This window comes from Paenibacillus sp. NPDC058177 (assembly GCF_042883835.1).
Lineage (GTDB): Bacteria > Bacillota > Bacilli > Paenibacillales > Paenibacillaceae > Paenibacillus_AQ > Paenibacillus_AQ agri.
This window is the reverse complement of the sequence record NZ_JBHVVB010000003.1, coordinates 1-57,671: the sequence shown is the minus strand read 5'-3', so window position 1 is coordinate 57,671 and position 57,671 is coordinate 1. Positions and strand designations below refer to the sequence as shown.

The following is a 57,671-nucleotide window of genomic DNA, read 5'->3' as shown; positions in this document are numbered from 1 at the left end:
AGGCGTAACGTTGTCCGAAAGTGCTGTTTTAGCCGAGAAAGCCTATGGAACTCTGGACATTCGAGCGAATATCGAATCCCAAATTCCACGTTTTGCATCCCGCCCAAGTCCAATACGAAAGATCCTTGGGCATGTGATTTTCACCACTACGAAATTTTTGAGCTTTGTTTTTCTCGCCTCCGCTATAATTTTGTTGCACTATTGAAATAAGTTTTCAGACAGGCCCTAGGTGATCCTCGACATTATATAGGGGCTTAATGGGCAGTTAAATGCAGTGATATCTTTTTGATTAAGTAGGGTTACAACGAAGATGTTTTGCCAGATACAATCTCTGCGTAACCATTCGCCCGCTGTGATAGAATTGAGAGAAATTGCTTTTAGTCTGTACCGAAAGGGAAATTGCTGATGAAATCTTTGTCCTATAACAGGGGCTATATGGCCGTGAGTATTGCTCTGATCTATGTCTGCATTCAAAGGCTTCCCGATGCGCCTGCAGCCCGGTGGGCGGAGATCGGACTATGTCTCTTGTATGTCGCGGGGCTAGGCGCCGTTTTTAAGCTCTCTTCGCTACGCGCCCTGTCTCTGGTATTTGCCTTGCTATATGGTGCGGCGCTCGCTTACGGTTTTTTCTTCAAGGATCAGTTTTCCCTGCTCTTAATCCTGCAGGGGTTTCTTACCAGCTTTATTGCCCTCAAACTGCCGGACTTGCTTTCTGCACTAGAAGCAGGGACTTTCCTGATGATTACCTTTGTCCTGCTCGTTTATGATCAAGACTATACATGGGTGTCGCTACTTCGGCAGGAACTGTTCATTCATATCGGTTTGTACGCTTTGATGCGCACGGTTCGGATCAATCGGGGGCGGGATATAGAAAGGATGGAGCATGCAGAAGAACAGCGTCGTAATGCGGAGGAACTAACCGTTGTCCACGCCGAACTTGCGCAGACGCATGACCAGCTTCGGCGGGCGCACGAGGAACTTGAACGGGCGACGCTGCAGTCGCTGCGTTATGCGGTGCTCGAAGAACGGAGCCGGATCGCCAGGGATATTCACGACAGTATCGGGCACCGGCTGACGTCTGTCATTGTGCAGCTCCAGGCCTTGCCTTACGTGCTGAGAAACGATGAAGCTAAGTCGGCGGAAATCGTGAAAAATGTGCTAGGGGTCGCACGCAGCTGTCTGCAGGAGGTACGCACGGTCGTACACAATATGGGCGTGGATGAGACCGGAGCGGGAGCCGTTTCGGTACGCAGTCTGGTGCAGCAGACCACATCATCATTTGATCTGGACATTACTCTGGACCTGGACGAAAGCGAAGATCAGGATATCTGGCCGCTAGATACTGCCGTCGTGCTGTACCGCTGTCTTCAGGAGGCGCTGACAAACACCATCCGCCATGCGCAAGCGAAACGGGTTGAAGTTTCTATAAAGCGGAGCGGAGAAGAAATAATGCTTCATTACCGCGATGACGGAGAGCTTGCATCTGGCAGTGATTTGCATGAAGGCTTCGGGTTGAATGGCATTCGCAAGCGCTGCTCGGAGGCGGGAGGACGTTGTGAGATCGGAGCGCAGGAACCACACGGTTTCGGCATGAATATTTGGTTGCCTCTGGCAGCACTGAAGGAGAAAGAAACGTATGGATAAAGCGCGTATTTTGCTGGTGGACGATCAACCGCTCGTTAGGCAGGGCCTAAAATATATTATTGAGGCACAGTCCGACATGGAGGTGGCCGGCGAAGCGGGCAACGGTCTCGATGCTGTGAGACTGGCGCAGGAGACAATGCCGCATCTCATTCTCATGGATGTGCAGATGCCAGAGTTAGACGGGATTGAAGCAACCCGGCGTATTCTGGCGCAGCAGCCGGACTGCCGGATCGTCATTCTGACAACGTTCGATACAGAAGAGTATGTTTATGAAGGGATTCGTGCGGGAGGAATCGGCTACCTTCTTAAGGACACGGAACCGGAAGAGCTGCTGATGGCCATCCGCGCCACGCTGCGAGGCGAGGTCATCTTCCGGACCGCACTTGCTGCAAAGCTGATCGGGCAGGTATTTCAGAAGTTGCAGGCAGATGCCGCTGCGAAAGCCGGCGTTGAAACATCGGAACACGGAGGAGACACAGATGGAGACTTGTCTTTGATCCAGGCTTTTACCAACCGTGAGCTAGAAGTGCTCCAGCAGATGGCCTACGGCCTGCGAAACGAAGAAATTGCCGCGAAGCTGTTTGTCAGCGAAAGCACAGTCAAAACGCATGTCCACCGTATTCTGCAGAAATTTGACGTCCAGGATCGTACGCAGGCGGTCGTCTACGCTATCCGCAATGGAATCGTTAAGTAGGTATTTCTCATGAGCAAGGGCCGGTAAATGCCGGTTCTTTTTTTTATGGATACAGGACTATTTAAAACAATCATTCACTCGTCTATCCACCTGCAGATTGATTCGCGCGGACAGCAGAATCGATCCACCGATGGACGCGGTACCTCCTTAAGTCCGGTAAGATGAGGACATCCCAAAACGAAACAACAACCAAGGAGGAACTCAATAAATGACAACTAGTACCTGGATTTCCATCATCGCCACTTTTGCAGTAATCGTATTTAGCACTTTCGGACGCAAATCCTTTAACGGCATTCGTCTTCTCATTCCTGTCGGCATCCTCGGATACTTCGGCGCCACTTACCTGAAGGATGTGCCGACCGGCGGCAACAACGGCTGGCTTCTTGCAGCATCTATCCTGTTCGGCGCTCTGATCGGCGTCGTGCTGATTGGCCTCGCCAGTGTCGAACGTGATGACAAAGGTAAAACGTATGTAACAACCGGTATTGCTAGCGTTGCCGTAATGGCAATTGTTTTCATTCTGCGTATTGTACTGATCGAATGGGTAACACATCATCTGGAGAAGGCTTATCTTTATTCGGTCCAGCATCATTTTGACCTGAATTTAATTGCACCGGCATTCGTCCTGATGGCTATAGCCATGGTAGTGGTTCGAATCGGCGGTGTAGTTGTTAAAGTAAAGCGGGTAAAAATCGGAGCGGAGCTCCAGGATAAGCGCGTGTTAAACTGAGGAATGAAATCCGTTAGTGTATCAGTTAATTCCGGCACCATGTATGTATCTGTGTACTCTATATCACCATCACTATAGTGGCAAAGCAAAAGCCCGCGCTTAACGCGGGTTTTCTTCAAAATATAAGAGTTTATATGTCTTACGTTATATATGGCTCTTATATTTCTCGCTGAAACTGATGCCGTCTCCTAGAGGACGGCTAAGCCGTTTCTGCTTGCATCTACTCCATTTTCCCAGTAGCAGCGAGCATTAGGATTCTCCTCAAAACTAACTATTCGTTCCGATTTTGATTTGCAGCCTGCGCTGTGCGGGATTCTTGACGGGGCAGAAATAGGTCTGACCGGGAAGGGTGGCAAAGCCGCTTTTATGCGATAGCCCGTTTTCGACCGGAAGGATGACCCCTGTAATGAAGGAAGCGTGATTACTAAGCAGCCAGGCCCCAAATTCTAAATTTTGCATCCCACCCAAGTCCAATATGAAAGATCCTCGGACATGTGATTTATATGATTTTCACCGCTATAAAGAACGTCATGTGGTGGAATGTTTTTTCAACAAACTCAACCAATTTCGTGGAATTTGCAACACGCTATGACAAGCTCTCACGAAATTTTTTGAGCTTTGTTTTTCTCGCCTCCGCTATAATTTTGTTGAAGTAGCACTATTGAAATTAATTTTCAGACACGCCCTAATAGGTGCTAATAAAGATAAATAGAAATTAACGGCATTTTCGTACCTTAAATTCTTTGCAACCAGGGTTTAGTGGAGATTAAGTGCAATATTGTACCTTAAATATTTAAAAACACCCCAACCAGTGTGCTTTTTCGGAAAATAAGATACAAAAACGCCCTTATTTCCCTCATTAACCTATATTGAAGAAAAATAAGGTACAAAAATGCCGTTAGTTGGGAAGGGGGCTCCTCTTTGTCACTTTTAAGACGACTGGTGAGGGGGAATATACCGCTTCTCGTGACAACGTTGGATTTGAATAGTTATGGATATAGGTCTTGTTGTCGAAAGTCCATGTTCCGGGGCTAGCTTTTCCAATGGAAAGCTTTCAGGCGAGACTCAAAAAAGACTCTTTAAAGGAGTTTTTTTATGTTGTGTCAACCGCTTGTTATATCCCTGTAGTCCAAGTATAATGTGGATTAGAGAGCGCTTTAATAATGGGCAGCCAATACGGGTCTGCTGTTTATGGAGAAGGGGGATTACTTGCAGTGAAATTGCTGGGAGCGATAGAAGCAGGAGGAACAAAGTTTGTCTGCGGGATCGGAACAGAGGATGGCAATATTATTGACCGGATCAGCTTTCCGACATTAACACCGGAAGAGACGATGGGGCAGGTATTGAATTATTTCAAGGATAAAGGCGTGGAGTCGATCGGAATCGGTTCGTTTGGACCGATTGATCCGGTGCTCGGCAGTCCTACTTATGGATATATAACCACGACACCGAAGCCGCACTGGGGGCAATATAACCTTGTCGGCACTGTGGCGGAGCACTTTAATGTGCCGATCGGTTTTGATACGGATGTCAATGGTGCAGCACTTGGTGAATACACGTGGGGTGCAGCGCGTGGTTTGGACAGCTGTCTCTATATTACTGTTGGAACAGGCATCGGCGCTGGCGCAGTGGTGGGCGGCAAGCTGATTCATGGACTCTCACACCCGGAGATGGGCCATATTCTCGTCCGCCGTCATCCAGAAGACAAATACGAGGGCTTCTGCCCTTATCATGGCGATTGTCTGGAAGGTCTGGCAGCTGGTCCGGCCATTGGTAGCCGCTGGGGCCAGCCTGCGGGTGAATTGCCTGCCGATCATCCTGCATGGGAGATGGAGGCACACTATCTGGCGCATGCCCTGATGAATTACGTGCTGATTCTGTCTCCGCAGAAGATCGTTATGGGCGGTGGGGTTATGAAGCAAAGTCAGTTGTTCCCGTTGATCCACAAGAAGTTGCAGGAACTGCTGAATGGCTATGTGCAGCATCCGGCCCTGAATGAAGGTATCGGTAACTACGTTGTGCCGCCTCAGTTAGGAGACAATGCAGGTTTGGCCGGTGCGATCGGCCTTGCTAAGCTGGCCTTGGACAGAGAGCAGTAAGAAATAGGGATTGACTGTACGGTAATATATGGTATTGTAGGATTTAACAGTATAGCATCGTCATGAGGAAGCACCTCTTTCGCGTTGATCGCGGAGGAGGTGCTTTTTGGCGTGGTTTGGGGCATGGCTTGTATTTTCCGTAGAGGAAGAACAGCACGGTGGCCGGATGTGGGAGTATGAAGCATCGGTTAAAGTGCTGCCCCGATGTCTCCAACATGCTTGCTGTAAGACGGGAAAGGATGGGATTGTTATGCAGATAATTTTCATGAACCGCTTGTCGAGGTTGGCTGGCCGGGAAGAAGAGGAGTTCGCTCAGTTATGGATCGGCGAGGAGGAGGGTGTGTGGAGCCTGGGCTGGCGTGATTTTTCGGTAAATACTGCCGAGGAGAGTACGGACAGCCTTTGGTATGAAGGTGGATCATGGAATGAGATGCTCTGTGTATACCGACATGAATTGGCGGTGAAGATGGGGGCCGGATACCGTCCATTGATTGACGGCGGCTTGCACGAAGAGGAGGTACTGCCCCGCCGGGGCCGGGAGCAGCTGAAGCTGCAGTATTACAGTGAGCATTACAGTCAGGAGAGTATCTATGATGAACTATGCGCTTGGCGCCGGGGCCGTGCATCCAGTGAACGCAAGGCTCCTTACATGCTGGCGAGCAATCGTCTACTGCGCCTGCTTAGTACCTTTCTGCCGAAGACGACAGAAGAACTGCTGCAAATTCCCGGCATCGGCGAAGCCAAGGCAGCTCAGTATGGCGCAGACTGGCTGGCAGTAACCTCTGCCGCCCCAAGAGAGCGTAATTTTCCGCTGGATTGGGTCTATGAGGAGATTGGGGACGATGAATTCTCCTCCTGGTTATATAAGCAGAAGGAGCTTAAGTATAAGCGACAGCTAGAGCGGCTGCGGCTGAATCGGACTCTGCTTCAGGGTATTGAGAGTAGTCTCGGACTGGAGCAGTTGAAGAACGAGACGGGAGTCAGCCGTAGAGAACTGCTAGAAGCGCTGGAGGAACTGGAGAAAGACGGATACTCTGTGGAGAAACTGATACAGCATGAGCTTGGAAGTATGGCGCATGAAGAGCAGCAGGCGGTTTGGAAGGCCTATGAAGAGTTTGGCGACCTGTTCCTGAAGCCGGTACTGTACAAGGTCTATGGCGATGCACCACCTGCTGCTGCGGGAGGCCTGGAAATCCATTATGAACGCCTGCGGCTGATTCGCATCCGGTTCCGGCGGGAGCAGGCTGGAAGCCTTGATTCGGCGATGAGCTTTTAGCATCACGTTACATAGCAAAAAGACGAAGGAATCATACCCCGCAGGGTGTGAACTCCTTCGTCTTGTACTTTCGTTAATGATCCTTCATAGCCAGTCTTTTTTACGGAAGATATAGAGCATTCCGCAGCCGAGGGTCAGCATCAGACCAATTACGGTGTAGTAACCATATTTGCTGTGCAGCTCGGGCATATGGTCAAAGTTCATCCCGTAGATGCCGGTAATGACAGTCAGGGGCATGAATATAGTTGTAATCGCGGTAAAAACTCTCATGATTTCATTGGCACGGTTGGCGATACTGGACTGATAAGCTTCTCGTAAGTTGCCCATCAGATCACGGTAGGTCTCAAAAGTCTCGGAAATTTTGACGGCATTCTCATAGATGTCGCTGAAGTACTTCTGAAGCTGATCGTCGATCAGCCGGAGATCCTTTTTGTTCAACGTGTTGATAACTTCTTTCTGCGGACCGAGCATTTTCTTGAGCCACAGAATTTCACTGCGCAGACCGATGATTTCACTAAGATGCGATTTCTTCGTATGCATGAGGATATCTTCCTCCAGCTTCTCAATCCGGACTTCAATCCGGTCACCGACGGAAAAATAATTATCCACTACAAGGTCAATGAGCAAATATAGAAACTTATCCGGCTCGCTGACTTCTTGCTCCCACAGCATTGGTTTGAGGACACGTAGTTCATTGATCTTCTGCTTCGTCACTGTGATGATAAAATGTCTTCCCAGGAAGACGTTAAGTGCGCGCAGGAAAATCTCCTCATCATCAAACCGGATGCTGTTCACTACAATAAAGTAGTGACTTTCGTATATTTCAATTTTTGGACGCTGCTCCTCTTCGCTGAGACAATCCTCAACGGCGAGATCATGCAGATTGAACATGGGCTGGATGAGTTCCAGATCCTCCACATCAGCATCGATCCAATAAAATCCCTCACCAGGAGGGGATAATGTTTCATTAATATCATCAATAGGCGTAAAAACCCCTGCGTTGACCAGCCGGATTTTCATCTGATTCACTCCTTCGATCCCTGTCTTCTCCAGGGACATGCTAATAAAAGCACAGAGAAAAAATCAGCTTGGCCGGGGTCATGTCAAGGTGAATCGGCAAATGACGTTTCGAGGGCATGAAGAAGAACTGCTCCCGCCGCCGGCAAGCTGATGTTAATCCTGTGTGGTTGTTCGTTCTGTACATTGAGCTGCGAACTCGGGTCGCCCTCCATAATCCTCTCACCTCATCTTGTCGTCCAGTTTAAAACCCTTGTCTAGTATAACGCCGGGGTATGCCTCTTTCAAGGAAAATTCTTGTCATTTTCAAGGCTCTTCAGCATTGTATGGACTTGACGAGAAGTGGGTTCATGATTTAAAGTGAATTTTAAGAAAATTCAACTGAATACAGCTAAATCTTATCAAGAGCAGGTGGAGGGACTAGCCCGATGAAACCCGGCAACCGGCGTGAAGACGCACGGTGCTAATTCTTGCAGGAGACTTTGAAGCGGGCAGATGCCCGGTGAAGATTTCTGGCAGATGAGAGAGGCGCATATGTGAATAAATATGACCTTTCTCGTTCAGAGTAAGGTCTTTTTTGTTTACCCAATGTTAACAGCCGCCAAGCGGTATTCTATTACCAAGGAGTGAAGACGAGAAATGCCAATTAAGATTCCAGACAGTCTGCCGGCGAAAGAGATATTGTCGGGAGAAAATATTTTTATCATGGACGAGAGCGAGGCGTTTCATCAGGATATACGTCCCTTGCGCCTTGCCATTCTAAATTTGATGCCTACTAAAGAAACCACGGAAACCCAGTTGCTCCGGTTGATCGGTAACTCGCCTCTTCAGGTGGACATCGTGCTGCTGCGTCCCCGTTCCCATACTTCGAAGAACACGTCGGCGGAGCATCTGAACAGCTTCTACACGACCTTCGATGAGATTAGCCACCGCCGGTTTGACGGACTTATTGTAACCGGTGCTCCTGTGGAGCAGATGGATTTTGAAGACGTAACGTACTGGGAAGAGCTGAAAGAGATTTTTGAGTGGAGTAAAGACAATGTTACTTCCACTATGCATATCTGTTGGGCTGCACAAGCCGGACTGTATCATCACTTCGGTGTGCGCAAGGAAGCATTGCCAGATAAATGTTTTGGCGTATTCCCTCACACACTGAACCATAATAATGTAAAGCTGCTGCGCGGGTTCGATGAACTGTTCTATGTTCCGCACTCCCGTCACACGGATGTGTCCCGCGAAGATATCGAGAGTAATCCGGATCTGCAAATCCTGGCCGAATCGGAGGAAGCGGGCATTTATCTGGTGGCTACCAAGGATGGCCGACAAATTTTTGTCACTGGCCACTCTGAATACGATCCGCTTTCCCTGAAGTGGGAGTATGACCGTGATGTTGCCAAGGGTATGGAGATGGCGCTGCCGAAGAACTATTTTCCAAAAGATGATCCGGAGCGTACTCCGCCGGCGACTTGGCGCGCTCATGCTAACTTATTGTTCTCTAATTGGCTCAATTACTATGTATACCAAGAAACACCCTATGATATTGGTCCCATCATTTAAGTTATAGATGAGCATGCAACAGTGTACTTACTATTAGGAGGTTATAAGGAATGGACGACAAACTGAGGATTGAAAGCAGACTTGCCCAAATCGGATCGCTGGAAGACCCGGCCACCGGAGCGGTAAACTTCCCTATCTATAATGCAACGGCATTTCGCCACCCGAAGCTGGGGCAAAGTACAGGCTTTGACTATAGCCGCACCAAAAGCCCGACCCGTTCTGTACTGGAAACGGCAGCAGCACAATTGGAATCCGGAGATGCAGCTTTTGCCTGTAGTTCCGGTATGGCTGCGTTGCAAACGATCTTCAGCCTCTTCCAACAAGGGGATCATCTGATCGTATCACTGGATCTCTACGGCGGGACTTACCGCTTGCTGGAGCGGATCATGTCCAAGTTTGGAGTCAGTGCTTCTTATGTGGACACCAACGATCTAGAGGCGCTGGAATCGGTTCGCCGTCCGGAGACGAAAGCCGTTGTGATCGAGACACCAACCAATCCATTGATGATGATCACGGATATAGAGGCTGTCTGTACATGGGCCAAGTCGCATGAACTGCTTACCATTGTAGATAATACGCTCCTGACGCCATTCTTCCAGCGTCCGCTGGAACTCGGAGCCGATATCATTATCCACAGTGCTACCAAATATTTGGGCGGTCATAATGACGTGCTGGCAGGTCTAATTGTGACCAAGGGAGCGGAGCTGTCTGCTGAAATGGCGATTCTGCATAATTCCATCGGCGCAGTGTTGGGGCCAACCGACAGCTACCAATTGATGAGAGGTATGAAGACGCTGGCATTACGCATGGAGCGTCATGAGAGCAATTCATTGGAACTGGCTCATTATCTGAAAGGACATTCGGCTATCGCTGAGGTCTTCCATCCGGGTCTGCCGGAGCATCCGGGCTTTGAGATCCAGAACCGTCAGTCATCCGGAAATACCGGTATTTTCTCCTTCAAAGTGAAGGATGCGAGATATGTGGAGCCAATTCTTCGCCACATCCGTCTAATTGCTTTTGCCGAAAGTCTTGGTGGTGTAGAATCGCTAATGACTTATCCTACGGTGCAGACCCATGCCGATATTCCGGTTGAAATCCGTGATGCGGTGGGTGTTGATGACCGGTTGCTGCGCTTCTCGGTCGGCATAGAGCATATTGATGATCTGATCGCGGATCTTGGCCATGCACTGGAACAGGCACGCATTGAGATTGAAACAGCAGATGCACAAGGAGGCCAGGCATAATGAGTGATAACAACGTGAACAAAGATAAGAAGAATAATCTCAAATTCGCTACCCGTCTGCTGCACTTTGGCAGCGAGATTGACAAAGCCACTGGCGCTTCCAGTGTGCCGATCTATCAGGCTTCGACGTTCCATCATGAGGATATTCATAATCCGCCGCTGCATGACTATAGCCGGTCAGGCAATCCGACCCGTCAGGCGCTTGAGGATTATATCGCTCTGCTGGAAGGCGGGGAGCGCGGTTTCGCCTATGCCTCCGGCATGGCAGCTATCTCCAGCACGTTCCTGATGCTGTCCTCCGGTGATCATGTGATCGTTACTGAGGATGTCTATGGCGGTACATACCGGCTATTGACGCTCATCCTGAACCGTCTGAACATTGAAAGCACATTTGTGGATATGACGGATCTTGAGCAGGTCAAAGCTGCGCTTCAGCCGAACACGAAAGCCGTATATATGGAAACTCCGTCGAATCCGACGCTGAAAATTACGGATGTTGCTGCTGTCTGCGAATGGGCCAAGAGTCATGAGCTTCTGACTATCCTGGATAATACGTTCATGACCCCTTATTACCAACGTCCAATCGAACAGGGCGTGGATATTGTCCTGCACAGTGCGACGAAGTTCCTTGGCGGTCACAGCGATGTGTTGGCTGGTCTTGCCGTAGCGCGTACCGCAGAGATTGGCAAGCAGCTCAAAATGCTGCAAAACGGTCTGGGCACCGTGCTGGCTCCGCAGGAAAGCTGGTTGCTGATGCGCGGAATGAAGACGCTCGAGGCGCGCATGGCGCATAGCGAGATCAGCGCAGCCAAGCTTGCGGCCTGGCTTGACGCCCGCAGCGATATTACGGCTGTGTTCTACCCGGGACTGGCAAATCATCCGGGACGCGAGATCCATGAATCGCAATCCAGCGGTTATGGCGCGGTCGTCTCGTTCGATGTTGGCTCCGGTGAGCGGGCTAAGCGTGTGCTGAACAAGGTGACGCTGCCGCTTGTTGCGGTCAGCCTTGGCGCAGTGGAGAGCATCCTGTCCTACCCGGCTTTGATGTCCCATGCGGCGATGCCGGCAGAGGTTCGGGCGGCTCGCGGTATTACAGACGGACTGCTTCGCTTCTCGGTCGGCCTAGAGTCCATCGAGGATCTCATTGTTGATCTGGAGCAGGCGCTTGCGGAAGAATAATTAAGGTTAGGACGGACAGTTTCGTTTTCGGACGAAGCTGTCCTTTTTGAATTCAGAAACGGTTCTGTGAGCGGGGATGGTATGTTTTTTTACATGGAGGAAGGCCTTTTCCAAAAGATGGTTAAGGTCGTTAGACTTTGTGAAAAAAATTTCTCAAGCGGTCCGGATTGTGTTACGATGAAGGAACGAACATATTCAATTGTCTTATAAATTTTATGAAAATACCATAAAGATATGGGTTTTAAAGGAGGCTGCGAACGATGAGTGCGATAGACCTGATCTTGGATAAAGCGCTGCGGGGAGACCGGCTTGGGCTGGAGGATACCGTAAGATTGTTCGAGAGTAACGAGATTGAGAAAATGGGCGCTGCTGCCGACATTATTATGAAACGTTGGCATCCGGACCCGATGGCGACCTTCGTCATTGGCCGCAATGTTAACTATACGAATGTGTGTGATGTGTACTGCCGTTTTTGTGCCTTTTACCGCAGACCGGGCTCTGATGAGGGGTACGTACTACCGGATGAACTTATTTTCCAAAAAATTTCCGAGACGATTGCTGTCAACGGGACTGAAATTCTAATGCAGGGGGGCGTGAACCCTAATCTGCCTTTCAATTACTACACCGATTTGCTGCGTGGGATCAAGCAACGCTTCCCGGAAATTACGATGCACTCCTTCTCGCCTGCTGAAATCATGAAGATGAAGGAAGTCTCTGGTCTGTCACTGGAAGAAGTTATCCGCGAGATTCATGCGGCTGGACTGGATTCACTTCCAGGCGGTGGTGCCGAAATTCTCGATGACCGTACACGCCGTAAAATCAGCCGTCTTAAAGGCTCCTGGCGCGACTGGATGGACGTTATGCAGACCGCGCATAAAGTCGGTATGAACACGACGGCGACTATGGTCATTGGCCTTGGCGAGACTATGGAAGAGCGGGCACTGCATTTGCTGCGAGTGCGTGAAGCTCAAGATGAGTGCATTGCTAATAAGTATGACTCCGAAGGCTTCCTGGCCTTTATCTCCTGGACCTTCCAGCCGGATAATACCAACCTGAAGCTGGACAGACAGACACCTGAAGAGTACCTGAAGACAGTAGCGATCAGCCGTCTGGTGCTAGACAACATCAAGAACTTCCAATCTTCTTGGGTAACTATGGGGCCGGAAGTCGGCAAGCTGTCGCTGCAATATGGCTGCAACGATTTCGGCAGCACAATGATTGAAGAGAACGTTGTGTCCTCTGCGGGCGCTACGTACAAAGTTAACATCGAGTCCATTACCCAACTGATCCGTGAAGCTGGCAAAATCCCGGCACAACGCAACACGCGTTACGATATCCTGCGGGTATTCGATGATGCTAATGCGAAGATCGACAATGATTTTGTGATGCAGAACTAGGCAGAGAGGCTGCTAGTCTAGAGTTTCGAGGCTAAATATAGACCGTAGATTCATTCGGGAAAATCGAATGTGTCTACGGTCTTTTTGTCAGAAGAAAATAAAGTATTAGACTCGAAAGGTAACCATCGTGAAAGAAAGTTCCGGCCATATACAATTGCATATGAAGTAGGCACTCATGGACTACTGCCGGGAGTGGCTTTTTTCGTGTTATGATAATACACAGAAGAAGTCCCTATTTTGTTTCCTTCAGCTTGGATTTGAAAACCCTGAAATCATTTTCTACCTTTCTATACAAGAGTGAACAGCCGGAATGAGAGAAGTAGGGAAATAAACAGCCTGCGTGATCCTTATGGAGCTTCGACATGGTGTACGACAAGCATTTGTTAATAATTCGAGTTGAATTACTTATCATTTCTTATCTTATCTGAATCAATAGAATCAGTAGCTTGGAAGAAGGAGAAATAGAAATGAAGCATTGGGCTTTGTGATATAATGTGGTAAAATCTTCAACTCCAAAAACGCAGAAACTAAACCTGCATGTAGCCTCATCTTTCGGAGAGATTATTTCTCAATAACCGTTGTTTCTGGTGTTTCTGGATTGATGATATCCCAAGAGGAGGAAAACAGAAATGAAGAAGAAGGTTGTTACGACTTTATGCGGTACCATGATACTTTTAGTGGGCATGGGCACAGGTGCTTTCGCGAGCTCGCATCTCCAAGAAATTAAAGCGTTGTTAAACGGAGATTTAAAGATCAGAGTGAACGGGGAGATTACCCCTCTCAAAGATGGCAATGGCAAAGCGGTGCTTCCCATTACTTATAAAGGAACTACGTATCTTCCGGTACGATCTGTTTCTGAGCTGCTGGATGTTCCGGTGAATTATGACGGGACAGCCAAAGAGGTGATTATTGGCGAACAGCAGGCAGGCGTTCCCGTGAAGCAGGAGGATTTTAACACCAGTCTGCATACCAAGGACCCTGCACTGACCAAATACGGCGGCAAGAATTATAAGGAAGTGCTGTACAGTGCACCTAATTCCAATATTAAATATACCGCGCTCAGCCCTAACGGCAAATATCAGAAACTTGTTCTGCAATTCGCTGCGGTCGGCAAGGAAGTGGAGTCTCTTGAAATTATGGATAATGACAAGAATGTGCTTCTTAAAAAAGTAGAGAAGATTTCGCCTAATAGTGATCTCCAGACGATTGAGGTAGATATCTCTGGAGTAAAGAACATCGCAATAAATGTGACACAAGCTGTTGACGGCGGGTTCATTATTCCGCTAGATACTTCAATTTACAAGTAAGATTAAGCAGAGAAGCCCACAATGCCCGTATAGGCGTAGTGGGCTTCTTTTCACGTGAGATTACATTTGATTTTTTCTCGTCCTTTTGCAATGAAGAGATTTAAATCCATCATCCGTTATATGTGGACGGGCTTACAGGGGATGTGTCGTCGGAGTGTCAGAAAAAAATAAAGTATTAGACTCGAAAAATAAAGTTGTAGACTGGCATGGCGGTTAGCGAACGGCTGATGAAATAATAATTTACATCCATATCCAAAAGTGATATCATTTAAATATCAAATGAATATCTAGTTGGAGGGGTCTATATGACGGAAAAAATTCTTCGCCCTGTTAGCGGTTTCTGGGTTATTGCATTGCTAGTTCTTTGTTTGGCTGGTGGAATATACGGCGCCGCTCAGGAATATGTTATTGTGCCTGTCATCTTGTTCGTAGCAGCAGGCGTACTGCTGACCAGTATTACAGTAGTTCAACCGAACAAATCGGTTGTGGTGACATTTTTCGGGCAATATGTTGGAACGATATCTACAAGCGGGCTATGGGCGGTTATTCCGTTCAGTGGCCGTAAGACAGTCTCGCTTCGGGTTCGTAACTTCAACAGCGCCAAACTGAAGGTGAATGATGTCGAGGGGAACCCGATTGAAATTGCAGCAGTTATTGTATTTAAAGTAATCAACTCTGCCAAGGCGCTCTTCGATGTTGATAAATACATGGAGTTCGTGGAGATACAGAGCGAGACAGCGCTGCGTCATGTAGCTAGCAAATATCCATATGACAACTTCAATGAAGCCGGAATGTCCCTGCGGGCCAATGCCGATGAAATTGCCAAGGAGTTGGCAAGTGAACTGCAAGAGCGCCTGTCCATCTCTGGCGTCGAAGTCATTGAGGCACGGCTAACGCATTTGGCTTATTCGACTGAAATTGCCAGCACGATGCTTCAGCGTCAACAGGCGTCGGCGATTCTGTCCGCACGGCAGATCATTGTAGAAGGTGCTGTGGGCATGGTAGATATGGCGATTAAGCAGCTTAAAGAGAGCGGCGTGGTAGAACTGGATGAAGAACGCAAAGCGGCGATGATCAATAATTTGATGGTGGCGATTGTGTCCGAGCGTGGAGCTAGCCCGGTCATTAACGCTGGCTCGTTGTACTAAGGCGGTATAATTATGGCGGCCAAGAAAAGCTTTCCGCTGCGGATTGATCCAGAGCTGCATGAAGCGCTGGAGCGCTGGGCAGGGGAGGAGTTCCGCAGCGTAAACGGACACATCGAGTATCTGCTGCGTGAGTCGTTGAAGCGTGCTGGTCGCTTGCCCCAGAAGAAACGCCGCGAAGAATGATTCTGCTTCGGGAAGTGCGGCGACTGGCAGCATCAATAGTTATTTTCAATGTATAACAAGGATCGGACTTCTTCTGGCTTGACTGCCGGGGGAGGTCCGATTTATAATTTACTGGTAAATTCACGCGAACAGCTTTGACAAAGAAATGGACAATCGCTTCGGACCGTTCAGAGAGAGGAAACAATGGCTGCAAGTTCCTCCGGTATCCGGCTTTTGATTTACCCCTTTGTAGCTGCGGTTATGAACTCCCGGGAACTATCTAGTGGACAAGACTTGGGACAGTAAGAATCGCCGGTTCATGGCCGTTATTCCCATGCTGACTAAGGATTCTGTACTCGAAAGCCACTTCATTGGCGTTAGGAGAAGGAATCGAATTTGGGTGGAACCACGGGTGCAATCACTCGTCCCTTTGCGGGACGGGTGTTTTTTGTTGCAAGGAACATCTCGTTCCGTACAAGTAAAAGACCTACGGGTCTAATGATTTTTGAGGAGGAAATATAATGGCAGTAAGCATTAAGTTACCGGACGGCTCAGTCCGGGAATATGCGGAAGGCAGCACCATCGATGATGTGGCGGCTTCCATTAGTAGCGGACTTCGTAAGAACGCCGCTGCAGGTAAATTGAACGGAATCGTCGTCGACTTGTCGACTCCGCTTCAGGAAGGGGCGCTGGTAGAGATCGTGACTTTGGATTCGCCAGAAGGTCTTGAAGTGATGCGCCACAGTACCGCGCATTTGATGGCTCAAGCGGCAAAACGTCTGTTCGGAGCCAAAGAAGTCAAGCTGGGCGTTGGACCGGTTATTGAAGATGGCTTCTATTATGATATGGATTTGGAACATCCGCTTAATCCTGAGGATCTGCTCAAGATTGAGAAGGAAATGGAGCGGATTATTAACGAGAATCTGCCGATCGTACGCAAAGAGGTCAGCCGCAAGGAAGCGCTCGATATTTTCGGAGAACTGGGTGACCCTTACAAGCTGGAACTGATTCAGGCGCTGCCTGAGGACAGCATTATTACAATCTATGAGCAGGGCGAGTTCTTCGACCTGTGCCGTGGTCCGCACGTACCGTCCACGTCCAAGATCAAAGTCTTCAAGCTGATGAGCGTAGCCGGTGCTTACTGGCGTGGAGACGCCAAGAACAAGATGCTGCAACGTGTATACGGTACAGCCTGGATCAAGAAAGCTCAACTGGATGAACACCTGCGCTTGCTTGAGGAAGCGAAGAAACGCGATCACCGCAAGCTAGGGAAAGAACTGGAGATTTTCACATTCAATCAGCTCGTTGGTCAAGGTCTGCCAATTTGGTTGCCTAAGGGTGCCAAGCTGCGCAGCATTCTGGAGCGTTACATTGTCGATCTGGAAGCCAGCTTGGGCTACCAACATGTATACACTCCGGTACTGGGGAACGTAGACTTGTACAAGACCTCCGGCCACTGGGAGCACTATCAGGAAGACATGTTCCCTAAGATGACTATCGACAACGAAGAGTTCGTTCTTCGTCCGATGAACTGTCCGCACCATATGATGATCTATAAGAGCTCTATGCACAGCTACCGTGACCTTCCGATCCGTATCGCAGAGCTGGGTATCCAGCACCGCTACGAGATGTCTGGCGCTCTGACTGGTCTTCACCGTGTGCGTTCAATGACCCTGAATGACTCCCATATTTTCTGTCGTCTGGATCAAATCAAAGGCGAATTTATTCGTGTAATTGAGCTGATTCAGCAAGTATACAAGGATTTCGGCATCAACGATTACCGTTTCCGCTTGTCTTACCGTGATCCGAAGGATACTGAGAAATATTTTGCCAATGATGAAATGTGGGACACCGCTCAACGTATGTTGCGTGAAGTTGTAGAGGAAGCGGGTCTGCCATTCTACGAAGCTGAAGGCGAAGCGGCGTTCTATGGTCCGAAACTCGACGTACAAATCAAGACTGTGCTTGGCAAAGAAGAAACATTATCCACAGTCCAAATTGACTTCCTGCTGCCAGAACGCTTTGAATTGGAGTATATTGGCGATGATGGCCAGAAGCACCGTCCGGTAGTATTGCACCGTGGTATTCTGGGTACGATGGAGCGTTTTGTCGCATTCCTGTTGGAGAATTTTGCGGGTTCCATGCCACTCTGGTTGTCGCCTGAGCAGGTTAAGGTTATTCCGGTCTCCACTGCATTCGATGACTATGCCAACGAAGTAACCGATAAGCTTCGCCGCCGCGGAATTTCAGCCGTTGCGGACCTGCGCAACGAGAAGCTGGGCTACAAGATTCGTGAAGCACAGCTGGAGAAGCTGCCTTACATGTTCATTGTGGGTGAGAATGAGATGAATGCTGGTTCCGTCTCAGTCCGCAAGCGTGGTGAAGGTGACCTTGGAGCCAAGCCGGTTCAGGAAGTCATTGAACTGCTATCCCAGGAAATCGCTGATCGTGTTATTTCCTAAGATCAACAAGCTAATCTAACTACCAAGTATAAGAAGAACAAAAGAAAGTAACAAAAAGCAAGAAGGAACGAAGGGGAAAGTTTGGAACTGTAGGAGCGTAGCGCTCGCATTTGTCAGCAGATTTCAACTGCTAGAGGCAGTTTAATCAAAGAAATCTGAAGACAACAGCGACCGGAAGTCCAAACATTCCACCGTAGTGACGACCCAGCCTTACGTTAGGATCTTAAGTTCGTCTTATATAAAAAACCTCTGAATATATGCCCGTGGGCGACAGTTTTACTGTTCCCTACGTATAAAATTTTGAGAATAGGGAAACCTTCGCTAATAGGGGGAGGTTTATCTTATGAACAAAATGGGCATGTTTCAGAGGTTTTGGTGTTTAATCGTCACTGCAGCGCTTCTGCTGGGCGTAGCCGGAATATACCCGGAGTCACGGCAAAAGGCAGTGCAAGCAGACGGTCTGAGTCCTGGAATCCAGACCGCCCGTGCGACAATATATTCGAACGAAGTCTACACACCACCGGTAACGGCACCACCTACGCAGCGGGATGCTGTACAAGTTCCTAAGGCTTCAACGCCGCCCGTAACGCAGAAGAAGGGTAGCGAGGCTCCAGCGAAGGCGCCCGCATCCGTACCTGTAGCAGCACCAGCAAGAGAGCAGATTATTACGTCAATGAAGGTCACAGCAACGGGTTATACCGCAGGGTACGAATCGACCGGGAAAACCGCCAAGCACCCGGAATATGGAATTACATATTCTGGTGTTAAAGTTCGCCGCGACAAAAATACGATTTCAACGATAGCAGCGGACCCTAAAGTGCTCCCGCTAGGCAGCATCCTCTATGTTCCTGACTATGGCTATGCTGTGGTAGCAGATACAGGTTCTGCGATTAAGGGACGGAAAATCGATCTTTATTTTGCCACTACCAAGCAGGTCTACAAGGAATGGGGTAAAAAAACAGTGGTGGTGCATGTGATCAAGCGGGGTAATGGAAAATGTACAGAAGCTATGCTGAAGAACCTCAGCCATGCGATCCAAACTTACAATTCCGTTCCGCCAAATCTGCTGGAAGAAGTCATCTAGCATTGAGAACTGCGGCATCTGCTTCACGGTTTGAAATATAATTCACTTGGCCATGCATAATCTATGCGGCCATTTCCCATAATACGGACTGGGGCAATGATTCATTGCCTCGTCCGGACCAACCTCACTGGCCTGGTGTAACCATGTCATGAGGAGAAAAAGGGAGGTGAATTCCGTGGCTAACTCCAAGAAACCAAAAGTTCAAGAAAACTATAAAACACCGAATGAAAAATACAATGCTGAGTTTGCGGTTGAAAATGACGGCGCAAACAGCAAGAGCAACACATCTGTTGCTAAGCCGGTTCAAAAACCGCAGCAATAATTATCTTACAGCAGACCTCTGCTGAAGAATCAGACTGCCCTCATCAGCGATAAAGCTGCCGGGGGCAGTCTTTTTATTATGAAATCTGTAGGGAAGATAATTTTCAACCTTAAAAGTATATTTTAACCAATTTAAGTGTTAATATTGATAAAAAAGAAATATTTTCTTCCAGCCCAAACATTCCACCATAGTGACGACCAGGCCTTGCGTTCGGATCTTAAGTTCTTCTTGTATAGTACATATAAAATAAGCGAAGAAAGGGTTTTGTCCGTATGAAGAAGAGGCATTTTAGATTAACTGTGAGAGTAAAATTAGTGGTCTCTTTCATTGGAGTAGTAATTGTGCCCTCGCTGATCATTGGTACGATGGCTGCGCAAAGCTCCAGGAACCATATGCGCCAGCAAATGCTGAGTAGTGCGCAACAAAGTGTGGAGACGGTTAATTCAATTATCAGTCACAGCATCGAGTCAAAAAAAAGTGATGTTGATTTCATCACTAGGACACTGGAAGGTTCTACGCTGCAAGGTCCGGCTGCTCAGAATCTGGTCCCCATGCTGGAACAATATCTGGGACTGAACCCAGACATCAATAATGCATACATAGGCACCGCAGAGGGTGCAACCATCCAGGGCAGCGGGACAGAACGTTTGAACAATGATCCTCGTGAACAGGATTGGTACAAGTCTGCCTTGGCAGACCCTGGTCAAATCAGCCTTACTCCCGTTGTGCTGGATGCCAAAGGCAGCCCAGAGATCATTATGTCGAAAGCGGTTGCAAATGGAGCAGGAGTGCTAGGTGTATCCCTGAACCTTGACGCGATCCGAACGGAGTCCAGCATTACTATTGGCAAGGAAGGATATGTCATCGTGCTGGACAGCAACAAAAAGATAGTGGTGCATCCTAACCTTAAACCGGCTGAACCAGGTGGAGCCAGCTACACGGAGCAGATGTTTGCCGACAAGAGTGGGAACTTTGAGTATTTGCTGGATGACCGGGAGAAGGAAATGTTCTTTACGACCAACGAGCTGACTGGCTGGAAAATAGGGGGGACACTCTACGTCAGTGAGATGAACGCGGGTGCCGAGGCTATTAAGAAAACAGTGAATATTACGATTGCCATCATTTTGATTATTATGATCACTGTTAGCCAGTTTATTGTCAGCACCATCATTCGGCCTCTGAACAAGCTCAAGTCAGCTGCTGAGCGGATCAGTAAAGGTGACCTGACGGAAAATGTGGATACCCGAAGAAAGGATGAGTTTGGAGACGTGGCCCGTAGCTTTCAGAACATGGTTGATAATCTGAGAGCAATGATCATGGGTGTTCAGGAAACGACGGATTTGGTATCTTCGTCCGCTGAGGAGCTGGCCGCTGGTGCAGAGCAGACCAATCAGGCTATAGAACAGGTTAGTGTGGCGGTACAGTCGCTGTGTACGGGCAGCGAGCGTCAGGTCGAGCGTGTGCAAAAGGGAGCGCAGAGTATGGAGTACATGGCAGCGGAAATTGGGATATTGTCGAGCCGCATGCAGGAGGTATCAGCCGGGATGATCCAGACCTCTGCGGCGGCCACAGATGGAAATGCAGCGGCAGAACAGGCGGTCCAACAAATCCACCGTGTGCAGGAGACTGTGGAGCGGCTTGACGAGGTTGTCTTCAAACTGGAGGAACGCTCGTCGGAGATTGGGAGTATCGTGGATGTAATTACCGGCATCTCCCGGCAGACCAATCTGCTGGCACTTAACGCCTCCATTGAGGCAGCCCGTGCCGGAGAGCTGGGCCGGGGGTTCGCAGTGGTTGCCAATGAGGTGCGGAAGCTGGCTTTTAACTCGGAGGAATCCGCCTCCCGAATCAGTGAATTGATACAAGCAGTCAAGCAGCATGTTGAGGAAGTGGCAACGGAAATGCAGCATGCGAAGGAGAAAGTGTCCGGCGGAATCGAAGCGGTCAGTCTGTCCGGCCATTCTTTTGCCGAGATTACAGGAACTGTGAACCAGTCGGCTTCAACCCTGGGAGAGCTTGCCAAGGCGGTAGAAGCTATGACCCATGAAGTAGCGGGGGTGACAGAGCATATGGAACAGATTCGGAGCATCTCTAAGGAATCTGCCGGTATTACGGATTCTGTCTCAGCAGCTACTGAGGAACAGCTTGCGTCTACAGAGGAGATAACCTCTTCTTCCGTAGGTTTAGGCCAGATGGCAGAGCAGCTGCGGCTGCTTGTGCTCCGTTTTAAGATTCACTAAGATCAACTACAACCTGTAATTAGATGTAATATAATCCCATATTCCTCGGTCTTGAGGCTGAGATGCTTTTCCTTCTCCCGCCGCTGTACCAAGACCTTGTCTTCCTGTAGACTGAGGTCATAAGGTTAGCGAAGAATGTAAATTCATTTAAAAGGGGGAAGTCAAGTATGAAACGAAGAATTTCGAGCCAGATCCTGAGCGGGCTAGTGCTCATCGTTATCGGCGGCATGTTTTTGCTGAGGCAGATGGGATATACCAGTTTTAGCATAGGGTATCTAATCTCCAACTTCTGGCCGGCCATTCTGATTTTTTTGGGCTTGCAGCGTCTGCTGTCCACCGGCGATTACAGCTCCAGAGGTTCATCCGCAATTGGCGGACTATTTTTTCTGGCGATAGGCGTCTATTTCCTGGGACGAAATCTGGGTTGGTTTTACCTGTCGGCCGGTGATTTTTTCAAAATGTTCATTCCGGTGATGCTGATCGGCGGCGGGCTGTATGTTATTTTCAAACCGCGCAGGAATGATCCTCCTGTGCCACCACCGCCGCCATCGCCACCGGATTTCTTCCCACCAGGCAAGAAAACGGTCGATGTAGAGCCTCCACAGCCGCTGGAGTCGACACTAGATGAACAGTTTGAGCAGAAATTCGGCAAGCCCTTTGGATCGTCATCCTTTGAAGACCCAAAGGCCTCTTCTGAACGAAAAAACTGGGATCAGTACCCGCAAAATGATGACGAGGAGGATGGGCCTCGCTTCAATTCTGCCTTCGACCGCTTGAAAGATAAGCATGAGCGTCATTTGAACAAACACTATGACCGTCAGGAACGTCATGCACGCAGATTTCAGGAGCGCCAGGAACGCCATGCCCACAGAGACCAGGAGCGCCAAGAACGCCATGCTCGCAGACATGGAGAATGGGACGAGGAGTATGACCATCACCATCACGGCAGCAAAGATTCGACAAACCGTTCAGCTTTTATCGGCGATATTCATATGGGCCGCGACCATTTTCAACTTAAGCACACGAACATTTCGCAATTCATTGGCGACACCGTCATTGATCTGACCAACGCGCAGATTGCCTACGGAGAGACCAAGATCAACATCTCGGCCTTTGTCGGTGACATTAAGGTATTTATTCCCGATGATATGGATTTGGGCGTTTCGGTTAACAGCAGCTCCTTCATCGGGGATATGCAAGTGCTGGATGAATCTCGTAGCGGGTTCATGAGCAATGTTCAGTTCAAGACGCCATATTATAAGGAACGCGGCAAAAAAATCCGGATCACCGTCAGTGCTTTTATCGGAGATGTTAAAGTGAAGTCGGTGGGCTAGGAAGATGGGAACGATACTTCATAATACGAAATGGGTGTTGTTGCTCTATTTTCTGCTCAGCGGCGGAGTGTCAGCCGGACTGGTGTATGCGGGAACCTGCCTTGGTTATATTGAGGTCGTGGACTATCGGATGTGGTTGTATCTTACACTCGGAATAATATTGTTCACAGTCATTGTAGGCTATATGGCCGTCCAACGTATTCAGCGCCGGATTGATCATCTGGATCTGAATATGTTGCAGGTAGCGAAAGGTAACCTGTCTGTACGGATGCCGGAGAGTGACGATCAGTCTTTTGCCAGAGTGTATCATGAATTTAATGTGATGATGGATGCGGTGGAGAACAAGATGAAGCTTCTGCAGCGTCTTGGGGAGCAGGAAGTCATCGAGAAGGAAAAGGCAGCGGAGAGTGCGGTATTGGAGGAACGACGGCGGATGGCCCGTGATTTGCATGATACGGTGAGCCAGCAGCTGTTCGCGATCCATATGTCCGCTTCTTCGCTGCCTAAAGTGCTGGAACGCAACCAGGCGCATGGGCAGACTGTGATGGATCAGTTGATTACGATGTCTCAAATGGCGCAGAAGCAGATGCGTGCGCTGATCGCGCAATTACGCCCGGTAGAGCTGGAGGGACGAAACCTGTTCGAAGCGCTGGAAAAATGGTTTCCTGATTACTGTCGCCAGAATGGCCTAAAAGGTATAAAGGAGCTTGAACTGCAGGGAGAGTTATCTGAAGCCATAGAGCATCAGCTCTTCCTGATTATTCAGGAGGCGATGGCGAACATCGTCAAGCATGCGGATGCGCGTCTTGTCAGTCTGTCACTACGTGAAGGGCCCCGGCAGGTTGTGCTAAGCATCAGCGACGACGGTCAGGGTTTTGAGCATGTTCAGCAAAAACAAGGGTCGTACGGGCTTACCACGATGCGCGAGCGTGCGGAGAAGCTAGGCGGCCAGGTGGAGATTATTAGCCGCAAAGGTGCAGGAACGACCATTCGCGTACATATTCCCAAGTTCATCCAGGGTGATGAGGGACGGCAACTGCCGAAGGTCTCCGGCACTGAATATCGGGAAGAGGAGGACGGGATATGAGCGCCATAAAAGTACTGCTGGTGGATGATCATGATATGGTTCGGATGGGCCTCAAAACTTATCTTATGCTGGAGCCAACCTTCGAGGTCATTGGCGAAGCTTCTAATGGACAGCAAGCGCTGGAGATGCTGCGTGCCGGCGGTGGACAGGATCTTCCTGATCTTGTGCTAATGGACCTGATGATGCCGATTATGAACGGGGCGGAGACGACCAGAGCTGTCTTGTCGGAGTTTCCTGGGCTCAAAATCGTCATCCTGACCAGTTTTCTGGAGGATGATCTGGTTGTAGATGCTATTGAAGCCGGCGCGGTCAGCTATGTCCTTAAGACCGTATCCGCCGAAGAGCTAATCTATGCACTACAGGGCGCTTATCGGGGCATGCCAGTGATGACCGGTGATGTGTCACAGGCGCTGACACGTGGTATCCGCCAGCGCACCGTGCAGGGGGATTCCTCCGGCCTCACTGAGCGGGAAAAGGAAGTGCTGCTGCTCATTGCCGAGGGCAAGAGCAACAAGGATATTGGCGAGGAGCTGCATATCAGCATTAAGACAGTAAAGACACATGTCAGCAACCTGCTGATGAAGTGCGAGCTGGATGACCGCACGCAGCTTGCCATTTACGCTCACCGGAAGGGTTGGGCGCAGGGATAGTTTAAGTTGTATTGAGGTTAAAGTAAAAGTAGAAGTGCTGAGCTTATGGCAGGTCAAAATTAAAGTAGAAGTGCTGAACTTATGTTGAAGTTGTAGTTCATACTCAAACAGAATACCAGGCGTTATTCAGTAAAGTTAGGGCTTTGGCTCAAAGAACTCCTATCCTCTGAACCGGTCTTCTTAATAGTGAAATGGCGCTATCTTCCCAACTAAGAGCATTTTTGTACCTTATTTTTCTTTAATATAGACAAATAAGCTAAATAGAGGCATTTTTGTATCTTAATTTCGAAAAAGGTACTCTGAAAGGGTTATGATGGAAGAATTAACGTACAATATTGCACTTAATTCCGTCTATCTCCCATTTTCAGACTATTTAAGGTACAGAAATGCCGTTAATTACACTTCGGAGTAACGTTTAGGCTTTGTTTGTTATTTTTATACGTTCTGCATTGTGTCAGAGATTGATCACAAAAATAGGGGCACTATAAGTTGGATTTTTTATTCAATTTATAGTGCCTTTTTTCTGTTAGGTATGAACTTATAATGGTTCAGCAATACTTAATTAGTACTGGTTATGTACTGGTTCAACAAAAGTCTATAGTTGAATTATCCATTCAATAGTTCGGGCGCTTGGGAACCGCGCCCGAACTATTTGCCCACTCCCCTGTAGAGGGTGAGTGGGCGGGGATCAGGGCGCAAAGTTTACGGCCGCCTTTGAAATCATGTTCCACCCGCAGGGTTCTATTCAAGGAACATGATTTCAACAGCGGTGGAGCCTGAGCCCCGCCGAGCGATCCCAGCCCACATGCTATGAGCCCCGCCAGCGATCCCAGCCCACGTGCCACGAACCCCATCAGCGATCCCGGTCCACGTGCTATGAGCCCCGTCAGCGATCCCTCTATGTTTCCTTTTCTATTCGTCCGCACCTATCTTTTATCTGCGCTTAAATTGTTTTTAATGTGACCTTAAGGTTTAAAGTACAAAATAAGACCATGAAAACAAATTAAACCTTGCCACACGATAGGCAGGGCGCGGGAGGAAAGAAACATGGACGAGAACAAAAACAGATTTAACCGTGACAACGAACCTGAATCTGATCGGGAATGGAACAACGGTAGCAATGGCAACCAGTCCTCCGAAACAAGCTCATCATATTACTACTCTTACGGACCTTTTAAATCCTTGAATAAAGAAGAACTGGACAACGACAGTAATGTAGAACACTACAACCGGCGGGAACCGGAGCGGGTGGAGATTACACCTCCGCAGCCTGTAAGACCTCTTTCCTACAGCCCGGCGGTCCGCCCCACAGGTTATGACGGAAACGGTGGAGGCAAGGGCGGCAATGGTGGGAACGGTGATGGCGGCGGTAACGGCTGGCAATACAATCGCAAGCCGAAAAGTTCGTTTAAAACAGTGTTGGTTTCTTTTCTCGCCGGAATGATCGTGCTTTCAGGGTCGATGTACATGGCCGACCGCGGCAATTGGTTCACACCGGATACAGCAAGCTCGATTAACGGAAGCGGAACAAACACTTCTGCTTCGGCGCCGAGCGAAAGTGCTATGGCAAAACCTACGACGACAACGGCGTCCTTGGTTACTGGAAAAGGCGATGTTTCAGGCGTAGTGGATCATGTTGGCCCGGCAGTCGTCAAGATTGAGACATTGGTGAACCAAAGCTCGCGCAGCAGAGGACAAAGTATTCCGAACAGCAATGATCCGTTCTCACAATTCTTTTTCGGAGACCAGTTCGGTGGTGGTGGCTCTTCCCAGTCAGAACCGGAACAGCAATCCCCATCTGACAAGGGTTCATCCTCTCAACTGGTTCCATACGGGATTGGTACAGGTTTCATCTACGACAAGGCTGGATATATCCTGACCAACCAGCACGTTATCAACGGTGCTGATGTCATTCAGGTTACTGTGGATGGCAACACCAAACCTTATGAAGCCAAACTGCTCGGCTCCAGCAAAGATTTGGATCTGGCTGTACTGAAGATTGAAGGCAACAATAATTTCCCTGTAGTAGCACTGGGTGATTCCGATTCGCTGAAAGTCGGTTCGGAAGTTGTAGCCATCGGTAACCCGCAAGGATTCGATCATACCGTTACTGCAGGTGTGCTAAGTGCCAAGGGCCGCAGCATTGATATTAACGAAGAAGATGGCAGTGGTACAAGAAACTACAAAAACCTGCTCCAAACAGATGCGTCCATCAACCCAGGTAACTCTGGCGGTCCATTGCTTAATGTGAACGGTGAGGTCATTGGCATGAACGTAGCTGTAAGTACTGATTCACAAGGTATTGGTTTCGCGATTGCTGTGAATACGATCAAGAATGTCGTTGACAAGCTGGAAGCGAATCAAGCGATTCCGAAAGAGCCCGTTCCGTTCATTGGTGCAACCCTCATGACGATTACAGATGAAGTGGCCAAACAAATGGGTACTGATATTAAAGAAGGATCTGTAGTTGCAGATATTGTTTTCAGATCGCCAGCTTATAACGCAGACCTCCGTCCTTACGACATTATTACCGGAGTAGGCGGCAAGAAGTATGCAACCAATCAGGACCTGATCACTTATATTCAAACGCTCAAGGTTGGAGACAAGATTACGCTCAACGTTGTCCGTGACGGCAAACCATTGAACCTTGATGTTACAATTGGCAACAAGAACGATTTTGATACTACACAGAAACAACGGCAATAACAACGGTAATAGCAAAGGTAATAGCAAAGGCACCATACAATCAGACGGAAGGGTTCGCCCTTCCGTCTTTAATGTACAAAGATGTCTTTTTACCGATTCGCTGGTACAATATTTATATATAGAACTGGACAATGGGGGCTGTATGGATGCGACCGAATATTCTAATTATTGATGACGATGAGAAAATTATCTCCATGCTGAGGCGTGGCCTGGCTTTTGAAGGATATGATGTCAAGACAGCTGCGAATGGCGCAGACGGCTTGCGTGCGGTAATAGCAAATGATCCTGATGTGGTTATTCTTGATGTGATGATGCCACAGGTGGATGGCTTTGAAGTTTGCCGGAGGCTGCGTGAGGGTGGCAGCAACGTGCCTGTCCTGATGCTCACCGCCAAGGATGAGATCGAGCACCGGGTCAAGGGTCTTGATCTGGGTGCAGACGATTATCTGGTGAAGCCGTTTGCCTTAGAGGAACTGTTGGCCCGTGTCCGTGCGCTGCTAAGGCGTAAGAGCGAGCAGGGTAGCGGCAGTGATCAGGCGGTGGCTTATGAGGATATTACTCTTGATGTAGACTCTCGGGAGGTCACACGTGACGGCAAACGTCTGGAGCTGACCGCCAAGGAGTTCGAGCTGTTGCATCTGTTCATGCAGAATCCAAAGCGGGTACTGTCGCGTGATCTCATTATGGACAAGATTTGGGGCTATGACTACAGTGGAGAATCCAATGTACTTGAGGTATATATCGCCATGCTGCGCCAGAAGACAGAGGAACACGGTGGCAAACGATTGATCCAGACCATCAGAGGAGCAGGTTACATTCTAAGAGGTGACAACTAGTATGTCTATTAAGCTGCGGCTGACTGCTTGGTATTCGGGAATTTTGGCTGTAATGCTGTTGGGCCTATCAGCTGCAATATATGCTTTCGTGTATATAAATACTTACGGCGATTTAAAGGACCGTGTTGAAAAGCAGGTTGAGCAGCTACAGCTTCTGCCGCGCTGGGGATATGACGGTTCCTTGCTAAACGTCAATGTGATTCCTTCTCAGGCAACGCGCCTGGAGGAAGCTAATATGCTGGTGCAAATTAGTATTTATGACAGTGGGGCTATTCAGCAGTCGGATAATATGATGAGCCTGGGACTGAAATTCGATGTTCCAGATAAGAATAACATTATGCAGGAAAAGGGCTTCAAGCAGGTGACGCTTGCAGGCTATCATTTCATCATGTATCAGACGCCGTTGACGCCGCTCCCTGGTAGTGCCCCGTTGGCGGTTTTGCAAGTAGCCACACCAACCAACCAGGAAGACCGGATGATGGAGAGGCTGAAGAACATTCTAGTCGCCGGTTCCTTTGCGACCTTGGTGGCAGCCTTCACGTTCGGCTTGTTCCTGGCCCGCAAGGCTATGAGACCAATCGGCAAGGTAATCGAGGCAGCGAACGGCATCCAGACCGGAACAGATCTCAGCTCGCGCATTGAATACGACGGTCCGCCGGATGAAATCGGCAGATTGGTTCAGACCGTAAACAGCATGCTGGGGCGGATGGAGGGCTTTTATACGGAGCTGGAAGATTCCTATGCCGCGCAGCGGCGCTTCGTCTCGGATGCTTCCCATGAACTCCGAACCCCGCTGACGACGATCCGGGGGAATATCGACCTGCTGCAGAAGGTCTGGGAGATGGAGCCGGGAGCAAATCCCGCGCTCGACGATGCTGCGATCCGCCAGCTGTCTATCGAATCGGTGAAGGACATTGCGGATGAATCCAAGCGGATGAGCCGCCTTGTCGCCGATATGCTTTCTCTGGCCCGTGCCGATACCGGACGGACTTTTGACAAGGAACCGGTGGCTCTGGAGCCGATGATGATGGAAGTAGCGCGACGTGCATCCTTCTTGCCGCATCAGGCGGAATGGCAACCTGGCCCAATGTCTCACTTGAATGGCAAATACATTGTCGGCAACAAGGACTATTTGCAGCAAATGCTGTTTATTTTCATCGACAATGCCTTCAAATACACACCATCTGGTGAGGTAGTGTTTGACACTGTGTTCTATCAGAATCAGGTAGGTATTCGGATCAGCGATACGGGAATTGGAATGGATAAGGATGAGATCCCGCATATCTTCGACCGCTTCTATCGTGCGGATGAATCGCGGGGAATCACGGAAGGCATTGGCCTTGGTCTCTCCATCGCCAAATGGATTATTGACGAGCATGACGGCTCGGTTGAAGTTGTCACCCGGCAGGGAGAAGGCACCACATTTGTGATCTGGTTGCCCCTTCTCTTTGCTCCGCCGCTGGAATAGGGTATAATTTAGGAGAACTATTACAGCAGTCAACGACAGCAGAAAGCTGGTGAAGTCATGGAAGTCATCAAAATATCGCCCCGGGGCTATTGCTACGGTGTGGTCGATGCCATGGTTATGGCACGTCAGGCCGCGCAAAATCTCGATCTGCCTCGGCCGATTTATATACTGGGCATGATTGTGCATAACAGCCATGTGACCAACTCGTTTGAGGACGACGGAATTATTACCCTCGATGGCACCAATCGCCTGGATATTCTGGACAAGATCGACAGAGGTACAGTAATTTTCACTGCACATGGGGTGTCGCCGGAAGTGCGTAAGGTCGCCCGGGCCAAGGGCCTGACCACTGTGGATGCTACTTGTCCCGATGTGACGAAGACGCATGATCTGATTCGGGAAAAGGTTGAAGAAGGTTATGAAATCATTTATATCGGCAAGAAGGGACACCCTGAGCCTGAGGGGGCGGTGGGTATTGCCCCGGAGCATGTGCACCTGATTGAGAAGGAAGAAGAGATCGTGAACCTCGCGATTTCTTCCTCGCGGATTTGTATCACGAACCAGACCACGATGAGTCAATGGGATATCAAGCATATTATGAAGAAGCTGCTGGAGACGTTCCCCGGCGCCGAAGTTCATAATGAGATCTGCATGGCCACTCAGGTGCGTCAGGAGGCTGTGGCAGAGCAAGCGGGACAAACCGATCTTGTCATTGTCGTGGGCGATCCACGCAGCAATAACTCCAATCGTCTGGCACAGGTATCGGAGGAAATTGCTGGCGTACCAGCCCACCGGATCTCAGACCTCTCTGAGTTGAAGACGGAATGGCTGCAGGGTGTCACGAAGGTCGGCGTCACTTCAGGCGCTTCTACACCTACCCCGATCACGAAGGAAGTTATCAATTATTTGGAGCAGTATGATCCTGAGGTTCCCGCAACCTGGGAGATCAAGCGTACTGTGAATATGGCGAAGCTGCTGCCGCCGGTTAAGAACAAGACAGCGAGCACGAACTAATCTCCTGAAATTGAACTTATAATGTTGACTAAGAGAGCGTAACACAGCGGATTCCGGCGTGTGCGCTCTTTTGTTATGGGGAGAAGGGTCTTCATTCAAACTTACAGATGTGATGATAATATTCCTTTCGCTTCCATTTCGTAATTTTCTGAATGTAGTTTCTGGCGCTTAGCTCTGAAAATTGGAGTGTTTTCAAATCGGGCTGTTTTGTGAAAATGGGCCACGACGGGTTGACGAAATAGAGATTTTCGGCTAAAATTGCTTTAGTGATTAAAAGCATAAAAGCTAAAAAGCTTAAAAGCGTCGTAGCGAAACAGAGTGCACAAACACTGACTAATAAATTACGTTAACATGTGGAAAGGAAGATTAATTATGATCGTCATTACATCGAACCAAACTCCGGAAGAGCAAGTTCAGGATATTATCAGAGTTATTGAAAAAGAGGGGTTGCAAGTTCATCTCTCCCGCGGTGCTGACCGCACCGTTATTGGTCTCATTGGAGGCGTTACACCTAAGCTGGCTGAGCATCTGCGGCAGATGAAGGGGGTAGAGAATGTTGTTAAAATCTCTAAATCCTACAAGCTGGCGAGCCGTGACTTCCACCCGGAAGATACTGTAATTGATATTCGCGGTGTCAAAATTGGCGGCGAGAACCTCGTCATCATGGGCGGCCCGTGCGCCGTTGAATCCCCAGAGCAAATCGATGAGATTGCCCGTCTGGTAAAGGCCTCTGGTGCTCAAGTGCTCCGTGGCGGTGCATTTAAGCCTCGTACAGGACCATACAGCTTCCAGGGTGTGGGCGTAGAAGGATTGACGATGATGGCGGAAGCCGGCAGACGTCATGGACTGTTGACGATTACTGAAGTCATGACTCCGGAATACGTAGATATTTGTGCGGAGCATGCGGACATTCTGCAAGTAGGTACACGTAATATGCAGAACTTTGATTTGCTGCGTAAGCTGGGCACCTGCGGGCGTCCTGTGTTGCTCAAACGCGGCTTCAGCGCGACCTATGATGAATTGCTGAATGCAGCGGAATACATTCTGGCCGGCGGCAACCGTGATGTTATGCTGTGCGAACGCGGAATTCGTACATTCGAGACATACACCCGCAATACGCTGGACCTCTCTGCGATTCCGGTTCTGCAAAGCTTGAGCCATCTTCCGGTCATCTCTGATCCGAGCCACGGCACCGGACGTCGTGAACTGGTAGAGCCAATGTCCAAGGCATCTGTTGCTGCAGGCGCCAATGGCCTTATTATCGAAATGCACACCGATCCGGACAATTCCATGACTGGTGATGGTGTACAATCGCTATTCCCGGATCAGTTCGACAACCTGCTTAGAGACCTTGAGAAGCTTGCTCCGCTGGTTGGACGTAAGTTCTCTCCAGGGCCAGAACCTGTTGTAACTGTGTAATCTTTGCATATATCTGCTGTTCATCAGCCCGCTTATCCCGCACCACTGCTGGGATAAGCGGGCTATTTGATTTTGGCTAGGGTAAGATGTGCGGCTGGTAGGGTCTCTTTTACCAAATTCACTAAAGCGTTAGAAAATCTTACATTGGAATAAGAAATACCTGACATAAGCATTGACGATGTTAGGTATGAGATTTATAATGACGACAGCAAAAAAATTATAAAACAAGAACATTTGCATACTGTGAGCGGCTTAATGTTCGGAAACTTGGGGAGGAAAATTTCATGTCGGTTGAAAAAGTGTTGCAAACAATCAAAGAGAACAACATTGAGTGGGTGGATTTCCGGTTTGTAGATTTGGGTGGACGTGCGCATCATATTTCGTTGCCCGCTTCTGAAGTAGAAGAAGAAACTTTTGTGAATGGCGTAGCTTTTGACGGTTCATCTATTGCCGGTTTCCGCGGTATTGAAGAGTCCGATATGGTTATGATGCCAGACACGGAAGCAACATATATTGATCCATTTACTGCACACCCGACGCTCAACATCATGTGCGACATTTTTACTCCTGATGGCGAACGTTATGAGCGTGATCCGCGCGGTATCGCAGTTAAGGCAGAAGAGTTCTTGCAAAAGAGCGGTGTAGGTACTGCGGCATTCTTCGCACCAGAGTCTGAATTCTTTATCTTCGACGATGTGCGTTATGAGAGCGGCATGAACAGCTCTTCCTTCTTCGTAGATTCCGAAGAGGCAGCTTGGAACACAAACCGCAAGGAAGAAGGCGGCAACCTTGGTTTCAAGGTTGGAGTCAAAGGCGGTTATGTACCGGTAGCACCAGTAGATACCCAACAGGATATCCGCAGTGAAATGTGCCGTCTACTTGCTGAAGTCGGTCTGCGCATTGAACGCCATCACCACGAAGTGGCAACTGCAGGTCAAGCGGAGATCAACTTCCGTTTTGACACCTTGAAGAAAACAGCTGACAATCTCATGACTTATAAATACGTTGTTCACAACACAGCTCGTCAATACGGCAAAGTAGCAACCTTCATGCCAAAACCGTTGTTCGGTGATAACGGAAGCGGTATGCACGTACACCAATCCATTTTTGACGGCGATTCTCCTTTGTTCTATGAAAAAGGCGGATATGCTAACCTGAGCGAAATGGCTCTGAACTACATCGGAGGTATTCTGTACCATGCTCCGGCGCTGATCGCTTTGACCAACCCAAGCACCAACTCGTTCAAACGTCTGGTTCCTGGCTATGAAGCTCCGGTTAACCTGGTATTCTCCAAAGGTAACCGTTCCGCTGCAGTTCGTATCCCGGTAGCTGCTGTGACACCTAAGGGTTGTCGCATCGAGTTCCGTACACCGGATTCCACAGCCAACCCTTACCTGGCCTTCTCCGCAATGCTGATGGCAGGTCTGGACGGAATCAAGAAGAAGATCAACCCGCAAGAATTGGGTTATGGTCCACTTGACAAGAATATCTATGAGCTGGAAGATGCAGACAAAGAGAAGATCCGCAGTGTTCCAGGCAGCCTGGGCGAAGCGCTTGATGCTTTGGAAGCAGATTACGAATTCCTTACTGAAGGTGGCGTATTCTCCAAAGACTTCATCGACAACTACATCTCTCTGAAGCGTTCGGAAGCTCAAGCGGTGGCAATTCGTGTTCATCCGCACGAGTACTCCCTGTACTTCGATTGCTAATCCGTTACTAATCTAATAAAAGCTTTAACCTTCAAAGCCCCCGGGATACCTCCCGGGGGCTTTTTGGCGGCTTTTCTATCACGTAATATGCTGGAGCCCGCTCAGTGGCCCCTGTGGCTTTACAGCGGTGCAGTGGTAGTCTTCAGTCGTGATTGGCCTTATGACGGCTCAGAGGCGCCGCAGGACTCTCTAATGATCAGCTCAGGTTCAACAATGAAGGAACTGGTGCTCGACTGATTGTTGATAAGGTCATAAAGCATCAATGCAGCGAGCCGGCCGAGTTTATTTTTATTCTGCCGGATGGTGCTTAGAGAAGGTGTGGTGTACTTGCAGGCCTCGATATCATCGCAACCGATAATGGCGACCGTATCAGGTACTGAAATGTTAGCTTCTTTGAGTGCGCGCATGGCGCCGATGGCAATCTGGTCGGAGGCCGCAAAGATTGCCCGGGGCAGGCTGCCGGTAGCGATCATGCGTGTCATAGCTTCATAGCCGCTGGATTCATAAAAATTGTCCCCGTTTAAAAACCAGTTCTCATGAACTGACATTCCCAGATCCTCAATAGCTTTTCGGTAGCCGCTCTCACGCATATTTGATATTTCTGACTCCTGAGTGCTGCCCAGATAACCTAGATCACGGTAGCCTAGCAAATAGAAATGCTCTACGGCTTTGGCGGATAACTTGAAATTATCGGACATGATATAGCCGGAGCTAGAACCGGAGAGCTTCATATCGACACCGATGCAAGGGATCGAGCTCTGATCCAGTTTGCTGATGGACGTCTCTAGCTCTTGCCCGGAGAGGAGTACACATCCATCGACATTGTAATGCCAGCACCTGTCCAGATAGTCGTTAACGCCTCCGTTTTGAAACTTTTCATTAGAGAAAAAGATAAGATCATAGCCGAGCAGACCCATTTGCTTCTTAAAGGCGTTCAGAACCTCGATGAAGAATGGATGGGTCAAATCGATATTCAGCATACCGGCAAAAATAACACCGATCAAATACGAAGATTTGCTTGATGGAGTTTTGGATGAGATGGGGGGAGTGTAGCCGGTCTCCTTGATAATCTGCAGCACCTTATTGCGTGTACTGGCAGAGATGTCAGTGTAATTGTTAATGATCTTGGAGACCGTTGAAACCGAAACGCCTGCAATTTTAGCGATATCCTTAATGTTATAGGTCATTATAGGGCCTCCTTATCTTAAATAACGTCGTATAAGGCGAAAAATCAACTGGTTTCTGCATTTGTTTTTAGAGATCGAATCCATATTTACGAAAATGGTTTCGGATTTATTTTATATTTTGAATAGAAAGTAGTCAATGTCTGGAAAGCAGTTGGAGGACAAAAATGAGGATATTCTACTTGTACCAAGGGTTTTTCGAACGAAAACATGAATTCTAAATAGTCCTTTACAAAAATAGACAACGATGTAATAATGAAAATAACGAAACCGCTTTCTGGATTGTGTTTCTCTTTTTCGAGTATTTAGAAGATTTACGAAAATGTGTTTCGTTAATGTTCGAAGAATTTACTCTGGGGGGTAACAAAATGGTAAAGAAGCTTTCTGCGGTCTTGCTAAGTTCTGTTCTGCTGTTGGGGTTGACAGCATGCGGGGGCGGAAACAACGGCAATGGTGCAAGTGGGGGAGCTACGAACGGGTCTTCGAAAGAGGCAACAGAAAAACCTGCATCCGGTGAGAAGAAGGTTGTTAAGATCCTGCATTGGAAGCAAGAGAACATTAACAAAGCCATTCAAGAAATCAATAAGAAATTCGAGGAGAAATATCCTGAATACAAGGTGGAGTACACTACTACCGGACCTGATGACGAGTTCAAGCAGGCGCAAAGAGCAAGAATTACAGCTGGGGATGTGGATGTTCTCGCGGATCTTTCCGGGATGAGACTATCTCCTAAGGATTGGACACCGGGCGCGAAAGTGCCGGATTGGCAGCAGTGGATCGATTCTGGTCTGATTGCGGATCTGTCCGATCAAGCTTTTGTGAAAAACTACAATGCCAACGATATTGCCAAAGCGGGTACTTATAACGGAAAAGTATACGCCGTGCCAACTGGTAAAGTAGCGATGTCGGGATTCTTCTATAATAAAGAAATCTTCGAGCAAAACGGACTTTCCGTTCCAACGACCTGGACGGAGTTCATCAAAGTGCTTGATACCTTGAAAGATAAGAATATTACACCAATCGTCGTGGCTGGTAAAGACGTGTGGCCACTGAAACTGCCAGTCTTCGGTCTGCAAGCAAAAATCCTTGGCGGTGGTGACCAGAACAAATGGATCGAAGGCGTATGGAAGGGCGATGCGGCTTACAATGATGCCGAGGCTGTTGAGGTTCTGGATAAAATGAAGACGCTTCAGGATAAATACATCATTGACGGATTTATGGGTATCGACTATGCAACAGCACCTTCTTTCTTTGCTACTGGTAAAGTAGCGCTGATTGCTGACGGAACCTGGGATGCGCCAACTATTGCAACGGCTAATCCGGATCTGAAGTTTGGGTACTTCCCGATCCCTGCTACTGAAGATGCTGCGAAGAACAATTCGCTTGTTGGTAAATATGATGTAACCTGGTATGCCGCAGAGAAAGGCCCGAACAAAGAGGGCGCGCTGAAATGGCTGGAGTTCTTCTCCGAGCCGGATAACTACACAGCGTATGTGAAAGCGGCTGGCTTCCTGCCAACACAAGATAATGTTCAAACGGATAGTGAGTTCATCGATAAAGAGCTTTCACCCTATCTTGGCGGAGATTTTGAACTGGCATACGAAATTCTGATGATCAACCGTGTGAATGTCGGCGAGCACCTTGCTGCTGAAGGCGTACACACAGAGTACCTGGCTCCAGGCGGCGAATTCAAGACAGCCAAAGAGCTGGCGGATGTGCAACAGAAAGAATGGGAAGCGGCTGCACCTAAATAAGCAGTTTAAGTAGCAAGAATTAAACATACTGTGCAGTTTCGGGGTCTGTCCTGTGCAGACCCCGATCCTTTATTTTGAATCAGGATTAGGTGGGTGAGAGCAATGTATCCCTTCGGTAAAGGTTTAAAGCGCTATGTTCCCTTTCTGTTTTTGCTGGTGCCATTGGTGCTATATATTATTTTCTACTTCGGGCCTTCAATGATGACGGTTATTTATTCATTTACCGACATAAAGAATGTGCCAGGTAGCGAATTGAAGTTTGTCGGTCTGCAAAATTACTATGATGTATTTTTCTCCGGTAATTCAGGGGAACGTGTGGACTCTATTATACGGACGCTTTATTTCATGGTGATTGTAACGATTGTGCAGAACGGCCTGGCGCTATTGGTGGCCGTGATCATTAATCAGAAGCTAAAGGGCGATTATTTCTACCGTGCGGTATTTTTTCTACCGGTAGTTCTTGGTGTCGCGGTGGTGGCACTGGTATGGAGTATGATGTTCGATCCGCTCAGCGGTCCTGTGAACTATCTGTACAATGCGTTATTCGGCTATAAAGATATGTTCTTTGGAAGCTTTACCCATGCTTTCGGCTATATTATATTTGTACAAATTTGGATGTACATGGGCTATTCCATGCTGATCTTTCTGGCCGGATTGCAATCCGTACCGAAGGATTTGTACGAGGCAGGATATATCGACGGTACAAGTAAATGGCAGTCATTTAAAAACATTACGTTTCCGCTGATCGCTCCTTCCTTTACGGTCAATATGCTCCTGTCGATCATTGGTGCCATGTCCACCTTTGATATTATTCTGGCTACAACAGACGGACGCTTCAATACTAGAACTATGGCTTATGATGTCTACAAAGAAACCTTCCGGGGCAGTCTGGAGATGGGATTACCTTCGGCGCTTTCTGTCGTACAGTTCCTGATCATTCTTGTCTTTGTAGTGATCGCTGTAAAGCAAATGCGCAAGAGAGAGGTGGAGTACTAGATGAAAGACTCTAAGTCCACCAAAATTCTTTCTTACGTCGTTGTAGCGATACTTCTCATACTGTACATCATACCGCTACTTTTCGTATTTAACGTCTCGTTCAAGTCCTTCACAGATTACCTGCTGGACCCAATGGGGATTGTATCCAATATTCAATGGAGCAATTACAAAGATGCCTGGGTGCAAGGGAATTTCTCTAACTATTTCCTCAACAGCCTGCTGTATACGGGGGTTGCTACGGTGCTGACACTTATTGTGTCACTCTTCGGCGCTTTTCCGGTGGCACGGGGATATGTGAAGTGGAGTGGCTTTATTTATATGTTCTTCCTGCTTTCGCAGTTTCTGCCTAACCCGATGGTGGCTCAGTTCAAGCTGATGCTCGCCATGAAGCAGGAACTCGGATTTGTAGGTTACGATACAAAGCTGGGTTATATCCTGTTAAAAACAAGCGGAACCGGCATCGTCTTCATGATGTTCACCGGCTATATCAAATCTATAAGCCGTGAACTTGATGAAGCAGCAGGGATGGACGGCTGCGGCTATAACCGTTATCTGTTCCAGATCATCATGCCATTGATGAAACCAGTGATTGCCACCGGCGTCATTTTGACAGCCATCGGCATCTGGAATGACTTTGTGGGCCCGGTTATGTATTTGCCAAGCCCAGGCAATTATCCGATTACCTTCGGATTGAAGGAATTCCGCGGACAATACGGCAACAACTGGCCGATGCTGGCCTGTGGCATTATGATCGTATCTACTCCGCTGATCATTTTGTACACCTTCATTCAGAAATACATTGTCGATGGTGCGTTGGCAGGTGCGGTTAAAGCGTAAGCAGCAATACAAATGAGAGGATGGATATTAGTGGAGCGCAATGAAATCAAAGGCTGGAAATTTACAGGGAAGAATGGGGAGTTCAGACTTCCGCAGCCGGATCGCAGCAGTTTTTTATATTTTCCGTTGGTAAATGAGGGTGGCATGATGTCTTCGATCACGCCAAAGCTTCACGGCCAGGCTACTTCAGGGCATAATACGTTTCTGACACCTCCATTGTCGGTAGAGGATTTGCATAATTCGCGGGCCTCCCGTAACTTCTGGGTGTATGTAGAAGGCAAAGGGGCTTGGTCGGCAGCGGGAAACTCTGCCAAACAAAACGCTGATTTCTATCAGGACAACGCTGACGAGTCTGAACTGGAGGCTGGTCTGCTCTGGCACCGGGTGACCCGCAGTAACAAAGAACTCGGCGTTTCTGCTGAGATTACCAGCTTTGTGCCATGCGGCGAAGACAAGGTAGAATTGACGAAGGTTGTTCTGACGAATACAGGAGCAGAGAAAATCACACTGACATCAACAGCGGCTATTCCTTTGTATGCCCGGTCCGCAGATGACTTGCGCGATCACCGTCATGTGACATCCCTGCTGAACCGGGTCTACACTTCTCCGTTCGGTATTGAAGTTCAACCGGCACTCTCTTTCGATGAACGCGGTCACCGTGTGAATCACACCTCGTACGGGGTGTTCGGAGCGGAAGAGAACGGCAGTGGTCCGGTCGGATTCTTCCCTGTGCAGGAAGAGTTCATCGGCGAAGGCGGAAGCCTGGACTGGCCGGAGGCCGTAGTGCTGAACAGTAAGCCAGCCATCTACTCTGAAGCCGAACTGGAAGGTTATGAGGCGCTGGGCGGGCTCCGGTTTGCCGAGACGGTACTGAATCCAGGTGAAAGCTATTCTTACATTATTGTGCTGGCGATTGAAGGCGAGCGGATCGATGTTCCTGTGCTTATGCAGAAATACGGCACAGCCGCAGCCTTCGATGCCAAGCTGGAAGAGAATAAATCGTTCTGGAATGACAAGGTAAATACCGTAGAATTCCAGACTGGTGAACATGATGTTGACCAGTGGATGAAGTGGGTAACCCTTCAACCGGTACTGAGAAGACTTTACGGGAACTCCTTCCTTCCATATCACGATTATGGCAGAGGGGGACGCGGCTGGCGTGACCTTTGGCAAGACTGCCTTGCGCTGCTTATCATGGAGCCGGAAGAAGTACGCAGCCTTCTTCTGAACAACTATGCCGGTGTGCGGATTGACGGCAGTAATGCGACCATTATTGGCTCGCAGCCAGGCGAATTTATCGCTGACCGCAACAATATTCCGCGGGTCTGGATGGACCACGGGGCTTGGCCGTTCCTGACTACCATGCTGTATCTGGATCAGAGTGGTGATCTTGATTTCTTGTTGCAGGAGCAAATCTACTTCCGCGATGTCTTCATGAACCGTGCCCAGAAACGCGATACTTCATGGGATGCTGAGGCAGGCAGCTCGCTAAGAACGGCCTCCGGCGAAGTCTATACCGGTACCATTCTGGAGCATATCCTTCTGCAAAACCTGGTTCCATTCTTCAACGTTGGCGAGCACAACAACATTCTGCTTGAAGGCGCGGATTGGAATGACGGGCTGGATATGGCAGCAGACCGCGGGGAAAGTGTGACCTTCACATCCTTCTATGCCAGCAACCTGCTTGATATTGCCCGCCTGCTGCGCGACCTGAAGGAGCGCAAGGGTCTGTCGACCGTTGAACTGGCGGAAGAGATGACGGTGCTGTTCGATTCTCTTGGCGAAGGTGTGGATTATACTTCTGTATCGGGCAAGCACGAGCAGCTTGAGCGCTACTATGCGGCAGCGCCAAATAAAGTTAGTGGTGTCCGGGTAGCACTGGATATTGACAAGGTAGCAGCAGACCTGGAGCGCAAGGCTAATTGGCTCTTCGAACATCTGCGTAGCAATGAATGGGTACAAGCGGAAGACGGTGGCGGCTGGTTCAACGGTTATTACAATAATGACGGTGAACGCGTAGAGGGCGAATTCCCTGGTGGCGTCCGCATGACGTTGACAGGTCAGGTATTCCCGCTCCTTGGCCATGCTGCTGCACCTGAACAGATTCCGAATATTATTAACGCTGTGGAGAAAAATCTGCTAGACGATAAAATCGGTTACCGCTTAAATTCCCGTTTTGGCGGGATTCAGCAGAACCTCGGCCGTGCGTTTGGTTTTGCCTTTGGCCATAAAGAGAATGGTGCGATGTTCAGCCATATGACGGTTATGTACGGCAACGCGCTCTATAAACGCGGATATGTTAAGGAAGGGCGGAAAGTGCTGGATTCCTTGTATCAGCTTAGTGCTGATTTTGCAACCAGCCGCATGTATCCGGGGATTCCGGAGTATATCAATGAGCAGGGACGCGGCATGTATACGTATTTGACCGGCTCGGCTAGCTGGCTGCTGCTGACCATGGTCACTGAAGTGTTCGGTGTCAAAGGAAAGCTGGGCGACTTGCTGCTCCAGCCTAAACTGGTGCAAGAGCAATTCGACAATAACGGACAGGCAGGAATTAAGACTATCTTCGCAGGCCGTGAGCTGGAGGTCGTCTATACGTCGACTAATCGTTCTGCCTATGGGGAGTATCAAATTCAGGGAGTTACATTGAATGGCACTCCTGTGGTGCTACAGCACAGTTTAGAAGGAGTTATCATCCCACGTGCAGTACTAAACGCTCTGTCAGCTGACAAACGTCATTTACTTGAAGTGGAACTGGCGTAATCGACGGTTCATCTCTACCCTTGCACTGCTGAAAGGATGCAATCTTTATGGGCAATATATTATCGAATGGCATCCTGTCGGTCGAAATTGCTGAGATGGGAGCCTATACAGGCTCCCGTTTCGATTGGACAGGATTTATCACTCAAGTAACCCTGGAACAAGGGAAACATACGTTTTGTGTGCCGGAAAGTCTGATTCCCGGACAAGGCAGCGGAGGCAGGGGATTATGCAACGAATTTGGCATTTCCCGGGCAATTGGATATGACGAGGTTCCGGTTGGGGGCTGGTTCCCGAAGCCAGGTGTCGGCTTGCTGCAGAGGAGAAATCTGGACTCTTACAGCTTTATGGGGGATTACGAGCGGACTTTGTTTGTTGCCGAAGTAGAGGCAAGTTCAGACTCTATCACATATACGGTTCAGCCAATGGAATGTAATGGATACAGCATGCTCTTAACTAAGAGAATAGCCATCCATCAGAATACATTGACCATTGACTATGCGCTTGAAAACAAAGGAACAAAGACTATCGAAACAGAAGAATATATTCATAATTTCATCGGGATCGACGGCAATGCGGTCGGTGTGGACTATGAACTACGACTGCCAGGTGTTATTTCCATTGAAAAGCCCGAATCCTCTTATACATCGGAATTGCTGCTGACGGAAGGAGAACGGCTTAGCTGGAAGCGCCAGCCGGACCGTCCTTTCTATTGCATGCTTTCCTCTGATGCCAAAGGAGAGGCTGACTTCAACTGGGAGCTAATTCATAAGCCAAGCGGAGTCGGGCTGAGGGAAATTGGAGATTTTCCCATTTCACAAATAGCTTTGTGGGGAGTAGGGCATGTGATCTCTCCTGAAGTTTTTGTGAACATTAGTCTTTTACCGCGTCAAAGCAAGCACTGGCGCCGTTCTTACGAGTTTTTCAAGCTTTCCTAAGGTATAAACTCGTCTCCTATGTGAATAATTATACTTGCTGGTGTGTGAGATTACTGCTATCATATCGATATCCATATTGATAGGAGAGAAAGGGTGGGAGAGTTTTGAGCAAGAGAGCATACAATTTTAATGCCGGTCCTGCGGCACTGCCGTTAGAAGTATTGGAACGCGCACAAGCGGAGTTTGTGGATTTTCGGGAGAGCGGAATGTCTATTATGGAGATGTCGCACCGTGGGGCCATATACGAATCTGTGCATAACGAAGCACAACAACGTCTGCTTTCGCTTTTGGGCAACCCGACAGGCTACAAGGTTTTGTTCACTCAGGGCGGAGCGAGTACCCAATTTGCAATGATCCCGCTCAACTTCCTTTCCGAAGGTAAAGTGGGCAGCTATGTGATGACAGGCAGCTGGGCGGATAAAGCTTACAAAGAAGCCAAGCTGGTGGGCGGCGTTCATGTCGCAGCTTCCTCGGAAGAGCAGAAATTTCTGAAGATTCCTGAGCTGAGCTCCATCAAGGCTGCGGACAATGCAGCTTATCTGCATGTAACGTCGAATGAAACCATTGAAGGCACACAGTACGCCGAATTCCCGGATTCCGGTTCCATTCCGCTTATTGGAGATATGTCCAGCGATATTCTGAGTCGCGCGTTCGATGTGAATAAGTTCGGGCTGATTTATGCAGGTGCCCAGAAGAATCTGGGACCGTCCGGGGTAACGGTGGTTATCGCCAAGGAAGAACTTATTGCTGAGTCCCCTTCCCATATTCCGACAATCCTGCGGTACAGCACTCATACGAAGAATAACTCTTTGTACAATACGCCACCATCCTTCTCTGTATATATGGTTAATGAAGTGTTAAAATGGATTGAAGAGCAAGGCGGCTTGGCTGGGGTTGAATCCAAAAACCGTGAAAAGGCCGGTCTCTTATATGAATACATTGATGGAAGTGACGGTTTCTACCGTGGCGTCGCCGATCCAGGCAGCCGCTCCATCATGAACGTTACGTTCCGGATGCAGTCGGAAGACCTGGAGAAGCAATTTGTAAAAGCTGCGGAACTGGAAGGCTTTATCGGTCTTAAGGGTCACCGTAGTGTTGGAGGCCTGCGCGCTTCCATTTACAACGCTGTTCCTTACGAGAACGTTAAGGCACTTGCCGATTTCATGAAGCATTTCCGGCAAACTCAAGGTTAATCAATGCTGTTCCTGACCTTCCGCCAACAGGCGGAAGGTTTTCTGCTTTAACAATATAAGGATTTATAGTCCGGACAGAGAGGAATTACAAACTATGGCACTTCACATCGTTCTAGTCGAGCCGGAAATCCCGGCAAACACCGGCAATATCTCACGCACTTGTGCGGCAACAGGTACGCATCTGCATCTGGTACGTCCACTGGGGTTCCGCACGGATGATGCTACGTTGAAACGGGCGGGATTGGACTACTGGCACGCGGTTCATATTGAATATCATGATTCCTTCGCGGAAGTTTTGGAGAAATATAGCGAAGGGCGTTTTTTCTATGCAACGACAAAGGCAGACAAGCGGTACAGTGATTTTGAATTTCAGGATGGCGATTTCTTTGTGTTTGGCAAAGAAACCAAGGGGCTCCCGGCGGAGATTCTCGAAGCGGGGAAGGAAACCTGTATGCGGATGCCGATGAGTACAGCGGTGAGATCGCTTAATTTATCAAATTCGGCAGCTATTATTGTCTACGAAGCCCTCCGTCAGCTGGATTTTCCACAACTTGTTTAAAATAAGACATGTTTTTTTATTAATTCAGCAGGATTCGACAATTTCATAACGAAATCTTAGTACAGGTCCGATATAAATATGTAATCCATTATTTAGTTGAACAGGAGAGGTGTAAGTTAGATATGAAACCTGCTGGTGTAGTTCGCAAAGTGGATCAACTTGGTAGAATTGTTCTGCCAAAATCCCTGCGCAAGAGATATCAAATGAATGAAGGAGATCCGGTGGAAATTTTGGTACAGGGCGACCACATTATTTTGGAGCGCTACCGTCCGAAATGTGTATTCTGCGGATCGATGGAAGAAGTAAGCGAGTATAAAGATCGTTATATTTGTGCCGAGTGCCTTACAGAGATGACTCATTTGCAAAGACATGCATAATATAACGGTTAAGCCTTCTCATTAGAGAAGTCGCTCGAACTATGATTACATAAGAAAAAGCACCGCTTCTTGCGGTGCTTTTTCTTATGTAGGCCGGGCTCGCCAGTCACTTTCCTAAAGGGAGCCAAGCAGTCCAACGTTTGCTTCACGAAAACAAGGATTTCTTTAGAGGCCTTTGGTTTTATCTTCGTTGTAAGAAGCAGTTAAAATGCCGGTCAGGAATAGAACGAAAACAAGGGTAACGATCCAAAAGGTCAATGAAAACGACATGCCGGGCACCTCCAAAAGGGACTGTATTCGTTATCATGATTATACCCTTTCATCTGGTAAAAATAAACGTAAATGTGAGAAGTGACATAGACAATCTATCCTATTACTTAAAAAACAGGAAATTCGTAGGCACAGGCCGCAGATTGCCATCCGAAGGCTTGTTCACCACTCTTCCGTTAAAGATCAGCGAGGAAGAGCCTCCTCCATCTAAATTATACGCATCTATAACTCCCATATTAAAGAGCTTGTCCTGTAATTCCTCTAACGTGGCTCCAGAGCTGCCGTTCTCATTGTATCCGTCGGCGACCAGAATCAGGAGTTGATCATCTTTATATTTACCCATCACCGTACGAGGAGCTCGCTTGGGAGATAGCTTCCATTTCTCGGGGATCGGCATCTTCATGCTGTCCTTCAAAAGAACAGGAACGAAGGTTGCACCAAATTGTGGTTCCAGCTGGTCCAATTGCTCACGGCTGTAAAATTTACCGCCGATCAGTTGGCCGTTCTTATTCAGCCCGACGAAGCTAAGATCCTTGAAACTTGACTCAAAGCCGTTCAAGTATTGGCCCCCGACTACAGTTGTGCTTAAAGGATAACGCTTGCCATCCTTGTCTGCAAAACCGCCGGCATTAATTCCGGCGATGGCGCCGCTGCGGCTGACGGCACGCATTGTGGTCTCTGCTCCACTTACTGCATCCGCGAGGCTCATGGTCGCGGCAGACGCATCTTTAAGCTTGATTTTCAAGGCATAAGCTTTATAATTTCCAGGGTTAAGCTGGAACAGCTCGATGACAATACGGTCGCTGCTCACGACTTCGGAAGGAATGCCAAGCTTCGCGCTAATCCGGCGATTGTAAATGATCTGTGGGCGAGAGGCCTGCGTCTCTGCTGTATTCACAATTTGGTTCATTTCGCTCGTGGTGGCCTTGTAGAGCTTGGCACTGGCACTAACGGAATCTATTGTGTAGGCTGCGGCAGCCTGGGCTTGAATCAGTTCTTGTTTGATTAAGCTCGTCTCCTTCACTGGTCCTTGCACAGGAGAGAATTGATCTACATGGAGCTGCAAATCAAGCGGGGGCTGAATCCACAATAGACCAATCAAGAGGCCGATGAACGGAGCGGTTAACAGCATGAAGAAGCGATTGACTCTTTTGACAGGTGTCATCATTTGAGCAGATCCATTTCTTTCTTGAGTGCATCAAGCTGCTTGCGTACCTCGCTGAGCTGGGTATATAGCTTGTTGCTGTTGTCTGTCTTTGCGCTCGCGTTATCCTTGGTGAAGGTCAACAGTTCGTTGAAGGTCTGCACAGTGCTCTGCAGTTCCTTAACTTCATCAGAGAGGGCGGAGATTCTAGCTTCATAATCGGTCTTCAAAACGGTAAGCTGCTGCTGGCTTTGTGCGCTGAGCTGACTCAGCACCTGCTGCTTCAGATGGTTGGTGTAGCTGTATACGGCATAAACGCCAATTCCGATCATCACAACCCAGAACAGTAAAAACCATTTTACGGAAGATCCGTTTCTCGCAGCCGTACGGCGCGATTGAACCGGTGTCGTTTCCGCTAGCGGTTGCATTTTATCACCTCGGGGCTTGTTCTTTTCAAGTCCCCATTCTATCAGACTTTGATTATTTTCGCAAAAATGTAAGAGAGCCAGATCATGATAAAAAATAATTGCATCCTATTAAACTACTGCGATACAATTTGCTATAGATTGGAATATCTGTGGGACGTATTCAAGGTAAGTAACAGAGAGAATTAGGCCAATAAGACATCATACATCCTTGCTTGCGTCAAACCGGAACCGCCGCGGCGCTTTCCATTCTGGGTAAATACATATATAGCAGGAGGTCTGGGCGTCAATGATGAAGGTTTGGCAGGTGGTCATTGTGGGATGTCATCCCACAAGCATGCTGGGAACGAAGTTGATTCTGGAAGAAGGAGGGGAACTGGAGGTTCTGGGGATGTATTCTACATGGGCTGAAGGGGCCGCGGTAGTGCGGGAGAAGCAGCCTAATCTGGTGCTTACCGATTATCAAATGCCAGATGGAGAGGTAGAGAGTGTGCTGTTTGACATGAAGAACAGTTCGCCAGCCTCTCATTTTGTTGTTATGACCGACGAAGATGGCAGAGAACTGCTGCAATCATTTATAGAACTTGGGGCCAGCGGCATACTATCCAAAGGGGCATCACCCGGACAATTGCTGCAACTGATCAAAGGATTACGTGAAGGCTTTATCTCTATCCCGCTAGAATGGATCAAGAAGGGCTTCTGGCCGATATCCCCGTCCAAAGGACTCGACAGCGTTCTACAATTAACCCAGACAGAGACTTTTATAATGGAACGAATTGTGCAGGGGATTACGTATGACAAAATTGCGCTGGAGATTGATGTGAGCCGCCGTTCTATTGATAACTACCTCCGCAAAATCTATGTGAAGCTGGATGTCACTACAAGGGCACAAGCGATTGAAAAATTCGCACTCTTCTCCAGACAGCACCGACAAATCTACGCTTGAGCTAGAGCAGGACGACATAATGCTGGCAGGGCCTGAATATTCTTGGAACGAGGGAGGGGGGATTTCGCATGAAATATGACTTTTCCGCACGTGCTCACACGCTGTTGTCATCACAGCTCCTGAGCATACGTACCCAAACGCGGAGAGGCTCCATGATATCGCTAGCCGAAGAATTACCTGCGGAAGAGTTATTCCCACTATCCTTGCTGGCCGAGACAGCTTCCACGGTCATCTCTGCCGATGCCGGTGCGCTCCAGTATGGAGACCCGGAAGGATATGGGCCACTGCGTGAATGGTTAATAGGGGACTGGTTAAAAGCCAAAGGAGTGGCCGTCGCCGAAGGCGGGGTGCTGCTGACAACAGGCAGCCAGCAAGCTATTGATCTGCTATCCCGGGTCTATATTGATCCAGGGGACTGTGTGCTGGTCGAAAATCCGACTTCACCAGGTATGCTCCAGGCGCTGCGGATGCAGGGGGCTGTGATTATTCCAGTCCAGGGCGACAGGGATGGATTGCTTCCGGATCATCTGCGAAGCCAGATCCTTCAGCACCGTCCCAAGATGCTGTATGCAGCACCGAGCTTTACCAATCCAAGCGGAGTTCTATGGAGCCTTACACGGCGCAAGGAGATTCTGGAGCTGTGTATCGCGCATGATGTGCTGATTGTAGAAGATGATTCTTATGGAGATCTTCACTTTGAGCGGTACAATGAGCATCCTCTCGGTAAGTATCCGTCGCTGTATGCGCTGGAAAATGTCAGCGACGGTGGACATGTACTCTACATCGGTTCCTTTAGCAAAACGGTTGCTCCTGCGCTGCGCACAGGCTGGGCGGCTGGAAGTCGTGAGCTGATCTCTGTAATGGCTGCGGCAAAACAAATGGCGGACTGGCAGTCGAGTTCTCTGAACCAGCGGCTGCTACATCATCTGCTGGATGTCTCCGCATTTGATTTGCGGGAACATATCAAGCTGCTGAATCGGGAGTATCATACACGCTTCAAGTTGATGATCGAGCTGCTAAAGCGGCCCGCCTGGAAGCAGAGCTCATATGAGCTTCCTGTAGGGGGCATGTTCCTCTGGGTGTCCCTTCCTGATGGAATGGACGTCAATGCACTGCTCCGCTGCGCACTGGGCAAGGGTGTTGCTTTTCTGCCCGGGCCTCTGTGCAGTGTGAATGGCGGAGGGCAATATATCCGCCTGAACTTTACCCATCCGGGCCGCGATGAGCTGCTGCTCGGCATGAATCTGATGAGCGAGGCGGTTACCGAGTTCACCGCTCGTAGTTAAAGCGCCGGTCGGGTGTACAACAACCCGGAACAGGCGTGACTTGAATAACGTGAAGAAGCATCCCGTGGGCCGGGATGCTTTTTGTTATGGGGCGGGGCGGCTTGGACGCTTGCGGCGTCATACGCACGCAAGCGATTCTTTCGCGCCGCCGGAAGCTTCTTGACGGCGCTGCTGTAACAAGCCGGCAGGTTGGGTTTTCCGGCGAGTTAGTCAGTTATAAAGCTGGACCGGATAAGATCGCTGCTGTTCACGCCTGCTGTCCGGTTCCAGCTGAACCAGGCGGTTATAAAGCTGGGCGCATAAGCACGCTGCCCCTTAAAGTCCCGCTGTCCGGTTCCCGGTGACAGCGGCATACTCCACGAGGGCGGCATGCCCGCCCTTGGTGAGGGTGTAGCGGCCACGGGTGATCCGCAGGAACCAGCCGTAGTAGTTGTGCTGCAGGATGGCCGCTGCGCCGGGCACTCCGCTGCGCTTGCGCAGCTCCGCCGGGGTGATACCGGCGGAGGTCTCTGCCGCCGCGCTGCCAGCGGCGGCAATCTCAGGCCGGGCAGCCAGCAGCTGCTGCCCGGCCTGTTCCGCTTCCGCTATTGCAGCGGAAGCGAACTCGGACGGCTGCTCCGCAGCAGCCGTCACATCGTCCCGTTCAGCGCTGCCGCGCGCTGAACGGACGCCCTGCAGCTCGGCCTCCGCCTCCTGCAGTGCCAAGGCCACGCGCAGCGCCTTCTCACGATAGGCGGTGACGAGCTTGACGCCCGTGCTGCCGCCGGTGTTGTAGTCGCCGCTGCGCTCGTGAAACTCATAGAGCAGGCGCTCGCGCCGCCGACCGCCGCCCCGCTGGGCGGGCAAGGTCTCGTCCGGCTCCGCCAGCACCTCTACCACCGGAGCCTTCGTCTTGTAGAAGGTTACGGTGATAAGCCCGAGACCGAGCCGGCGGCAGAGTCCGCTCAGTTCGCCCCAGCGCTGATTGACCGCGCCTTTCTTGTCCCGGTTGCGCTCGACCGCAAGGTAGACGCTTGGGCTGAGCTTCAGCCGTTCAACCCCCTGCAGCAGCAGGGCGAGGTTGAAGGATTTTTTCATCTCCACGATCAGCGGCGGTTCTCCATTCTCCCGGATGCCTACCAGGTCGCAGGTCCGCACCTCACCCTTGATCTCATAACCCTGCTTTTCAAAAAAAACTTTCAATGGAGCATACAGCTCCGTCTCATGCCGTACGGCCATAGTTTGTCACTCCTGTACCCCATATTCGCAGGGTCTGCTGCCCGGTATTTAAAACAGGCATGATCGCCCATCTCTAACTTTGTGGGGTGATTTACTGATTCTCTATTATAGCACAGCAAAAAATAGGTCAACTATTCGGGGCTTGCCGCATAGGTATGTAATACACTTTTGAAACCCATTTGGAGCCATAGAGGAGCATTAGGAGCGCAAGAGGAGGCAGCGAGCAATGGACATTTTTGAGCGTATAGCTTCGTATCGGGCTGAGAACGACCGTTTGGCGTGGAACGGCACCTTCAAGGATTATGTTGAACTGCTGAAGAAAGACCCATCTCCCGCCAAAACCGCTCACGCCCGTGTATACGACATGATCAAATCTCACGGCGTAGAGGAAATTAATGGACGCAAAAGGTATAAGTTTTTTGAACAGGAGATTTTCGGTCTGGACCGGGCCGTGGAAAAGCTGGTGGAGGAATATTTCCATTCTGCCGCGCGGCGCCTGGATGTTCGCAAACGGATTCTGCTGCTGATGGGGCCTGTCAGCGGAGGGAAATCAACACTCGTTACGTTACTCAAACGTGGGCTGGAGCAATATTCAAGAACGCCGGAAGGTGCTGTGTATGCTGTTGAGGGCTGCCCGATGCATGAGGACCCGCTGCATTTGATCCCGCATGAGCTGCGTCCCGAGATTGAACGAGAGCTTGGCGTGCGTATTGAGGGCAACCTGTGCCCCTCCTGCCAAATGCGGCTGAAGAATGAATATGGTGGCGACATTGAGAAGGTTGGCGTAGTACGCGTCATTTTATCAGAGGAAGAACGGGTGGGCATCGGTACCTTCAGTCCATCTGATCCGAAGTCGCAGGATATTGCCGATCTGACCGGCAGCATCGACTTCTCCACCATTACCGAATTCGGCTCGGAATCCGATCCGCGCGCATACCGTTTCGACGGGGAATTGAATAAAGCCAACCGGGGATTGATGGAGTTCCAGGAGATGCTGAAATGCGATGAGAAATTCCTCTGGAACCTGTTGTCGCTTACCCAAGAGGGGAACTTTAAGGCTGGGCGATTCGCGTTAATTAGTGCAGATGAGCTTATTGTGGCTCACACAAACGAAACGGAGTACAAATCCTTTATCTCGAATAAAAAGAATGAGGCGCTGCAGTCCCGCATGATCGTCATGCCCGTTCCGTACAATCTCAGAGTGTCTGAAGAGGAAAAGATTTATGCGAAGCTCATTTCCCAGAGTGACATGAAGCATGTGCATATTGCTCCTCACGCGCTGCGTGCAGCAGCGATTTTCTCGATCTTGACCCGTCTGAAGGAGAGCAAGAAGCAGGGGATGGATCTCATCAAGAAGCTGCGGATGTACGACGGAGAAGAGGTCGAGGGCTACAAGGAAGCGGACCTGAAGGAAATGCAAACCGAATATCAGGACGAAGGGATGTCCGGCATCGATCCACGTTATGTTATCAACCGGATCTCTAGTGCGCTGATCAAAGGCGATTTGCAGTGCATGAACGCACTGGATGTTCTGCGGGCGATCAAGGACGGTCTGGATCAGCACCCTTCCATCACCAAGGAGGAGCGGGAACGGTATCTGAACTTTATCTCCATTGCCCGCAAGGAATACGATGTTTTGGCGAAAAGTGAAGTGCAAAAGGCATTCGTCTATTCCTTCGAGGAGTCGGCCAAAACGCTGTTCGAGAATTATCTCGACAACATCGAGGCCTTCTGCAACTGGGCCAAAATCCGTGATCCCCTCACGGATGAGGAGATGGAGCCGGATGAGCGGCTGATGCGCTCTATTGAAGAGCAGATTGGCATCTCCGAGAATGCCAAGAAGGCGTTCCGGGAAGAGATTCTGATTCGAATCTCCGCCTACTCCCGCAAAGGGAAGAAGTTCGAATACAACAACCATGACCGCTTGCGTGAAGCCATCGAGAAGAAGCTGTTCGCAGATCTCAAGGATATTGTCAAAATCACCACCTCTTCCAAAACACCGGATGAGAGCCAGCTGAAACGGATCAACGAGGTGACGAGACGTCTGATCGACGAGCATAACTACTGCCCGGTATGCGCCAATGAACTGCTGCGCTATGTCGGAAGCTTACTGAACCGCTGATGAATATATAGGTTGAACGGTAAGTAACTTAAGGGACAGCAGCTAATAATTTAAATTAAAAAGGAATATCCTGAGCCATCGCAACTGGCCTGGGATATTCCTTTTTCTTTATTCCTCTGAATCCTTGGATTCATTGATTTTGCCGCCTAGATTAAAGCCCAACTCCCCGTTGTATTTGCCAAAGTGCCCGTTGATTCCAAGGCCAGCTCCCTGACCGCCCCCGAACTGGGCTTTGGCCTGTGCACCAACACCATTGTCTCCGCCAAGGTGCAATCCGGTATTGAACCCAGCACCCTGACTTTGGCTTAAGTGCCCCTCTGCATTAGCGTTTAATCCGTACTGGCCACCCAGTTGCGCTTCAGTATTAAATCCGACGCCTTGACTGGCGCTGAGATGCGAATTCGCTTGTGCATTAATCCCGTATTTGCCCCCGGCCTGTGCCTCGGTATTGAGCCCAAAGCCTTGACTACTGTTCAGATGAGTGTTGGCCTGTGCGTGGATGCCATATTGCTCTGACCCCAGGTGACCATCTGCATACGTACCTACGCCATTGTAGTTTAGATGTCCACCGGCATTAAACCCAGCGCCATGCTTACCGCCAACGTCCGCTCCTGTTTTTACAGTAATGCCTTGCCCACTGTCCACACTTGCGTTCAATTGACCATTCACAATATGCTGCTTCGGATTCTGGTTGTCTTGGGGAGGAGGAGTTGTAATACCTTCCGAACGGTGATGAAAGTAATGAGAATAAGGGTACTGAGTGTAACGAGGTGTATATGGATAAACGGGCTGTGGATGATCTTGCCGGCTGGAATATTGGTGCCAATAATTCATGGGAATACCTCCATTTGTAAGATAATGATATCAGCCTATTCTATTCATCCTGGAACCTGAATGACACAACATAAAACGATGAGGGTATTTTCCCGGCCCCGATGTTTTTAGCAAAACAGGAACAGTCACCTTAGCAGCCAGTTGCTATAATGAAATCACCGTACGGGGAAAGGTTGGGTGAGTGCTTGAATTACAGTAAGGATATTGAGCGATGCATCGAATATATTGAACAAAATATTAAAGAAGATTTAACGGCTGAAGATATTGCCGCTGCATCCGGGTACTCGTTGTATCATTTTTGCCGAGTGTTCAGTTTGTGCAAAGAGATGACGGTAATGGAGTATGTGCGGAGCCGGAGGCTGTCTTTGGCCTCAATTGAATTATTTAATGGAAGAAGGATCATAGATATCGCGCAAGATTATGGCTTTGAGACACAGAGCGGTTTTACCAAGGCGTTCCGCAAAGCTTTTGGTTATAGCCCCTCGCAGTATGCTGCGCGGATGGATGGATTTCTTCAGAATGGAACTATTTTCGAAATCGGAGGTTATTTGATGAACCCTGTTATTGTAAAAAAGCCAGCGTTCAAGGTTGCCGGTTATGGCATTCAAACGAATGTGGCTGAAGGCAACTATACGAAGGATGTCGCTTCTTTCTGGAGTCAATATGAAGGTGAAAATTTGGAATCCAAAATGTACGAGATTCTGAATCCGCCTAAGCATGGAGAAGTGGGGCTGTGCATTCCTGCATTAGATAGCGGTAACGCCACCTATCTCCTGGGTGTGATTGTAGAAGACTTCAACCAGGTGACCGGGGATATGCTGACTGCGGGCGTGCCTGAAGCGGAATATGCTGTCTTTACCACGCCGCCTGTGGATACCTCGGAGGGGAAGGATCAGAAGGATTTTGTTAAGGTGATCAAGAGCACTTGGAAGTATATTTTTGAAGAATGGTTTCCTGGCAGCAATTATATATATGATGAGGGCAAACTGGACTTTGAGTTCTACGACGAGCGCTGTCATTCCCGGGTGGATACAGTGATGGAGATTTATGTGCCTGTAAAAGAGCGGTCAGAGCAATAATAATCCGCGTGCCAGATGTGGTTCGGTTAAAAGTCTAACTGACGAGGGATTGGACTTCTACGCCCCTCACAAGATTTGTCTGATAGTATTCTTCTTGTATCGATCGTCTTGTATCGATCGTCAAAAAGGCCCGCAGCGCACACAAGTGCGAGCGGGCTTTTCCTGTAGCTATGCATCTTCTTCAAATTTCTTTCCTCACCGTGTGCGCCTCCCGGTGCGCGGTGTGTGGCCCAAGCAGTGGTCAAACCCCTTGTTACACAAACCGCCGCTGTACCTTTTTCCCATCATAGGTGAACAGCGCCTTCTTCTCTTCCACAACCGTCTGCAAATGCACTGTACGGCCCCACAGGTTGTAGATATGCGGGAGCGTCCGCTCCAGATATTTCAGGTCTAGCTCAATACTTTCGTACTGATGCTCAATATACAGCTCGCCGTTCCGCTCATAATCCGCATCCTTGATGACGAGATAAGGGGAGCCGCCGTTCACGCGGGCCAGCACAAGTTGATCCCGGACATTTTCCCAGGCCTTGTCGGTAATTTTCCACTCCGGGCCCTTCTTCTCGAAGACATAGAGATCCAGATCATTAACCAGTTCTTTGGACAGATAGCTGCGGATAAAAGAAGTGTCGGAATCCAGCTCGCGCACCTCGAAGATTTTATCGCGGTCCCAGCGCCGCTCGATATCTTCGAATATTTTCAGGCCGAGATAGTAGGGGTTCAGACTCTGGCGGGAGGGCTGAACGACCGAAGAATTTAGCTTGGCATATTCCACGGTTTCCTCCGACGTCAGGTCTAGCTCGCGTACGATCCTCTGATGCCAGTAGGAGGCCCAGCCTTCGTTCATGATCTTCGTTTCCATCTGCGGCCAGAAATAGAGCATCTCGTCATGCAGCATTGTCATAATGTCCCGCTGCCAATCTTCGAGCGAAGTGGAATACTGCTGAATGAACCAGACGATGTCCTTCTCCGGCTCTGGCGGGAAAGCCCGATTACTAGCTGCTGGCTCTGGGGGACCTGCGCTGACCTGATCCAGATTCCAGAGCTCGTCATAAGGATTGGCCGGAGTGTTGCTGCCAGGTGGTGTGTCCTTGCGGTCTTTCATCTTCGCTTCCAGCAGATGTGTCTTACCGAGCTTGCGCGGTTGGATCAGGCTGGGATCGATATGCTCCTGGATCGCGAGCACGGAATCAATGAAGCTCTCTACAGCCTCTGTGCCGTAGGTCACCGAATAGTCGGCGATCCGATCGGCGGTTGCCGACATGCTCTCGACCATATTCCGGTTAGATATGGAGAAGCGGGCATTATTCTTGAAGAAATCGCAGTGGGCCAGCACGTGAGCCACAATTAGCTTGTTCTGGATGAGCGAGTTGCCGTCCAGCAGGAACGCATAGCACGGGTTGGAGTTGATGACCAACTCGTAAATTTTACTCAAGCCGAAATCATATTGAGACTTCATTTTATGAAAAGTTTTTCCGAAGCTCCAATGGCCAAACCGAGTTGGCATTCCATAGGCACCGAACGTGTAAATAATATCGGCAGGGCAGATCTCATACCGCATCGGATAGAAATCCAGCCCGAAGCCGGTAGCAATCTCCGTAATCTCCGCAATGGCCCTCTCTAGCGCTTTCAGTTCATCATCGCCGGGCATGAACCCATCTCTCCTTCCTTCTTCTAACGCACCGTGTACTGGCAGAGTCTAAAGTACGTTCCCCAGCTTAAGCCGGAGCCGTTCTTCTTATGTATATGGGTGGAGAGATGGAAGTATGATGAGGAGGGAGATGCCTGAGAAAGGAAAGCATGGCATTTGTCAGAAGAAGCCAAGGTCAGGATTTGTGATTTGCGCACCGATATTGAACGAGTGAAAATTAGCATCGATCCGTTTGATGTGCTTTTCTCTGAAAGTGAAGACTATCAATCACCCGATCAGGTCACCCAACCAGATCTTTCGGTTGTTTGTTTTAAGGACCAAATATCAAAGAACGGCTGTAACGGTGCCCCGACACTCATTATTGAAGTGCTGTCACCTGCCACTACCCTGAAGGATTTTAATGAGAAGTTCAACTTATATCAGAAGCACGGAGTTCAGGAATATTGGATTGTTGATCCTGGAAATCAGACGGCTCACATCTATACTTTGGAGGACGGCAGTTATCAGGTGCGCCATTTATATACAGAGCAGGAGACGATCCAGTCCGTTGTCTTTAAAGATTTACAAGTTCCAATGAACACGTTATTTAGTCTGTAACAACAAACACAACTAGCCGGCGAGATATAATCTCGACCGGTTATTTTTGTTCTTTGAAATCATATTGAAACTTCATTTTATGAAAAGTTTTGCGGATATCCATTTAGGCATAGTCGAACTAGAAACGCTTCTCCCAAAATTGATTCTTGGGAATAGACATTTGAGTCGCCTTCCTTTTGCTCATTTTATCAAGCACGAAGAGAATCTCATCAATTAAAAAGACTTCCACAAACTAGGGACAGACATTTTCTGTCCCTATTAATGCTGATTCTATCTTAGAATCTGAGTTTGACTTTATGCTGAAAGTAGAGTGGAGGGTTGGAGGATTTCTGGAGAAACGAAGTGCTCGCCTTTAAAGGCCGATTTCAACCTTGTAATTCCTTTTACAATCTAGAAATCGGGCTTTAACAGCGATCGTAAGAAACCTCCGAACCTGTAGCGGCTTAATTCAGCATCGCCCAGGATTTTATCTGAAATTAAGAGCTAAATTAATATTGATCTGGAACAATTTACATATGAATTAATTCTAGAGATGTTATGATAGATAAAGGATAGATTTTCCTATACCTCCACAGGGTGTATATGGTTCAATCGTATTCTGAAAAACTAACAACGAGGTGCTTCATAATGTTCAGAGTATTTGAGGAATTCAAAGGGAAAACAGCAATTATCACAGGTGGGGGTACAGGCATTGGCAGAGCTACAGCACTGCGTTTAGCGGAGCTCGGAGCCAATGTTGTTATCGCAAGCCGGTCTGAAGCGGATGGCGTTGCGACTGTACGCGAAATTGAGGGGCTTGGAGGAAGTGCGGCATTCATCCAAACGGATGTGGCCAAGGAAGAACAAATTATTGCCCTGGTCAACCAAACTATTGAACGTTTTGGTTCGATTGACTACATGTACAACAACTCGGCGATTACAGGGGATAATGAGCTTCTAGAGAATTATAAGACTGAAACATTCGACAGAGTGTTTGATGTCAATGTCAGAGGGCAGCAGCTTCTGATGAAGTATGCCGTGCCTCACATGAAACCGGGCAGTGCGATCGTTAACTGTGCTTCTTTGCATGGAACGATTGCTATGGCGGGGGATGTAGCTTACTCTGCAAGTAAACATGCGGTTATTGGTTTGGGTAAATCAGCAGCGGCGGAGTTCGCAGCTAAAGGAATCCGGGTGAATATTGTCGCTCCAGGACCGGTTCCTACTAAAATGATGAGACGCTATGAAGAATTGCTCACAGACGATGTTGAAGCGCTTGAGCAAGCTATTGCCCAACTTCCGGTTCTGAAACGCTACGGAACGCCAGAAGAAGTAGCCAACGCGGTAGTCTTCCTTCTGAGCGACATGGCTTCTTATATCGTTGGTCATGTGCTTATGGTTGATGGTGGCTGCTCGATAATCAGATAGTCGTCTGCAATATATAAATAAACAGGCCGCCCGCAGTCACTCTTGACTGGTGAGCGGCCTGTTTTCGCTACTCGGATTTAGAAGTTATTGGTATACTTTGAAAAAGAATATGAATTTTAGCTATATAAACAGTGAAAAAGAGCGCGACCTCCCAACTAAGAGCATTTTTGTACCTTATTTTTCTTTAATATCGTAAAAATAGGGAAATAGAGGCATTATTGGACCTCTGTCAAGAAAGTGGACAGTCACGCAACGGATTTTTTAGTAAATTGCTGTGCAAAGCGAGCGGGAGAAAGATATCCCAGTGCACCGT

48 protein-coding genes, 1 pseudogene and 1 riboswitch are annotated in these 57,671 nt (G+C 48.9%); of the genes and pseudogenes, 41 read left to right on the top strand and 8 right to left on the bottom strand.

Translation table 11 applies throughout. The features are described 5' to 3' along the window. The first annotated feature begins 441 nt into the window (after positions 1–441). From ACFVU8_RS14415 to ACFVU8_RS14405, 3 genes are all read left to right on the top strand, one after another. Positions 442–1,644 (top strand): sensor histidine kinase, encoded by a 1,203-nt coding sequence (locus ACFVU8_RS14415; RefSeq protein ID WP_387428058.1) that lies wholly within the window; start codon positions 442–444, stop codon positions 1,642–1,644. Then, positions 1,637–2,338: a response regulator gene (locus tag ACFVU8_RS14410; RefSeq protein WP_379465035.1), complete on the top strand. Its 702-nt coding sequence runs from the start codon at positions 1,637–1,639 to the stop codon at positions 2,336–2,338. Before ACFVU8_RS14415 ends, ACFVU8_RS14410 begins: the two co-directional genes overlap by 8 nt. Positions 2,339–2,546: 208 nt before the next feature. Continuing rightward, positions 2,547–3,068 carry a CcdC protein domain-containing protein gene (locus ACFVU8_RS14405; RefSeq protein WP_387428057.1) on the top strand — a complete coding sequence of 174 codons (522 nt, stop codon included), beginning with the start codon at positions 2,547–2,549 and terminating at the stop codon, positions 3,066–3,068. 267 nt (positions 3,069–3,335) lie between these two features. On the opposite strand, the gene ACFVU8_RS14400 is transcribed toward ACFVU8_RS14405, so the two are convergent. Then, complete coding sequence (locus tag ACFVU8_RS14400) at positions 3,336–3,527, bottom strand: hypothetical protein (protein WP_387428056.1); 192 nt, start codon at positions 3,525–3,527, stop codon at positions 3,336–3,338. On the opposite strand from ACFVU8_RS14400, the pseudogene ACFVU8_RS14395 reads away from it, so the two are divergent. From ACFVU8_RS14395 to ACFVU8_RS14385, 3 genes and pseudogenes are all read left to right on the top strand, one after another. Further along, positions 3,526–3,724 (top strand): annotated as a pseudogene (locus ACFVU8_RS14395) (IS5-like element ISSoc13 family transposase); the annotation flags it as partial. The gene ACFVU8_RS14400 and the pseudogene ACFVU8_RS14395 sit on opposite strands and share 2 nt — an antisense overlap. Before the next feature lie 558 nt (positions 3,725–4,282). Continuing rightward, on the top strand, positions 4,283–5,167 hold the full coding sequence (locus tag ACFVU8_RS14390) for an ROK family protein (protein WP_379465032.1): 885 nt from the start codon (positions 4,283–4,285) through the stop codon (positions 5,165–5,167). A 250-nt stretch (positions 5,168–5,417) separates the two neighbouring features. Further along, positions 5,418–6,443: an HRDC domain-containing protein gene (locus ACFVU8_RS14385; RefSeq protein WP_387428757.1), complete on the top strand. Its 1,026-nt coding sequence runs from the start codon at positions 5,418–5,420 to the stop codon at positions 6,441–6,443. Positions 6,444–6,527: 84 nt separating this feature from the next. On the opposite strand, the gene corA is transcribed toward ACFVU8_RS14385, so the two are convergent. Further along, complete coding sequence (corA, locus tag ACFVU8_RS14380; protein WP_066373916.1) at positions 6,528–7,463, bottom strand: magnesium/cobalt transporter CorA; 936 nt, start codon at positions 7,461–7,463, stop codon at positions 6,528–6,530. A 392-nt stretch (positions 7,464–7,855) separates the two neighbouring features. Further along, a riboswitch (SAM riboswitch) is annotated at positions 7,856–7,986 on the top strand. 113 nt (positions 7,987–8,099) lie between these two features. Here corA and metA point away from each other — a divergent pair. The 20 genes from metA (at position 8,100) to glnA (ending at position 33,784) form a co-directional block, all read left to right on the top strand. Then, positions 8,100–9,017, top strand: coding sequence for a homoserine O-acetyltransferase MetA (gene metA / locus ACFVU8_RS14375; protein ID WP_066373917.1), 918 nt, complete (start codon positions 8,100–8,102; stop codon positions 9,015–9,017). Between the two features lie 50 nt (positions 9,018–9,067). After that, positions 9,068–10,261 carry an aminotransferase class I/II-fold pyridoxal phosphate-dependent enzyme gene (locus ACFVU8_RS14370; RefSeq protein WP_387428054.1) on the top strand — a complete coding sequence of 398 codons (1,194 nt, stop codon included), beginning with the start codon at positions 9,068–9,070 and terminating at the stop codon, positions 10,259–10,261. After that, positions 10,261–11,439, top strand: coding sequence for a trans-sulfuration enzyme family protein (locus ACFVU8_RS14365; RefSeq protein ID WP_175374144.1), 1,179 nt, complete (start codon positions 10,261–10,263; stop codon positions 11,437–11,439). Before ACFVU8_RS14370 ends, ACFVU8_RS14365 begins: the two co-directional genes overlap by 1 nt. Positions 11,440–11,699: 260 nt before the next feature. Continuing rightward, positions 11,700–12,836, top strand: coding sequence for a cyclic dehypoxanthinyl futalosine synthase (gene mqnC, locus ACFVU8_RS14360; protein ID WP_175374145.1), 1,137 nt, complete (start codon positions 11,700–11,702; stop codon positions 12,834–12,836). A 629-nt stretch (positions 12,837–13,465) separates the two neighbouring features. Next, positions 13,466–14,143, top strand: a complete 678-nt coding sequence (locus ACFVU8_RS14355) for a stalk domain-containing protein (protein ID WP_066373928.1) — start codon at positions 13,466–13,468, stop codon at positions 14,141–14,143. A gap of 305 nt (positions 14,144–14,448) precedes the next feature. Next, entirely contained in the window at positions 14,449–15,291 is an 843-nt protein-coding gene (locus tag ACFVU8_RS14350) for an SPFH domain-containing protein (protein ID WP_379202724.1), read from the top strand. Between the two features lie 12 nt (positions 15,292–15,303). Next, on the top strand, positions 15,304–15,474 hold the full coding sequence (locus ACFVU8_RS14345) for a type II toxin-antitoxin system antitoxin (protein ID WP_066373934.1): 171 nt from the start codon (positions 15,304–15,306) through the stop codon (positions 15,472–15,474). 500 nt (positions 15,475–15,974) lie between these two features. Next, on the top strand, positions 15,975–17,915 hold the full coding sequence (thrS, locus tag ACFVU8_RS14340; protein WP_387428053.1) for a threonine--tRNA ligase: 1,941 nt from the start codon (positions 15,975–15,977) through the stop codon (positions 17,913–17,915). 343 nt (positions 17,916–18,258) lie between these two features. Further along, positions 18,259–18,999: a 3D domain-containing protein gene (locus ACFVU8_RS14335; RefSeq protein ID WP_246317449.1), complete on the top strand. Its 741-nt coding sequence runs from the start codon at positions 18,259–18,261 to the stop codon at positions 18,997–18,999. Between the two features lie 175 nt (positions 19,000–19,174). Next, positions 19,175–19,321 (top strand): hypothetical protein, encoded by a 147-nt coding sequence (locus ACFVU8_RS14330; protein ID WP_175374065.1) that lies wholly within the window; start codon positions 19,175–19,177, stop codon positions 19,319–19,321. 341 nt (positions 19,322–19,662) lie between these two features. After that, entirely contained in the window at positions 19,663–21,561 is a 1,899-nt protein-coding gene (locus ACFVU8_RS14325) for a methyl-accepting chemotaxis protein (protein ID WP_387428052.1), read from the top strand. 167 nt (positions 21,562–21,728) lie between these two features. After that, complete coding sequence (gene liaF / locus ACFVU8_RS14320; protein WP_387428050.1) at positions 21,729–22,895, top strand: cell wall-active antibiotics response protein LiaF; 1,167 nt, start codon at positions 21,729–21,731, stop codon at positions 22,893–22,895. Between the two features lie 4 nt (positions 22,896–22,899). Then, positions 22,900–23,982, top strand: coding sequence for a sensor histidine kinase (locus ACFVU8_RS14315; protein WP_175374150.1), 1,083 nt, complete (start codon positions 22,900–22,902; stop codon positions 23,980–23,982). Beyond that, a complete protein-coding gene (locus tag ACFVU8_RS14310) occupies positions 23,979–24,632 on the top strand; it encodes a response regulator (protein WP_175374151.1) in 654 nt (217 codons plus the stop codon). Before ACFVU8_RS14315 ends, ACFVU8_RS14310 begins: the two co-directional genes overlap by 4 nt. Positions 24,633–25,679: 1,047 nt before the next feature. Next, positions 25,680–27,338, top strand: a complete 1,659-nt coding sequence (locus ACFVU8_RS14305) for a S1C family serine protease (protein WP_175374152.1) — start codon at positions 25,680–25,682, stop codon at positions 27,336–27,338. 146 nt (positions 27,339–27,484) lie between these two features. Further along, on the top strand, positions 27,485–28,174 hold the full coding sequence (locus ACFVU8_RS14300; RefSeq protein ID WP_175374153.1) for a response regulator transcription factor: 690 nt from the start codon (positions 27,485–27,487) through the stop codon (positions 28,172–28,174). Between the two features lies 1 nt (position 28,175). Further along, entirely contained in the window at positions 28,176–29,642 is a 1,467-nt protein-coding gene (locus ACFVU8_RS14295; protein WP_175374154.1) for a sensor histidine kinase, read from the top strand. A 57-nt stretch (positions 29,643–29,699) separates the two neighbouring features. After that, the gene (locus ACFVU8_RS14290; RefSeq protein ID WP_387428049.1) at positions 29,700–30,656 is read left to right on the top strand and encodes a 4-hydroxy-3-methylbut-2-enyl diphosphate reductase; all 957 of its coding nucleotides are present in this window, start codon (positions 29,700–29,702) and stop codon (positions 30,654–30,656) included. A 372-nt stretch (positions 30,657–31,028) separates the two neighbouring features. After that, positions 31,029–32,075 (top strand): 3-deoxy-7-phosphoheptulonate synthase, encoded by a 1,047-nt coding sequence (gene aroF, locus ACFVU8_RS14285; protein WP_066373961.1) that lies wholly within the window; start codon positions 31,029–31,031, stop codon positions 32,073–32,075. Positions 32,076–32,359: 284 nt separating this feature from the next. Next, the gene (gene glnA / locus ACFVU8_RS14280) at positions 32,360–33,784 is read left to right on the top strand and encodes a type I glutamate--ammonia ligase (protein WP_066373963.1); all 1,425 of its coding nucleotides are present in this window, start codon (positions 32,360–32,362) and stop codon (positions 33,782–33,784) included. A 158-nt stretch (positions 33,785–33,942) separates the two neighbouring features. Here the strand turns inward: glnA and ACFVU8_RS14275 are convergent, their stop codons facing one another. Next, positions 33,943–34,971 carry a LacI family DNA-binding transcriptional regulator gene (locus tag ACFVU8_RS14275; RefSeq protein ID WP_387428047.1) on the bottom strand — a complete coding sequence of 343 codons (1,029 nt, stop codon included), beginning with the start codon at positions 34,969–34,971 and terminating at the stop codon, positions 33,943–33,945. Positions 34,972–35,336: 365 nt separating this feature from the next. Here ACFVU8_RS14275 and ACFVU8_RS14270 point away from each other — a divergent pair, with 365 nt between their 5' ends. The 8 genes from ACFVU8_RS14270 (at position 35,337) to ACFVU8_RS14235 (ending at position 44,382) form a co-directional block, all read left to right on the top strand. Beyond that, positions 35,337–36,722, top strand: a complete 1,386-nt coding sequence (locus ACFVU8_RS14270) for an ABC transporter substrate-binding protein (RefSeq protein WP_175374157.1) — start codon at positions 35,337–35,339, stop codon at positions 36,720–36,722. Positions 36,723–36,824: 102 nt separating this feature from the next. After that, positions 36,825–37,718, top strand: coding sequence for a carbohydrate ABC transporter permease (locus tag ACFVU8_RS14265; protein ID WP_175374158.1), 894 nt, complete (start codon positions 36,825–36,827; stop codon positions 37,716–37,718). Further along, positions 37,719–38,555: a carbohydrate ABC transporter permease gene (locus ACFVU8_RS14260; RefSeq protein ID WP_387428045.1), complete on the top strand. Its 837-nt coding sequence runs from the start codon at positions 37,719–37,721 to the stop codon at positions 38,553–38,555. A gap of 30 nt (positions 38,556–38,585) precedes the next feature. Further along, a complete protein-coding gene (locus ACFVU8_RS14255) occupies positions 38,586–41,318 on the top strand; it encodes a GH36-type glycosyl hydrolase domain-containing protein (RefSeq protein WP_387428043.1) in 2,733 nt (910 codons plus the stop codon). Between the two features lie 47 nt (positions 41,319–41,365). Then, entirely contained in the window at positions 41,366–42,253 is an 888-nt protein-coding gene (locus ACFVU8_RS14250) for a hypothetical protein (protein ID WP_175374161.1), read from the top strand. Between the two features lie 104 nt (positions 42,254–42,357). Continuing rightward, positions 42,358–43,446 carry a 3-phosphoserine/phosphohydroxythreonine transaminase gene (gene serC, locus ACFVU8_RS14245; protein ID WP_175374162.1) on the top strand — a complete coding sequence of 363 codons (1,089 nt, stop codon included), beginning with the start codon at positions 42,358–42,360 and terminating at the stop codon, positions 43,444–43,446. A gap of 94 nt (positions 43,447–43,540) precedes the next feature. Next, positions 43,541–44,005, top strand: coding sequence for a tRNA (uridine(34)/cytosine(34)/5-carboxymethylaminomethyluridine(34)-2'-O)-methyltransferase TrmL (trmL, locus tag ACFVU8_RS14240; RefSeq protein ID WP_175374163.1), 465 nt, complete (start codon positions 43,541–43,543; stop codon positions 44,003–44,005). Positions 44,006–44,127: 122 nt separating this feature from the next. Beyond that, entirely contained in the window at positions 44,128–44,382 is a 255-nt protein-coding gene (locus tag ACFVU8_RS14235) for an AbrB/MazE/SpoVT family DNA-binding domain-containing protein (protein ID WP_066373981.1), read from the top strand. Between the two features lie 373 nt (positions 44,383–44,755). On the opposite strand, the gene ACFVU8_RS14230 is transcribed toward ACFVU8_RS14235, so the two are convergent. Next, on the bottom strand, positions 44,756–45,820 hold the full coding sequence (locus tag ACFVU8_RS14230) for a phosphodiester glycosidase family protein (protein ID WP_387428041.1): 1,065 nt from the start codon (positions 45,818–45,820) through the stop codon (positions 44,756–44,758). After that, positions 45,817–46,224 (bottom strand): hypothetical protein, encoded by a 408-nt coding sequence (locus ACFVU8_RS14225; RefSeq protein WP_066373983.1) that lies wholly within the window; start codon positions 46,222–46,224, stop codon positions 45,817–45,819. The genes ACFVU8_RS14230 and ACFVU8_RS14225 overlap by 4 nt, the downstream gene beginning before the upstream one ends. Positions 46,225–46,510: 286 nt before the next feature. On the opposite strand from ACFVU8_RS14225, the gene ACFVU8_RS14220 reads away from it, so the two are divergent. The 3 genes from ACFVU8_RS14220 (at position 46,511) to ACFVU8_RS14210 (ending at position 48,797) form a co-directional block, all read left to right on the top strand. Further along, entirely contained in the window at positions 46,511–47,167 is a 657-nt protein-coding gene (locus tag ACFVU8_RS14220; RefSeq protein WP_175374165.1) for a response regulator transcription factor, read from the top strand. Between the two features lie 68 nt (positions 47,168–47,235). Further along, a complete protein-coding gene (locus tag ACFVU8_RS14215) occupies positions 47,236–48,453 on the top strand; it encodes an aminotransferase-like domain-containing protein (RefSeq protein WP_175374166.1) in 1,218 nt (405 codons plus the stop codon). An 86-nt stretch (positions 48,454–48,539) separates the two neighbouring features. After that, entirely contained in the window at positions 48,540–48,797 is a 258-nt protein-coding gene (locus tag ACFVU8_RS14210; protein WP_387428040.1) for a hypothetical protein, read from the top strand. On the opposite strand, the gene ACFVU8_RS14205 is transcribed toward ACFVU8_RS14210, so the two are convergent. Continuing rightward, positions 48,769–49,671: a DUF2161 family putative PD-(D/E)XK-type phosphodiesterase gene (locus ACFVU8_RS14205; RefSeq protein WP_387428039.1), complete on the bottom strand. Its 903-nt coding sequence runs from the start codon at positions 49,669–49,671 to the stop codon at positions 48,769–48,771. The genes ACFVU8_RS14210 and ACFVU8_RS14205 overlap by 29 nt on opposite strands. 226 nt (positions 49,672–49,897) lie before the next feature. Here ACFVU8_RS14205 and ACFVU8_RS14200 point away from each other — a divergent pair, with 226 nt between their 5' ends. Then, a complete protein-coding gene (locus ACFVU8_RS14200) occupies positions 49,898–51,793 on the top strand; it encodes a PrkA family serine protein kinase (RefSeq protein ID WP_175374168.1) in 1,896 nt (631 codons plus the stop codon). 108 nt (positions 51,794–51,901) lie between these two features. Here ACFVU8_RS14200 and ACFVU8_RS14195 read toward each other — a convergent pair whose 3' ends face one another. Continuing rightward, positions 51,902–52,627 carry a hypothetical protein gene (locus ACFVU8_RS14195; protein WP_379202665.1) on the bottom strand — a complete coding sequence of 242 codons (726 nt, stop codon included), beginning with the start codon at positions 52,625–52,627 and terminating at the stop codon, positions 51,902–51,904. A 185-nt stretch (positions 52,628–52,812) separates the two neighbouring features. On the opposite strand from ACFVU8_RS14195, the gene ACFVU8_RS14190 reads away from it, so the two are divergent. Then, entirely contained in the window at positions 52,813–53,706 is an 894-nt protein-coding gene (locus ACFVU8_RS14190; RefSeq protein ID WP_387428038.1) for an AraC family transcriptional regulator, read from the top strand. Positions 53,707–53,959: 253 nt separating this feature from the next. On the opposite strand, the gene ACFVU8_RS14185 is transcribed toward ACFVU8_RS14190, so the two are convergent. Next, positions 53,960–55,354 carry a SpoVR family protein gene (locus ACFVU8_RS14185; protein ID WP_387428037.1) on the bottom strand — a complete coding sequence of 465 codons (1,395 nt, stop codon included), beginning with the start codon at positions 55,352–55,354 and terminating at the stop codon, positions 53,960–53,962. Positions 55,355–55,510: 156 nt separating this feature from the next. Between ACFVU8_RS14185 and ACFVU8_RS14180 the strand changes: the two genes are divergently transcribed. Together ACFVU8_RS14180 and ACFVU8_RS14175 are read left to right on the top strand one after the other, a co-directional pair. Continuing rightward, the gene (locus tag ACFVU8_RS14180; RefSeq protein WP_387428035.1) at positions 55,511–55,951 is read left to right on the top strand and encodes a Uma2 family endonuclease; all 441 of its coding nucleotides are present in this window, start codon (positions 55,511–55,513) and stop codon (positions 55,949–55,951) included. Positions 55,952–56,578: 627 nt separating this feature from the next. Next, positions 56,579–57,358 (top strand): SDR family NAD(P)-dependent oxidoreductase, encoded by a 780-nt coding sequence (locus ACFVU8_RS14175; RefSeq protein ID WP_387428033.1) that lies wholly within the window; start codon positions 56,579–56,581, stop codon positions 57,356–57,358. Positions 57,359–57,671: the final 313 nt, after the last annotated feature.

What these genes read in the sequence shown, in the direction of transcription:
- ACFVU8_RS14410 (WP_379465035.1), top strand. Translation starts at nt 1,637, where the DNA reads ATGGATAAAGCGCGTATTTTGCTGGTGGACGATCAACCGCTCGTTAGG.
- ACFVU8_RS14405 (WP_387428057.1), top strand. Translation starts at nt 2,547, where the DNA reads ATGACAACTAGTACCTGGATTTCCATCATCGCCACTTTTGCAGTAATC.
- ACFVU8_RS14400 (WP_387428056.1), bottom strand. Translation starts at nt 3,527, where the DNA reads ATGCAAAATTTAGAATTTGGGGCCTGGCTGCTTAGTAATCACGCTTCC.
- ACFVU8_RS14385 (WP_387428757.1), top strand. Translation starts at nt 5,418, where the DNA reads ATGCAGATAATTTTCATGAACCGCTTGTCGAGGTTGGCTGGCCGGGAA.
- corA (WP_066373916.1), bottom strand. Translation starts at nt 7,463, where the DNA reads ATGAAAATCCGGCTGGTCAACGCAGGGGTTTTTACGCCTATTGATGAT.
- metA (WP_066373917.1), top strand. Translation starts at nt 8,100, where the DNA reads ATGCCAATTAAGATTCCAGACAGTCTGCCGGCGAAAGAGATATTGTCG.
- ACFVU8_RS14370 (WP_387428054.1), top strand. Translation starts at nt 9,068, where the DNA reads ATGGACGACAAACTGAGGATTGAAAGCAGACTTGCCCAAATCGGATCG.
- ACFVU8_RS14365 (WP_175374144.1), top strand. Translation starts at nt 10,261, where the DNA reads ATGAGTGATAACAACGTGAACAAAGATAAGAAGAATAATCTCAAATTC.
- mqnC (WP_175374145.1), top strand. Translation starts at nt 11,700, where the DNA reads ATGAGTGCGATAGACCTGATCTTGGATAAAGCGCTGCGGGGAGACCGG.
- ACFVU8_RS14355 (WP_066373928.1), top strand. Translation starts at nt 13,466, where the DNA reads ATGAAGAAGAAGGTTGTTACGACTTTATGCGGTACCATGATACTTTTA.
- ACFVU8_RS14350 (WP_379202724.1), top strand. Translation starts at nt 14,449, where the DNA reads ATGACGGAAAAAATTCTTCGCCCTGTTAGCGGTTTCTGGGTTATTGCA.
- ACFVU8_RS14345 (WP_066373934.1), top strand. Translation starts at nt 15,304, where the DNA reads ATGGCGGCCAAGAAAAGCTTTCCGCTGCGGATTGATCCAGAGCTGCAT.
- thrS (WP_387428053.1), top strand. Translation starts at nt 15,975, where the DNA reads ATGGCAGTAAGCATTAAGTTACCGGACGGCTCAGTCCGGGAATATGCG.
- ACFVU8_RS14335 (WP_246317449.1), top strand. Translation starts at nt 18,259, where the DNA reads ATGAACAAAATGGGCATGTTTCAGAGGTTTTGGTGTTTAATCGTCACT.
- liaF (WP_387428050.1), top strand. Translation starts at nt 21,729, where the DNA reads ATGAAACGAAGAATTTCGAGCCAGATCCTGAGCGGGCTAGTGCTCATC.
- ACFVU8_RS14315 (WP_175374150.1), top strand. Translation starts at nt 22,900, where the DNA reads ATGGGAACGATACTTCATAATACGAAATGGGTGTTGTTGCTCTATTTT.
- ACFVU8_RS14310 (WP_175374151.1), top strand. Translation starts at nt 23,979, where the DNA reads ATGAGCGCCATAAAAGTACTGCTGGTGGATGATCATGATATGGTTCGG.
- ACFVU8_RS14305 (WP_175374152.1), top strand. Translation starts at nt 25,680, where the DNA reads ATGGACGAGAACAAAAACAGATTTAACCGTGACAACGAACCTGAATCT.
- ACFVU8_RS14300 (WP_175374153.1), top strand. Translation starts at nt 27,485, where the DNA reads ATGCGACCGAATATTCTAATTATTGATGACGATGAGAAAATTATCTCC.
- ACFVU8_RS14295 (WP_175374154.1), top strand. Translation starts at nt 28,176, where the DNA reads ATGTCTATTAAGCTGCGGCTGACTGCTTGGTATTCGGGAATTTTGGCT.
- ACFVU8_RS14290 (WP_387428049.1), top strand. Translation starts at nt 29,700, where the DNA reads ATGGAAGTCATCAAAATATCGCCCCGGGGCTATTGCTACGGTGTGGTC.
- aroF (WP_066373961.1), top strand. Translation starts at nt 31,029, where the DNA reads ATGATCGTCATTACATCGAACCAAACTCCGGAAGAGCAAGTTCAGGAT.
- glnA (WP_066373963.1), top strand. Translation starts at nt 32,360, where the DNA reads ATGTCGGTTGAAAAAGTGTTGCAAACAATCAAAGAGAACAACATTGAG.
- ACFVU8_RS14275 (WP_387428047.1), bottom strand. Translation starts at nt 34,971, where the DNA reads ATGACCTATAACATTAAGGATATCGCTAAAATTGCAGGCGTTTCGGTT.
- ACFVU8_RS14270 (WP_175374157.1), top strand. Translation starts at nt 35,337, where the DNA reads ATGGTAAAGAAGCTTTCTGCGGTCTTGCTAAGTTCTGTTCTGCTGTTG.
- ACFVU8_RS14265 (WP_175374158.1), top strand. Translation starts at nt 36,825, where the DNA reads ATGTATCCCTTCGGTAAAGGTTTAAAGCGCTATGTTCCCTTTCTGTTT.
- ACFVU8_RS14260 (WP_387428045.1), top strand. Translation starts at nt 37,719, where the DNA reads ATGAAAGACTCTAAGTCCACCAAAATTCTTTCTTACGTCGTTGTAGCG.
- ACFVU8_RS14250 (WP_175374161.1), top strand. Translation starts at nt 41,366, where the DNA reads ATGGGCAATATATTATCGAATGGCATCCTGTCGGTCGAAATTGCTGAG.
- trmL (WP_175374163.1), top strand. Translation starts at nt 43,541, where the DNA reads ATGGCACTTCACATCGTTCTAGTCGAGCCGGAAATCCCGGCAAACACC.
- ACFVU8_RS14235 (WP_066373981.1), top strand. Translation starts at nt 44,128, where the DNA reads ATGAAACCTGCTGGTGTAGTTCGCAAAGTGGATCAACTTGGTAGAATT.
- ACFVU8_RS14230 (WP_387428041.1), bottom strand. Translation starts at nt 45,820, where the DNA reads ATGATGACACCTGTCAAAAGAGTCAATCGCTTCTTCATGCTGTTAACC.
- ACFVU8_RS14225 (WP_066373983.1), bottom strand. Translation starts at nt 46,224, where the DNA reads ATGCAACCGCTAGCGGAAACGACACCGGTTCAATCGCGCCGTACGGCT.
- ACFVU8_RS14220 (WP_175374165.1), top strand. Translation starts at nt 46,511, where the DNA reads ATGATGAAGGTTTGGCAGGTGGTCATTGTGGGATGTCATCCCACAAGC.
- ACFVU8_RS14215 (WP_175374166.1), top strand. Translation starts at nt 47,236, where the DNA reads ATGAAATATGACTTTTCCGCACGTGCTCACACGCTGTTGTCATCACAG.
- ACFVU8_RS14210 (WP_387428040.1), top strand. Translation starts at nt 48,540, where the DNA reads ATGGGGCGGGGCGGCTTGGACGCTTGCGGCGTCATACGCACGCAAGCG.
- ACFVU8_RS14205 (WP_387428039.1), bottom strand. Translation starts at nt 49,671, where the DNA reads ATGGCCGTACGGCATGAGACGGAGCTGTATGCTCCATTGAAAGTTTTT.
- ACFVU8_RS14200 (WP_175374168.1), top strand. Translation starts at nt 49,898, where the DNA reads ATGGACATTTTTGAGCGTATAGCTTCGTATCGGGCTGAGAACGACCGT.
- ACFVU8_RS14195 (WP_379202665.1), bottom strand. Translation starts at nt 52,627, where the DNA reads ATGAATTATTGGCACCAATATTCCAGCCGGCAAGATCATCCACAGCCC.
- ACFVU8_RS14185 (WP_387428037.1), bottom strand. Translation starts at nt 55,354, where the DNA reads ATGCCCGGCGATGATGAACTGAAAGCGCTAGAGAGGGCCATTGCGGAG.
- ACFVU8_RS14175 (WP_387428033.1), top strand. Translation starts at nt 56,579, where the DNA reads ATGTTCAGAGTATTTGAGGAATTCAAAGGGAAAACAGCAATTATCACA.